The 41,255-nt window shown below is 45.9% G+C and carries 29 protein-coding genes, 1 tRNA gene and 1 pseudogene; 17 read left to right on the plus strand and 14 right to left on the minus strand.

The window, feature by feature from the left end:
- Positions 1-403 precede the first annotated feature (403 nt).
- Complete coding sequence (locus RH949_RS30310) at positions 404-1,339, minus strand: glycosyltransferase family 2 protein (RefSeq protein ID WP_006100872.1); 936 nt, start codon at positions 1,337-1,339, stop codon at positions 404-406.
- A gap of 497 nt (positions 1,340-1,836) precedes the next feature.
- Between RH949_RS30310 and rpmF the strand changes: the two genes are divergently transcribed.
- From rpmF to RH949_RS30330, 4 genes are all read left to right on the plus strand, one after another.
- On the plus strand, positions 1,837-2,010 hold the full coding sequence (rpmF, locus tag RH949_RS30315) for a 50S ribosomal protein L32 (RefSeq protein WP_006101025.1): 174 nt from the start codon (positions 1,837-1,839) through the stop codon (positions 2,008-2,010).
- A 119-nt stretch (positions 2,011-2,129) separates the two neighbouring features.
- The gene (locus RH949_RS30320) at positions 2,130-2,723 is read left to right on the plus strand and encodes a sulfite oxidase-like oxidoreductase (RefSeq protein WP_446358432.1); all 594 of its coding nucleotides are present in this window, start codon (positions 2,130-2,132) and stop codon (positions 2,721-2,723) included.
- Positions 2,724-3,145: 422 nt separating this feature from the next.
- Positions 3,146-3,961 (plus strand): DUF5131 family protein, encoded by an 816-nt coding sequence (locus tag RH949_RS30325; RefSeq protein WP_446358434.1) that lies wholly within the window; start codon positions 3,146-3,148, stop codon positions 3,959-3,961.
- Positions 3,962-4,304: 343 nt separating this feature from the next.
- On the plus strand, positions 4,305-4,964 hold the full coding sequence (locus RH949_RS30330; protein WP_446358436.1) for a Nif11-like leader peptide family natural product precursor: 660 nt from the start codon (positions 4,305-4,307) through the stop codon (positions 4,962-4,964).
- A 47-nt stretch (positions 4,965-5,011) separates the two neighbouring features.
- Here the strand turns inward: RH949_RS30330 and RH949_RS30335 are convergent, their stop codons facing one another.
- Positions 5,012-5,974 carry an ABC transporter ATP-binding protein gene (locus RH949_RS30335; protein ID WP_446358438.1) on the minus strand — a complete coding sequence of 321 codons (963 nt, stop codon included), beginning with the start codon at positions 5,972-5,974 and terminating at the stop codon, positions 5,012-5,014.
- A gap of 110 nt (positions 5,975-6,084) precedes the next feature.
- Here RH949_RS30335 and RH949_RS30340 point away from each other — a divergent pair, with 110 nt between their 5' ends.
- The 10 genes from RH949_RS30340 (at position 6,085) to RH949_RS30385 (ending at position 20,428) form a co-directional block, all read left to right on the plus strand.
- Positions 6,085-7,701, plus strand: coding sequence for a lipid-A-disaccharide synthase (locus RH949_RS30340; protein WP_446358440.1), 1,617 nt, complete (start codon positions 6,085-6,087; stop codon positions 7,699-7,701).
- A 136-nt stretch (positions 7,702-7,837) separates the two neighbouring features.
- Positions 7,838-8,386: an Npun_F5560 family protein gene (locus RH949_RS30345; protein ID WP_006100958.1), complete on the plus strand. Its 549-nt coding sequence runs from the start codon at positions 7,838-7,840 to the stop codon at positions 8,384-8,386.
- Between the two features lie 281 nt (positions 8,387-8,667).
- On the plus strand, positions 8,668-9,495 hold the full coding sequence (locus tag RH949_RS30350) for a baeRF7 domain-containing protein (protein WP_006100893.1): 828 nt from the start codon (positions 8,668-8,670) through the stop codon (positions 9,493-9,495).
- On the plus strand, positions 9,464-9,769 hold the full coding sequence (locus tag RH949_RS30355) for a hypothetical protein (RefSeq protein ID WP_232231697.1): 306 nt from the start codon (positions 9,464-9,466) through the stop codon (positions 9,767-9,769). Before RH949_RS30350 ends, RH949_RS30355 begins: the two co-directional genes overlap by 32 nt.
- Positions 9,770-9,961: 192 nt before the next feature.
- Entirely contained in the window at positions 9,962-11,083 is a 1,122-nt protein-coding gene (gene mraY, locus RH949_RS30360) for a phospho-N-acetylmuramoyl-pentapeptide-transferase (RefSeq protein WP_044207087.1), read from the plus strand.
- A 694-nt stretch (positions 11,084-11,777) separates the two neighbouring features.
- Positions 11,778-13,700: a molecular chaperone DnaK gene (dnaK, locus tag RH949_RS30365; protein WP_446358443.1), complete on the plus strand. Its 1,923-nt coding sequence runs from the start codon at positions 11,778-11,780 to the stop codon at positions 13,698-13,700.
- 448 nt (positions 13,701-14,148) lie between these two features.
- A complete protein-coding gene (locus tag RH949_RS30370) occupies positions 14,149-16,275 on the plus strand; it encodes a helicase HerA domain-containing protein (RefSeq protein ID WP_446358445.1) in 2,127 nt (708 codons plus the stop codon).
- 3 nt (positions 16,276-16,278) lie between these two features.
- A complete protein-coding gene (locus RH949_RS30375; RefSeq protein WP_446358447.1) occupies positions 16,279-17,637 on the plus strand; it encodes a DNA double-strand break repair nuclease NurA in 1,359 nt (452 codons plus the stop codon).
- Positions 17,634-18,755: a DNA methyltransferase gene (locus tag RH949_RS30380; protein ID WP_446358449.1), complete on the plus strand. Its 1,122-nt coding sequence runs from the start codon at positions 17,634-17,636 to the stop codon at positions 18,753-18,755. The genes RH949_RS30375 and RH949_RS30380 overlap by 4 nt, the downstream gene beginning before the upstream one ends.
- Positions 18,756-18,829: 74 nt before the next feature.
- The gene (locus tag RH949_RS30385; RefSeq protein WP_446358451.1) at positions 18,830-20,428 is read left to right on the plus strand and encodes a gamma-glutamyltransferase family protein; all 1,599 of its coding nucleotides are present in this window, start codon (positions 18,830-18,832) and stop codon (positions 20,426-20,428) included.
- A gap of 419 nt (positions 20,429-20,847) precedes the next feature.
- On the opposite strand, the gene RH949_RS30390 is transcribed toward RH949_RS30385, so the two are convergent.
- On the minus strand, positions 20,848-22,053 hold the full coding sequence (locus RH949_RS30390; RefSeq protein ID WP_446358453.1) for a Coenzyme F420 hydrogenase/dehydrogenase, beta subunit C-terminal domain: 1,206 nt from the start codon (positions 22,051-22,053) through the stop codon (positions 20,848-20,850).
- A 525-nt stretch (positions 22,054-22,578) separates the two neighbouring features.
- Between RH949_RS30390 and RH949_RS30395 the strand changes: the two genes are divergently transcribed.
- The gene (locus tag RH949_RS30395; RefSeq protein WP_446358455.1) at positions 22,579-23,130 is read left to right on the plus strand and encodes a Uma2 family endonuclease; all 552 of its coding nucleotides are present in this window, start codon (positions 22,579-22,581) and stop codon (positions 23,128-23,130) included.
- 439 nt (positions 23,131-23,569) lie between these two features.
- On the opposite strand, the gene RH949_RS30400 is transcribed toward RH949_RS30395, so the two are convergent.
- The 11 genes and pseudogenes from RH949_RS30400 to RH949_RS30450 all read right to left on the minus strand — a co-directional run bounded on the left by RH949_RS30400 (position 23,570) and on the right by RH949_RS30450 (position 39,382).
- Positions 23,570-24,016, minus strand: coding sequence for a cation:proton antiporter domain-containing protein (locus tag RH949_RS30400; protein WP_083799013.1), 447 nt, complete (start codon positions 24,014-24,016; stop codon positions 23,570-23,572).
- Positions 23,990-24,690: pseudogene (locus RH949_RS30405) on the minus strand (ATP synthase beta subunit C-terminal domain-containing protein); the annotation flags it as partial. The gene RH949_RS30400 and the pseudogene RH949_RS30405, both read right to left, overlap by 27 nt.
- A complete protein-coding gene (locus RH949_RS30410; RefSeq protein ID WP_446358457.1) occupies positions 24,657-25,073 on the minus strand; it encodes a hypothetical protein in 417 nt (138 codons plus the stop codon). The gene RH949_RS30410 and the pseudogene RH949_RS30405, both read right to left, overlap by 34 nt.
- 487 nt (positions 25,074-25,560) lie before the next feature.
- Entirely contained in the window at positions 25,561-25,806 is a 246-nt protein-coding gene (locus RH949_RS30415) for a helix-turn-helix domain-containing protein (RefSeq protein WP_006100826.1), read from the minus strand.
- Positions 25,807-26,156: 350 nt separating this feature from the next.
- Positions 26,157-26,513, minus strand: a complete 357-nt coding sequence (locus RH949_RS30420; protein ID WP_446358459.1) for a KGK domain-containing protein — start codon at positions 26,511-26,513, stop codon at positions 26,157-26,159.
- A 72-nt stretch (positions 26,514-26,585) separates the two neighbouring features.
- Entirely contained in the window at positions 26,586-32,411 is a 5,826-nt protein-coding gene (locus RH949_RS30425) for a CHAT domain-containing protein (RefSeq protein WP_446358461.1), read from the minus strand.
- A gap of 784 nt (positions 32,412-33,195) precedes the next feature.
- Complete coding sequence (locus RH949_RS30430) at positions 33,196-34,014, minus strand: DUF928 domain-containing protein (protein ID WP_083799005.1); 819 nt, start codon at positions 34,012-34,014, stop codon at positions 33,196-33,198.
- A 318-nt stretch (positions 34,015-34,332) separates the two neighbouring features.
- On the minus strand, positions 34,333-34,656 hold the full coding sequence (trxA, locus tag RH949_RS30435) for a thioredoxin (protein WP_044206943.1): 324 nt from the start codon (positions 34,654-34,656) through the stop codon (positions 34,333-34,335).
- A gap of 290 nt (positions 34,657-34,946) precedes the next feature.
- Positions 34,947-36,110, minus strand: coding sequence for a GuaB3 family IMP dehydrogenase-related protein (locus tag RH949_RS30440; RefSeq protein WP_446358464.1), 1,164 nt, complete (start codon positions 36,108-36,110; stop codon positions 34,947-34,949).
- Positions 36,111-36,522: 412 nt separating this feature from the next.
- Positions 36,523-38,580 carry an SPFH domain-containing protein gene (locus RH949_RS30445; RefSeq protein ID WP_446358466.1) on the minus strand — a complete coding sequence of 686 codons (2,058 nt, stop codon included), beginning with the start codon at positions 38,578-38,580 and terminating at the stop codon, positions 36,523-36,525.
- A 121-nt stretch (positions 38,581-38,701) separates the two neighbouring features.
- Positions 38,702-39,382, minus strand: coding sequence for a DUF1449 domain-containing protein (locus tag RH949_RS30450; RefSeq protein WP_446342119.1), 681 nt, complete (start codon positions 39,380-39,382; stop codon positions 38,702-38,704).
- A gap of 205 nt (positions 39,383-39,587) precedes the next feature.
- Here RH949_RS30450 and RH949_RS30455 point away from each other — a divergent pair.
- Positions 39,588-39,658 (plus strand) — tRNA-Cys (locus RH949_RS30455).
- Between the two features lie 737 nt (positions 39,659-40,395).
- Positions 40,396-41,226: a hypothetical protein gene (locus tag RH949_RS30460; protein WP_446358468.1), complete on the plus strand. Its 831-nt coding sequence runs from the start codon at positions 40,396-40,398 to the stop codon at positions 41,224-41,226.
- Positions 41,227-41,255 lie beyond the last annotated feature (29 nt).

Genomic DNA, 41,255 nt, shown 5'->3' on the forward strand with positions numbered 1-41,255 from the left:
GATCCCCCTTCCGTCCCCCTATTTGATCCCCCTCCCGTCCCCCTTAAAAAGGGGGAAGCCAGCGGATGCTTCGCTTTTTGTTCCATGGGGGAAACCAGATGTTGCTTCGCTTTTTGTTCCATGGGGGAAGCCAGAGGATGCTTCGCTTTTTTTGCACGGAAGAGGGAGTCGAAAAGCCCCTCCACATAAAAAATATATTCCGCTTCCCTCCCCTCGTAGGGGAGGGCTAGGGAGAGGTTAAACCAAGGTATTGCAGATTTTTCTTAACTTGACACCAATGCAAGCCTTGCATCCCTACATAAAATAAACTATTCTCCGCATCGATATATAATCTCTAAACGGAGAATAGTTTATTAATATATTTTTGACTAAATATCAAAGATGGTGTATGTCTACCTTTATCTCAAGGTTTAATGGTGGAGGCTAATTTCCGTTGCATCGGAGGTAGATGATAATTATTAGATACCTCAGAAGCCTTAACATCTGATAAGACAGTCATTGGATGAGCTGGCGACAGATGAGAGGGTGGCATTTGCTTCATTTCTTGGACTTTCAGCAAAATTAAGTACTCATAAAACGCTTGTAAGGTACACCAAGCCATTCCTGCTTTGCCATCCAGACAACCACCCAGGAAGAAATACATATAAATCCACCGTAACAGGGGTCTCAAAGGTAAACGTAGGGATAAATCTTTGAGCGCTCGACGCCGTTCAACTTCTGATCGACCAAAGAATAAGTTCCACCAATTGACATTTCCCTGTTCTAACTGACGGACTGTCTCAGCCGCTTCATCGGTGGAGTAGCGATTGTGCTTCTCTATCCAACGACTTAAGCCTTTACTACAGGTATAGTGGGGATAGGTTTCTTGCAGAAAACTGGTTGATCCATTACAAACTTCCCGTTCTGTGTGACCGTAGTCTGTGAACCAAACCTTTCCTTTTTGGAAAAGACGCATTTGGTAACGGGGGTACTGGGTGCTGTGGCGAATCCATTTCCCCATAAACATTACTCGTTCTGCTACATAATAGCCAACCGCATCTGGGCGTTTTATTGCCGCTAAACACTCTTGAAACAGTTGAGGAGTCATTCGCTCATCTGCTTCTAAGATATAAATCCATTGGTACTTTGTGGGAATCGCTTCTAGCATCCAGGTTCGTTGCTTGCCATGACTCTCAAATTGATGTTGCACAACACGAACAGGGTAGCGGGAGGCAATTTCTACAGTACGGTCTGTGCTGTAGGAATCTACCACTATGACATCATCCGATAGCTGGGCTGACTCAATGCAAGCCGCAATATCTATTTCCTCGTTGTGGGTCAGAATGTAGATGGAAAACATAAGTTAAAAAGTGAGTGAACGATTAAATGAGTGCCAGGTTCCTTTATATAGACTAGTCATGCTACCTTGGAAATCAAAATTTATAGTGTAGAGGCAGGTGTAAGCCGTTTAGGACAGCCTCAAACTGATAACTTCTCAATAAAACTAGCCCTTAGTCACAAATGAAAAGCCTGCCCTGAGCCTCGTCGAAGGATCAAAAGAATTTTTTTACACTACGTATATTTTGATAGGTTTTCTATCGCTGTGTCTAGGTCTATCCCAAATCTTTGTCCAATCTTTACATTGGCTTACTCAGTCTAACATTTCAGCCAAGTCGCTTCCGCATGATGCCTTAGCGTTGTATCGGCAATCGGAGAAGCAACCTCAGAACAGTGAGGTAAGTAGTCGGACAAAAGAAAACAGCACCGTACTACCGATCCTTTTAGGTCGGTGAGGATGTCAACTTGGCTTGATGGCATACAATAGAAAGGCTGTGCAAAATTTGCTAACTGACAACCATGGCTGTACCCAAGAAGAAAACCTCAAAGTCAAAACGAGACAAACGTAGAGCTAACTGGAGACGCAAGGCATCATTGGAAGCGGAGAAAGCCCTCTCTCTGGGTAAGGCAGTTTTGAGTGGACGTTCGACGTTTGTCTATCCGACTGAAGAAGAAGAGGAAGAAGAAGCCTAGTATAGGGTGGCAGGAGTTTGTGAACACCTCCGTTCAGGGAGGGGAGATGGGGGAGTAGAGACGTATCAGGCTACGTCTCTACACTCTCTTTTCAGGATGGTTATTTTTATAGTTGAACTATGATCGGAAAATTTTTCCACAAACCAGAACCAGAACAGAGCGATCGCGTTCCTCCGGGTCAATACCTGACTAAGGGCTTCCCGGTTCTAACTTATGGTGAGACTCCCGACGTTAACATTGATGACTGGGAATTTCGGGTTTGGGGTTTGGCTACACCCAAGACCTGGCGTTGGTCAGATATGATGGCAATGCCTCAACATGATTTCACCAAGGATTTCCATTGTGTGACCCGTTGGTCAAAACTGGATGTGCAATGGACGGGGATCAGGGTAACTGACTTTATGAGTCAGGTGGAACTCGACCCTAAAGCCACCCATGTTATGCAACATTGCTATGGCGGCTATACCACTAATCTGACACTGGACGAGTTTGTGCGTGAGGATAACTTGTTTGCCCATACTCTGCTTGGCGAACCCTTACCCCCAGAACATGGCGGTCCGATGCGCTTAGTGGTTCCCCACCTTTACGCTTGGAAAAGTGCTAAATGGATTAATGGCTTAGAGTTTCTTGACCACGAGGAATCAGGGTTCTGGGAACGTAATGGTTACCACCGCCGAGGTGAACCTTGGGCAGAAGAACGGTATAGTTTCTAGTACAAGAAGGCAGAAATAACGCCAACAGCTAATATCTCCCCCCGCTTCCCCTGCTCCCTCTGCTCCCCCTGCTTCATCGTATCTACGAAGCTGCTCAAGTATTTTTGCCGAGCTGCAATAGCCACATAGGTCTTTAGAATTTCAATTGAATCATAGCAGTTAATGATCAAAAAATAAATTTCAGCACCGCTTCAGCCAAATTTCAGGATAAAAAGACTGAAACTTAACGCACCATCTATGAAAGTTTTTATCGATTAATACCGCTACCTTACAGCAGTTTACAAACCTTTATTATAACGGGTGCAACTTATCAAATATTAACAGGCAAAAGTTAAATCACATAACTCTGGACAAGTTTACAATACATCGGTACTATAAATAAGCAAAGGAAAGACTATTAATGTTAGGGGTAGACTGAGAATATGGCTAGCACTCATACAGGTATCGAGTGGACAGACCGAACATGGAACCCCACAACTGGTTGCAACAAAGTTAGTCCAGGTTGTACCCATTGTTATGCTGAAGCACTGACCAAACGGTTTCATCAGAATTTCCCCAATGGATTTGATTTAACCCTGCATCGGGAACGCATAAAAGAACCCTTGCGTTGGCGCAAGCCAAGTCGCATTTTTGTCAACTCTATGAGTGATCTTTTTCACGAAGACGTGCCTATCGGATTTCTCAAAGACGTGTTTGATGTGATGGGTCAAACTCCGCAGCATATCTATCAAATTTTGACCAAACGACATGAACATTTAGTTGAATTAGCGTCTCAGTTAGAATGGCATAACAATATTTGGATGGGGGTATCGGTTGAAAATCAGGACTATGTTCATCGGGTTGATTCCCTGCGACAAGTTCCAGCCAATGTGCGTTTTCTCTCTTGTGAACCACTTCTCGGTGATTTACATCTTAATTTAACGGATATTCATTGGGTTATTGTGGGTGGCGAATCGGGAAATAGATATCGTCCGATGAAGTTAGAGTGGGCGCAAAGTATTCGTGATCAATGTCAGAGGTTTGATGTCGCATTTTTCTTTAAACAATGGGGAGGTAGAACTCCAAAAGCTGGAGGAAGAGAACTGGATGGGAAGATTTGGGATGAGATGCCATTAGCTTGGAAACAACACCAACAACAACGGAGAGAAGATAGTAGAATAGCTCATTCTCAGATTACTACTATTGCCTCAATACTGTTCGCAGCGAACTCTAAATTTAATTTTTTCTTCCCAGGCTAAGAGACGTGACGGTGTAACGTCTCTACAACCTCTGCGCCTCTATATTTCTTATAGTATAGCCTTACCAAGGCAGGTTAGGACATTCTTACAGTTCCCTCTTACCTGTTATCAGGTCATTACTAGGATTAACTGATGTCCTAACGTGTCTGCGTAGTGCTATAATTTCCCGTCTAAGCTGTAATGCATTTAATTTGGGTATTAGTAGCGAGCAAGATGCTCGCACTACAAGGATTGCGCCAATGCTACTCTAATAGCTAGTATCTACAGATGAAATAAGCTTATTCGGCTAAACTCATCTTGAGGGGGATGCTCTACCAATAGTAAGACTGAGTAGAGATTACCTATGCATTATAAGATCTGGGCATTTTTCTGTACAGAAGAAAATTATCCCTATTGGCAGGAGCAAATTCAACAGTCTCAGGAAGTTAATCGGATAACCTGGGAAAAAATTAGTGATTTTTTACGTGCCATAGAGCCACATAACCCGTTGAGTCATCAATTGTTACAAGCTCATAACCTTGAGCAGTTTATCCAAATTGCTAGAGATAATGGCTATCAGTTGACTCAAGAAGAACTTGCCTGGTTTGTTGTGACTCAAAAACAAATCTGGGATTTTTTATATCTCGCGCAAGAAACTCCCTCTCTGAAGCAACAGTTACTAACAACTCGGAATCCAGATGAGTTTATCAACATTGCTGTCGCTAAGGGGTATTACTTTTCTCAAAAAGAGTTGGCTTGGCTATTGATAGATATAAAGTCATCGTCAAGTTTAGTGGGTATCAACAATAGCACAGGGGATACTTTTATCTTTCCAAAAATTGATGGTATCGAAATGTGGTATTGGCTCGAACTAGCGGAAAAGTGGGGATTAGTACCACCCTTTAGTAATCTGAGCCAACCTGGGAATGGATTATTTGGAGATGAAAAAGATCCGTTCTTCTTGAAGCAGTGCTTTTTACCCAGAGGCTATTTCAACCAACGCCAACTAATACACTCCTTATAATCATCTCACTCTGATGGGTCAGGTGGTTAATGGCAGAGAACTAACGATTAACCCTGACCCATTTTAGCGGCTTGTTGAATCGTCTCCAGGGTTAATACACCAATAATTTTTCCTTTATCCATGACAGGTAATCTCTGAGTTCCTGTCTGTAATAGGAGGGATAAAGCTTGACGCAAATTCTCGTGAGGCGCGATCGCACGATTATCCTGATACTGATAATCTGGAGAAACTGGCTGCATTGCCGTCTCCACGCCCTGTAAACTTAACTGACGCAACATATCATCGGCACCCATTAACTCCCGGACAAAATCATTAGCCGGGTGCGTCAAAATATTTAACGGCGTATCAAATTGGACAATTTCACCCTTTTGCAAAATCATAATCTTGTCCCCCAGACGCAGCGCTTCCTCCACATCATGGGAGACAAACAGAATCGTTTTATGCAATTGACGCTGAATTCGTAAGATTTCGTCTTGCAAAGATTGGCGGGTAATCGCGTCAATGGCACCAAAAGGTTCATCCATTAACATTAACTTCGGATCACCAGCCAACGCCCGCGCCACGCCAACACGCTGTTGCTGTCCTCCGGATAGCTGTGCCGGGTAACGATTCCGGTAAACTTGAGGGGGTAGTTCGACCAGCGTCAATAACTCATCAATGCGAGACTGGTATTTTGAGCGTGACCATCCCAGAAGCTTGGGAACAACGGCAATATTTTCCGCCACCGTCTGATGAGGAAATAAGCCAGACTGTTGAATCACGTAGCCAATTTGCTGACGCAGCGTCGTGACTTTCATTTTGCGGATATTAACCCCATCCAGATAAATCGCACCGGATGTGGGTTCATACAATCGATTGACCATCTTGAGAACGGTAGTTTTACCACATCCCGATGGACCTAAAATGACGACCAGTTGACCCGCTTCAATGTCGCAGGTTACACCATTTACCGCCGGTTGGGGCGTCCCGGGAAATTGGAGATGAACTTGATCAAAACGAATAGCACTCACTGATTTGGCTGATTGTTGCTAAGGTTGGCGAATTCTATTGTGGGATTGGAGTGACCAATGACAGATAAAAGGGTAATATTTCCTGACAAATGACAAATGACCAATGACAAATGACCAATGCTGACATTTTAATTCTTTCCAATGGTCCGGGTGAAGTCACCACCTGGGTACGTCCTGTAGTCAAAGCATTGCGCCAGCAGCTAGGATGCGATCGCGCTGTCTTCCGAATCTCGGTGATTCTGTCTCCTTGTCCCAATGCTACAGGCAAAGAAGCCCAGATTGTTCAATCCTACCCCGAAGTAGACCGAGTGCAAGGGGCAGAGCATTTCTTTCCCTTTTTGCTCTGGGGGAAAACTGCCGGAAATTGGGACTGGCGCGATCGCGGCGTGGTGGTATTCTTAGGCGGCGATCAGTTTTTTCCTGTCGTTATTGGTTCTCGCTTCAAATATCGTACTGTTGTTTATGCCGAATGGGATGCCCGTTGGCATCGCTGGATTGATCGGTTCGGGGTGATGAAACCCGATATTATCGCCAAAGCCCCGAAAAACTATCGCCACAAGTTAACGGTAGTGGGAGATTTAATGGCAGATGTGGCGAGAGGGAGTAAGGGAGCAGAGGAGCTGGGGGAGCTGGGGGAGCAGGGGAAGCAGGGGAAGCAGGGGAAGCAGGGGAAGCAGGGGAAGCAGGGGAAGCAGAGGGAGTTAACTCAAAACCCTGTCCTCGAAGGAAGTGAAGGAGAAGAGAAGGATCAAAACCAGGTTCCCTTCGAGCGAAGCGAAGGGTCAACACTTAACACTTCTCCAATTGAATGGATTGGTTTACTTCCAGGGTCAAAACCTGCCAAATTGATTCAGGGAGTACCATTAGGGTTAGCTATTGCTGAACACATTCACAAAGTTAGACCTCAAACCCGTTTTTTGATTCCTGTTGCACCAACCTTAGATTTACCCACGCTAGCCCGTTTTGCTGATCCCTACGAAAATCCCCTGATTCAGAAATTAGGATGGGGGGCGGCGAGATTGGTGATGCTAGATGGGGGAGATGAGGGCGAGTTTAGCAATATCCGGGTGACAGACAACGATAGTAGTGAAACCCACCCCTACAGTCAAAATCAGGTTTCCTTGAGCGAAGTCTCTACATTATTCAGGGCGGGTTTTGAACCCAAGTTATCATCACCCACGAAACAAAATTCCCTAAACCTACCCCTACACTCAAGACTCCAAATGGCGAGTGGTGTAACGGTAGAACTGACAACTGAATTCCCTGCCCACGAGATTTTATCCCAATGCTGTCTGTGCTTAACCACAGTGGGAGCGAATACGGCGGAATTAGGTTCCCTCGGTGTACCAATGATCGTTTTATTACCCACCCAGCAACTGGATGCGATGCGGGCTTGGGATGGATTACCCGGATTGTTAGCGCGGTTACCGGGAGTAGGAACAAGCTTTGCCAAACTGACTAATTGGCTGATTCTGCAACAAAAACGCCTATTTGCGTGGCCCAATATTTGGGCAAAAGCGGAAATTGTGCCAGAAGTCGTGGGTCAACTGAAACCTCAGGATGTGGCACAATTGGTACTTGAGTATTTAGAGCATCCCCAAAAACTAGAAGACATGCGATCGCGCTTACGGGCAGTCCGGGGTGAATCAGGTGCCGCCCAAAAGTTAGCGCAATTGGTGCAAGAGGAACTCACTAATCCCCAACCACCAATGACAAATGACAAATAACTATTTTGGAGTTAACGTGTCAAGCATAACCCTAGTAGTGATATCATCCTCCTACAGGGTAATCACATCACCGAGCGACGTTGCCCATCGTCTTCTGCTATTGGGAGTCCATATTGTATTGGAGCTTTTTGCTATCGTGAACGCGACTGAAACCCCAACCCTACCAGCGCTGCAAACTGAAGTGTCTCGCCTTCGGGAAGAGTTACATCTGAGAGATCAGCTCGTGCAGCAACTCTCTCAAGAGCTATTTCGCTTGGTTAAAGGCAATGCGAACTTTAAACCGCCAGCCGAGGTTTCTGAGCGTCATCAAGCCCAAATGCGAGTCTTGCGCGAACAGTTGCAAGATGTGGAGCAGCAAGTTAGATTTTACCAAGAGCAGATTACGACTCGCGATCAAGAAATTTATCAGTTGCGCCAGTCTGTGCAAGAATTAACTGACCGTTCTCGCATGTTAGAGCAGGTGGTTCAGGAGCTACCCCAAATTTATCGCCAGAAGTTCGCTGAACGCATGGCACCGGTGAGAGAGAAGGTGAGTCGGTTACAACGAGAGAATCGCCAACTTCATGCTGAGTTGCAAAGTGTCAGCTATCGGCTAGCGGTCAGGAATCGCAATATCACTCATGTTGACCTACCCAGTTTTGGGCGTCCGACGAATAGCCCAATTCCTACCTTTGGTAGCGTTTAGAAAGCTGTTCAGCATTTGGATTGGGTACTAGTAGCGAGCAAGATTTGGGTACTAGTAGCGAGCAAGATGCTCACACTACAAGGATGAGAGCCATTGTTGATATGCATCATAGCGGATCAGCATGGCTTTCCTATCGTAAGACAGATGTATTGAACCTACTATCTTCGTTGAAATAAAGTCAGGCAAGGCTTTTGGGCTAAACAGCAACCCAATTTCAACCAGTCGTCAGAGAATTAGCCTCTAAGCGTTATTAGCTGGCTATCTTGCCTGTTTCTATATTTATGCCTACCCATACGGCAGATCCAGAAATTCAACAAGACCCCATTCGCTTCAAAAATCTCCGGGGGAAAGCCGAAGCCCAGTTGGTTGAGAAGGGTATGCGCCCAGCCGATGCCCAAGAACTGCTCAACAGCGCTAAAGAGTTAGATCGGGGTGAGTTTTGGCGTCATCAGAATCATGGACTTGCCCTGTTCGCCGCCCCAAATTTCTTTCGCTATTACCGTCTACCCCTTGATTTTGAGGAGTTAGTCGTGGTTAGTGACCAATTTCACCTCAAGCCACTAATGCCACTGTTGACGGGTGATGGACGGTTCTATCTCTTGGCACTGAGTCAAAACCAAGTGCGACTCTTAGAAGGAACACGCGATCGCATTCGGGAAATTCAGCCTGAGAATATTGACAATCTACCCGAAAGTCTGATGAGTGTACTTCAGTATGAGGATACGGAGAATCAGACTCAATTTATGTCCTCTGAAACCTATTCCCCTGGTGGATTACCCGGTTCAGATCCGGGAACTATGCATGGACGAGGTGTGGATGAAGATCAAGAAAATCAGATCATCCGTTTTTTCAGCCAAGTGAATCAAGGGATACAAGAGTTTCTACCAGATGAGACTGTACCGCTAGTGCTAGCGGGTGTAGAGTATCTCCTGCCGATTTATAAACGAGTGAATTCCTACCCCCATCTTCTGGACGAAGGCATTACAGGTAATCCCGAACTCTCGAAACCAGAGGATCTGCATACTCAAGCTTGGGCAATCGTGCAGCCGAAATTTCAACAAGCAGAGAAAGACGCAATTGACCGCAGAGCGAGAATTTTCTGGAAATAATCAGGAACAAGCCTCTGATGCCCTGAAAGAAGTAGTGCAGGCGGCTTATAATCAACGCATTGATTCGTTGTTTGTCGCCTTAGACCATCAGCAGTGGGGTAACTTTGACACACAGAGCAACACGGTGCAGCTACATGAGCAACACCAGGCTGGTGACCAAGATTTATTGGATTTAGCAGCCGTTTATACGGTTTTGAATGGTGGAACAGTTTTTGCTGTAGAATCCGAGCGAGTACCCGCTCAATCACCGATCGCGGCAGTTTTCCGCTATTAAGTTGCTCCTTTAGTTAGCGATAGTGATGAATCATCCGGCAACAATAAGAAGTAAATTTGCTTGAAGGATTGATTGCAAGTACCCTATTGATGTTACGATTCCCATCAGTGCCGTGGGTCACACGGGAATCGCCAAGACGCCATGCGTCTGATTGTGTGTGAGGAAGTTCGATAAAGGGATAGTTTGTCCGTGATAGACGCAAAATTAACTTCTGGGCGGTCGTTTAATTTAACGGGTTCCAGCCTCTTGACGTTACTAGCCGTTGGTTTGAGTCTGGGATCATTGATTCTAGATGGGTTGGGGGAACGCTTCCTGTTCGCCGGAGTCTCGATGACTTTGCCCCTGTTGATTTGTGCTGTGGTGACGGCAGCACTGGGGTATTGGGTTGTCCCCTTTCTGCAAACGTTGAAAATGGGGCAGATTGTCCGGGAAGATGGACCCCAAACTCATTTACAAAAAGCTGGAACCCCTACCATGGGTGGGGTGTTTTTTGTCCCGGTGGCAGTAATGGTTGCTCTAGTTTGGTCGGGATTGGCACTGGTAGGGCAAGAGTTTGTTAATGTCCTGGTTGTATCCGTTGTGACCCTGGCTTATGGGATGATTGGCTGGTTGGATGATTGGCAAATTATCCGCCGCCGTTCTAATAAGGGCATTTCCCCTCGCCTGAAATTGGCACTACAGATCAGCGTGGGGTTGGTATTTTGTATTTGGCTGGCAGCAAGTCAACCGATTAGTATTACCGCGATCGCACTCCCGTTTGGGATAGTCTTACCCTTAGGATTACTGTTCTGGCCCCTGGCGCTGTTTGTTTTGGCGGCGGAAAGTAATGCCACGAATCTGACTGATGGGGTAGATGGATTGGCTGGGGGAACCTGTGCGATCGCGCTTTTGGCATTGGCTGCAATTGTTGCCCCAACGTCACCGGGTTTAATGGTGTTCTGTGCCTGTCTCAGTGGCAGTTGTCTAGGATTTGTCGTGCATAATCGCCACCCTGCTGCTGTGTTTATGGGAGATACGGGTTCCCTGGCTTTAGGTGGCGCTCTCGCGGCAGTAGGATTATTGAGTCAGAACCTCTGGTGTTTATTTGTTCTCAGTGGCATTTTCTGTTGGGAATCGATCTCGGTGATTGCCCAAGTTGCTTATTACAAAGCCACCAAAGATGAGGCTGGAGTCGGCAAACGGCTGTTTAAAATGTCACCGTTTCATAACCATTTAGAATTAAGCGGTTGGTCAGAAACCCAAATTGTGGGAGCGTTTTATTTGACAGGTGGGCTGTTAGCGTTGGTTTGTTTAGGATTGCAGTCCGGTTTTTGAGCGATCGCTCAGTCAATCTGTAACCAGGCTTTTAATCAGGACGGGTTTTGTTGTTCAGTTATCGGTGAGCTAGGGCGGGTTTTGTTGTTCAGTTATTTCAGCAATAGCTGAGTGTAGTTCCTAAACCCGCCCCTACAATTGTGGCTAAACCCGCCCCGACAATGAAACTCTCTTTTTTACCGAAAATTAGAAGCTCCCTAGGAGACAAAAATCATGGGATTGCTTCTAAAATAACCTTATATAATAGCCCGATATATTGGTCAAAATCAAGTATTTAAACACTGAGTCCTGGGTTGTACTTAAGACCAAGGATTGCCAGCCTAGAAGGGGCACAGATGCCTTAACAGAGTAACAGACGGCAAACACAACTGATTCGTTACGGTTCGCCCCAAACCTTTACCCCTTAGAGTTTCCTACATTAGACACAGCGAAAGAAATCAGCACGAAGTTAACGGTTGATGATTGGCAATTGGGAGAGCGACTGGAACGAGCAATCACCCGATCGAACCGTCCCATCTCAGGTTCGGGAACCCCCCCTTCATGAGACAGGCTAACCGCGTTCAGTATAGAGATTGGTAGCCGAAGCAATGATATTGAAGCTCCCAAACGCTGCTGATTGAACCGGATTACGGCTTAACAGTCACGCTCCCCAACATCACCAGTATTTGTAGTTAAGCGAACTTGGAACACTCTTATGGCAAAAGTAGTTGGAATTGATTTAGGTACGACAAACTCCTGCGTAGCCGTCATGGAAGGGGGTAAACCTACCGTGATTGCTAACGCCGAAGGCGGACGTACAACCCCTTCAGTTGTGGCGTATGCCAAAAATGGCGATCGCCTCGTGGGTCAAATCGCCAAACGTCAGGCGGTGATGAACCCGGAAAATACGTTCTACTCGGTCAAACGCTTCATTGGGCGTAGACATGGCGAAGTCACCAATGAAGCTACCGAAGTCTCTTATAAAGTCCTCAAAGTTGGCGATAACGTCAAACTTGATTGTCCCTCTCAAGGTAAACAATTTGCGCCTGAAGAGATTGCGGCTCAAGTGCTACGGAAGCTCGTCGATGACGCCAGTAAGTACCTGGGTGAAACCGTGACTCAAGCCGTGATTACGGTTCCGGCGTACTTCAACGACTCCCAGCGTCAAGCCACGAAAGACGCCGGTAAGATTGCTGGGGTTGAGGTGTTGCGGATTATTAACGAACCCACAGCGGCTTCTCTGGCGTATGGTTTAGACAAGAAGAGCAACGAAACAATTTTAGTCTTTGACCTTGGTGGTGGAACCTTTGACGTATCCATCCTGGAAGTCGGTGATGGTGTGTTTGAAGTATTATCAACTTCTGGTGACACTCACCTCGGTGGTGACGACTTCGATAAGAAAATTGTTGATTACCTCGCCGCTGAATTCCAGAAATCTGAAGGGATTGATTTACGCAAAGACAAGCAAGCCCTGCAACGGTTAACGGAAGCAGCGGAGAAAGCCAAGATTGAACTCTCCAGCGTTACCCAAGCGGAAATCAACCTACCCTTTATCACCGCTACCCAGGATGGTCCGAAGCACCTGGATACAACCTTGACTCGGGCGAAGTTTGAAGAACTCTGTGCCGACTTAATTGATCGGTGTCGCATCCCGGTTGAGAATTCAGTACGCGATGCCAAAATTGATAAGAGTGCGATCGATGAGATTGTCTTAGTCGGGGGTTCGACCCGGATTCCGGCGGTACAAGAGGTAGTCAAGCGGGTATTGGGTAAAGAACCCAACCAAACCGTGAACCCGGATGAAGTGGTTGCAATTGGTGCAGCGATTCAAGCGGGTGTCTTAGCGGGTGAAGTTAAAGATATTCTGCTGCTTGATGTTACCCCTCTCTCCTTGGGTGTGGAAACCTTGGGCGGTGTGATGACCAAGATTATCCCCCGCAACACCACCATTCCTACCAAGAAGTCAGAAACTTTCTCCACGGCTGTGGATGGTCAAACTAACGTCGAAATCCACGTTCTCCAAGGTGAACGGGAAATGTCTGGCGATAACAAGAGTCTGGGTACATTCCGTCTGGATGGGATTCCCCCTGCACCACGCGGCGTTCCCCAAATTGAAGTTACCTTTGATATCGACGCCAATGGTATCCTGAACGTTACTGCGAAGGATAAAGGTACGGGTAAAGAGCAATCGATTAGCATTACAGGCGCATCTACCCTACCCAGTGAAGACGTTGATCGCATGGTTCAGGAAGCTGAAGCCAATGCAGCGGCGGACAAAGAGCGGCGTGAGAAAATCGATCGCAAGAACCAAGCCGATTCTTTGACGTATCAAGCTGAGAAGCAGATTAATGAGTTGGGTGATAAAGTCTCAGCAGAAGATAAGACGAAGGTTGAAGGCTTGATTAAGGATCTGCGAGATGCAGTGTCTCAGGAAGATGATGAGAAGATTAAGACGCTGACCACAGAATTGCAACAAGCACTCTACAGCATTAGTGCTAACTTGTATCAACAAGCGGGTGGTCCAGAACCCGGTGCGGCTCCTGGTGGTGCGGGTAGTCCAGAACCCGGTGCGGCTCCCGGTGGTGAATCCGGTGGTGGTGATGATGTCATCGACGCTGAATTCTCGGAAACGAAATAGCAGGTTAGGATTAGGGGTTAGCCAGAGGCTAGCCTCTATTTCTAATCATCAAAAGCGACGCTCCTTGTTCAAAAGGCGTCGCTTTTTATTATGTAGGTTTGGCTTGCTTTGTGTTTTACAGCGCTTTTCATGTTTATGGAATACAAAATTGTATCGGCTTGCTTTTCAGCGCAATCATCGTCTGTAGTCTATTAACTTGAAAACTGCTGTAACGCTCTTATGTCACTTTCGGAAGAACGAAGCCTGAAACCCTTACAGTCAGGGAGTTTGGCAACTTACCCCTATGTCATGAATTTCTATCAGTTTCTAAATGCCCAAATGCTTTGCAGCCATGGCTTTCAGCAATCAGATTTAACATTTCGTTTCCCAGAGTGACAATAGAGCGGTAAGCTCTTGTCCAAAGCTCTACCTGCTGCAACAGTGGCAATAGCATGTGAAAAAAGCCACAATGACAGATGTAACCTTCTTGACCACAGAAATGGTATCAGAGCTTGAAAATCTATTTGCAGCCGATCAAAACCAAGCCGTTGAACTAGCTGCACAGGAAATCTTCCAAACCCTGATTCAGAAAAATCAGTATGTGGGTGAGGTATACTCCATTAGTTACGAAGCAGCCTTGGTTCAAATACACGACTTCCACCGCCAGCAGGTGGGGGGAATTCCAAGTCTGAGTTTCCTGATTGCTACCCGTGTTAATTCAGAAGAGGCGATTGACTACACAACTGAAGATGCTTCTGTAATCCTGTTGCGTGTCATGGATGCTGCGCCGCTTCCTAATGCTGTAGAAGCAGAACGGGTTAGAGTCGAGGCAGCGCAGAGAGCAAGTGGGGAAGATATACACTGGGACAGCTCAGGAATGATGGACCCATCTACTCATAATCTTTTATCTTTTGCTGGTATCAAATGCAGAGTTATTGGCACTTTCTTCTTAGAACAGGCTACTGGCAGTGGAGCAGCCGACTCACTAGTCCTTCGCTTTGGTAGTGACCTTTCAAATTACTATCCTAATCGGGGTTTGAAAGTTTACAAACCCAATGACAAGGCTTTATCGCTTATTGTCAATTATCACGATCCGGATCGCAAGAAGGAACAGCAGACTAATCAAACAGTAACAGTTGGGCAAATACGTTATGCTTCTACCAATAGAGCATTCCAGGGTATCTCAAATGTAGATGTTGAACTTCTACCCGCAGATTTACTAGGACAAAAGACAGCTCTTTTCGGAATGACTCGAACAGGCAAGTCTAACACTACTAAAATAATCCTTCAATCTGTCTTTAATCTAAGGTTTTCACAAGAAAAGCCATTACGGATAGGGCAAATAGTATTCGATCCGAATGGTGAGTACGCTAATGAAAACGAGCAAGATGCCAACCGACATAAAAACCCTTCAGCTATAAAAAATATTTGGAAGTCTCAATCTGCTGGTCAACAAGAAGATGTTGTTACTTACGGTATTCTACCACATCCAAATGACCCAAACCGTAAGTTAATGCTTTTAAACTTCTTCGATGATGCCAATCTCCAGATTGGCAAAGAAATTATCGATGCTACGCTAGCTACCGATGGCTCCAAGTACATTCAAAACTTTCGCCAAGTAGTTTTTGAACCTCCAGCTAAAAATGATTACAGTGCGATTACACGCTATAAAAGACGTGTCCTAGTATATCGTGCGCTATTAGCTATGGCTGGCTTTGCGGTTCCAAACAACCTTAAGCCAGAGACTGATAAGCTATTCCGCGAAGAACTATTTAATTACATGAGGAATAGTGAAGGGAAAAATAGCACAGAGCATCAATCTGCTGCTGAAATACTAAGTAATAAAAAAGTTAAATGGTCACAGTTAGCTACTGCATTTGGCTACTTTTATGATTTTATGATAGACAAAAATAGTGGCTATCAAAAATTTGAACAGTGGTACGTTAACGACCGCAAAAATGCATCAGGAGATCTGTGGGCAGATGAAGACTTGAAAAAACTATTGGAAATGTTCAGCCGTCCCAATGGCCCTAGACAAATTGGCAAAGTACGTAACCAACACACCAACAGCACAACATCTGACTATGCAGTGGAAATCTATCAACACTTGGTTGATGGAAGGCTGGTTATTATCGACCAGTCCAGTGGTGATTCTGAAATCAACCAGTCCTCAGCAGACCGAATTATGTGGCATATATTTCAGCAAAATCAAAGCCTATTTCGTGAAGGAAAAGAGAACATTCCCGAAATTTTGGTCTATCTAGAAGAAGCCCATAATCTCCTGCCATACGGAACAGATATGGATCTAAAAAATGTTTGGGTGCGTACAGCAAAAGAAGGAGCTAAGTATCACATAGGCATCGTTTATGCCACTCAGGAGGTTAGTAGTATCCAACGTAACATTCTCAAAAATACTGCTAACTGGCTGATTGGACACTTGAATAATACCGACGAAACCAAAGAACTTCGTAAATACTATGATTTTGCTGATTTTGAAGCATCAATCCGTCGCGCTCAAGATCGAGGTTTTTTAAGGGTTAAGACCTTAAGTAATCTTTTTGTTATTCCTGTTCAAGTTAAGAAATTCGAGGTCTAATTTATGCCATACGAAGGAGAATTTGCCAACTATAGACCCCTACGCCGTCTTGTAGAGAGTGCGCGTGTTAATAAGCTACTTGGCAGTTATAAAATCCGAAGCACTTCCGAGCAGCTAGAGTCACTTGAATCTCTCAGTCCGATCAAGTTTCAGCCTGGTGATTGGACACCCAACTATCTAATAGCTATAGATGGAAGCCATGCAGAAGTAGATATCAAAAATGGTTTTCCTGGTGCTGAAGCGTCCTATGTAACAGTAGCTTCTGTGATTCTAGATGTTGCCAAAATCAAACAACTTGATCAGCAACGTCCTGTTAATCCGAAGGAATTCCGCACAACAGAGAAAGCGGAATCAATTGACTGTGCATTACCTGGATGTAATATCATCACAGAGGGTGAAACCTCAGCTAAAGCTTCACTTAGGAAATCAATTTTTGAAGTTTTTAGCTCTGTTCGGATGTCTTTTGAAGGTGAATCCCTGTTAGATACCTACGAGGCACTTCTGAAGTACAAACCTACTACTGAACGTAAGCAGGAATGTCCCTACGAAGATTGTTTAAGAGAATACAAGCGCGGAAATGGCAAATATACCTGTCCCTGTGAGCTGTCGCGCTCCCTATACTCTACTGATGCCCTGCGTATACACGAACGAATGAATCCAGCAGGGACAAACGGTGCTATATTTGCTGAGATTATGCAAGTGTGGGAACGAGTTTGGGTTGTGCATATATTAAGAACACTGGAAGCGAAAAACTGGCTGTCTAGCCTGCGTAGGCTTGCTATTGTACTAGATGGTCCTCTTGCTGTTTTCGGACAACCTGCCTGGATAAGTCAGGCGATTTGTCAAGAACTCTCTAGAATTAACACTTTAGCCAAGAAGGTAACAGGAGGAAAAGATATTCTTCTCATTGGAGTTGAAAAGACAGGTACATTTGTACAGCATTTTGAAGATATAGACCGCCAAGAAGATGGAGAATATGGGTCTTTTCCTTGTCAATCCGTTGCATTACTAACTGATGACTACATCAAGAAAAACATTATTTTTTCCGATAGCCAAAGACCTTATGGAGATGCTACATACTTTGGACGCAAGTTTTTCTACAAAACGAAATCGGGTGCGCGGTTAGTGGCTACCTTACCTTTCCTTACAGATAATTATAAAGACTTAAAAAGGGCTGAACCGTCCCAGTATCCACGTCTTGCAGATGCAGTCGGGCTTCTCGATCAACTTATATCCTCCCGATTTCCCAATGCTCTTGCACCATTGGTTTCAGCCAATTCAGAGGCAGCTATACCTTTAAGTCTTGGAAACAAGGTATTGGAAAGCCTTGCCAAGGAACTTATCACCAACGAGGGAACATGAAGGTGACATCGACGAACCCATTGAGTCTGAGTACAGCCACAGGTCGATGGTCTGGCTTGGGTCCATATTATGCGATGTTCCCTCGAGAATTTGCTTTTAACGTCATAGAAACCTATTCAAAACCTGGAGACGCTGTCCTTGATCCATTTGCTGGTCGTGCAACCAGTATCTATGCGGCTGCTGCCATGCAAAGGTTAGGCTGTGGCATTGAAATCAATGCCGTTGGTTGGCTTTATGGTCATGTAAAATTAAAGCCAGCTTTGCAAAGGAATGTGTTGCGACGCATCAATAATATTGGTGAAATAGCTAAATCAATTGACTCAAAAAAAATTGATGGACTACCAGAGTTTTTTTTAGTTTGCTACTGCCCTGATGTATTGCGATATCTTGTTGTTGCTCGTGATGAACTGCGGTGGAAAAACAGCATAGTTGATGCAACTCTAATGGCAATTATATTAGTTCATTTGCATGGCAGGCGAGAACAGTCATTATCAAATCAAATGCGCCAAGGAAAGTCCATGGCTCCAGACTACTCAGTTCGTTGGTGGAAAGATAGACAATTGACCCCGCCAGACGTTGATCCAGTAGAATTTCTTATTCAACGTCTTCAATGGCGCTATAGGCATGGAATCCCCAATTTAAGTAAAAATGGAACCGTTATACGTGGAAATAGTATATCATTGTTGAGTAGAATAAAAAAGAAAGTTTCCAATGGAGAAAAGAAACCTTTTGATCTTCTATTTACTTCACCGCCTTACTATAAACTTACAAATTACCACTATGATCAGTGGTTGCGTCTTTGGATGCTTGGAGGACCAAATCAACCCACTTGGATAAGTGAGAAGTGGAAAAACAGATTTGAATCAAAAAGCGCGTATTGTGATTTGCTGTATCGAGTATTTAGAGGATGTGCTGAAATCATGGCTAGCACGTCAATCGTTTATGTCAGAACCGACGCCAGAGAGTTTACTAAGACAACAACACTGGAGATTCTCCGTGATGTTTTTCCTAATAAATCCCTTGAGATAGTTTCTAAGCCATTTATTAAAAATACTCAGACAGCACTATTTGGTGATAAATCAAAAAAACCCGGTGAAATTGATATTATAATGCGATAATGTGACATTTATATTTATTGGTAAGGTGGTAGTCTCTACCTAGCAGGTATAACAATGCTACTGGACACAAATTGATGCAGCCAAATTCTCTAACTGACTATCCTTACCCTTCAACGCGACGGGTAATCATGGGCAAACATTGTGCTGTCGCCACCAGCCAACCCCTTGCCACATTAGCGGGGATGGAGATGATTTGGGCGGGGGGGAATGCTATTGATGCGGCATTAGCGATCGCGATCGCACTCACGGTGGTTGAACCCACCTCTAACGGGATTGGCTCTGACGCCTTTGGGTTAGTCTGGGATGGTCAGTTACATGGACTCAACGCTTCCGGTAAAAGTCCTCAAGCCTTAAGTTTAGACCATTTTGCTGGAATGGAGAACATCCCCCAACGGGGGTGGTTACCCGTCACCGTACCTGGCTGTGTCTCCGCTTGGCGGAGATTATGGCAACGGTGGGGAAAATTATCCTTTGAGCAGTTATTTGCCCCAGCGATTCGCTATGCTCGGTCAGGATATCCGGTTTCCCCAGTTACCGCAACCGCTTGGAAACAGGCGGAGGCGATTTTCCTCCCCCTGAAGGGGCGAGAATTTGAGCCGTTTAAATCTGTATTTTTTCCGAATAACCGGGCGCCGCATCCGGGAGAGGTGTGGGGAAGTGAGGCTCATGCCCAAACCTTAACCCGGATTGCCCAGACTGGGGGTGAATGCTTTTATCAGGGAGACATTGCTCGTGCGATCGCGAATTTTGCGGCGGATACGGGTGGTTTATTAACCGTAACCGATTTCGCCGCCCATCAAGCCGATTGGGTGAACCCGATTTCCACCACCTACCGAGACTTACGGGTTTGGGAAATTCCCCCCAACACCCAAGGATTAACGGCATTAATCGCCTTGAATATCTTAGAAGGATTCGACTTAAGTCAATATCCCCGTGACTCTGTGGACAGCTATCACCTGCAAATTGAAGCGATGAAGCTGGCTTTTGCCGATGCCAAGCGTTATATCGCCGATCCTCGATTTATGGACATGACAGTTGAGCGACTCCTAGATAAAGACTATGCCCAAACCCGTCGCCAGTTAATCACAGAAACCGCGATTCCCTTAGCCCAACCCGGTTTAGCCAAAGGCGGAACCGTCTATTTAGCCGCCGCCGATGGGGAGTTGATGGTGTCGTTGATTCAATCCAATTATCAAGGCTTTGGCAGTGGGATTCTGATTCCGGGTACGGGGATTGCCCTGCACAATCGCGGGTGTGGGTTCACCTTAGAAACAGGTCATCCTAATCAAGTCGCACCCGGAAAGCGTCCCTATCATACAATTATTCCCAGCTTTCTCACCCAAGACGGTCAACCCTTAGGACCTTTCGGCGTCATGGGGGAATATATGCAACCCCAGGGACATCTACAAATGGTGGTGAATCTGGCAGACTATAGCATGAATCCCCAAGCGGCACTAGATGCCCCACGATGGCAGTTTATCGCCGGAAATCAGGTACTTTTAGAGCCAAACGTACCGTCTGACGTGGCTTTGGCACTTGCCCAACGGGGACATGATATTGAAATGAGTGCCGACAGGAAACGATTTGGCAAGGGTCAGATAATTTTACAGCAGGGAGGCGTTTTCGTTGCCGCATCTGAACCCCGTGGGGATGGGTTGGCATTGGCGCTGTAGGGGCGGTGAGAAGCAGGGTTGTAGGGGCGGGTTTAGGCACTCAATGTTGAATCCTACCGATAACATCTGTAGCAAAACCCGCCCTTACTAACGTCAAAACCAGATTCCATCGTCATTCATTTGTCATAACCTCGTCACACCCTCTTTCTAAAGTAGAGATTATCCTCACTTATCCGCCCCAGATGGGAATATACCAAGTTGCGCTCAAACATAGTAGATAGGACAAGCAGGGGAAGCAGGGGAGGCAGGGGAAGCAGGGGGAGAGAAAGTTATCTCTTTGAATGCAACTTGGTATCAGCTAAAGCTTAAGTCTCTGAACCCGTTTAAACGGGTTTAAGCTTTTAGCCAGAACTTTAGTTCTAGGCTTACTGATTCATTGAAATCGCAACGTAACCCCACTCCCTTGATTGATAACTCTCTTAATCGGGTAAGTTATACTGTCCCACAATTCGCTTAGCAAACTCTGGCACATGCGCCGCTAATTTCTTTGGGTGATAGCGCTTCACATAGAGATAATTGCGGGTAAAGTGGGAGTCAATCGAGAAACGAGCATACTCCAATCCTTTCGGACCAATCTTTTCAATCACCACCCCCATTAATTTGGCTGCCCACATCGGTAAGGTGACGCCTTTATCATACGCCGGAATACTCTGTTGCACCGCTTGATGTCGGTCCCCCTTAGACGTAACCGATTGCGTTTCTAGCTGATTTTGCACCAGATCCAGCATTTCCTGTCCCCGGTCATTTCGCACCACAATCCATTGCCAACCAAAGGGTGCGCCCATGTAACCGACAACTAAATCTGCTAGGGAGTTGACATAATCAAAACAACTCATGCAAGACGGGGCAAATACATCCTTAAGTTCTTTCGTATTCAATCCGAAGAAGGGGACTTTCTCAATTGAACCATCCTCATGCTTAAAGTGAACTTGAAAGTCCTGCATAAACTCGTAATGCACCACAGTATCAGGAGACTTACTGGTGGTGTCTAGGAATTTCTGCAAGCCAGCGCGGGTGACATTATCCACACAGGGCGTCCCCAGAACATAGAGTTTTTCTAAGCCCAGTTCTTTTTCCACCGCCCGTAATGCCTGAATCTGACAGCCGACGCCAATCACTAATAGGCGTTTCATCCCCGACTGTTCAATTTGTTCCAAGACTGACAGGTTAGGAGACAGGGTTGGCTTATTCACGCGGGCGGCGAGAATCTCCTCTGGAGTTCGGGCAATAATCGGCATCGGTTGAAAACGGTCTTCTTTGGTATTCTGCACACAGACAACGCCTTCAACTTTGCCACTGGTGAGCATTTCAATAGCGATGGTGCTGACAATTCCTGTCCACTGCGCCCCTTCAATCGGTTGAAGTTTCCGCGCCGCCATCATGTTTTGGTTGACGCCAAAATACCAATCATCGGGATTATCCAGATTCCGGCTACGTCCATGGGTTTGGGTTTCTAATTCGGGAATCTGTTGGTTAAGAAAGGCACAAGCTTCCTTGACATAATGAATATAGTATGTATCACACAGACCACATTCGCTACAGAGTTCCTTGGCAGGGCGTATAGTCCCTGGTTTCAAGGCTTTGGCTTTTTTGTGTTTGGCGGAGTTGGGAGTAGTCGCAGTCATTGAAAAGGATTTTCTCTTAACGGGAGTTCTTCTCTCAAGATATCTTAGTTCGTCGTTGGGGATAAGAGCCTAATTAGGGGCTGCTGAATAAGTTTTGTGGTGAGGGGGAGCGGGGGAAGCTGGGGAAGCTGGGGGAGCGGGGGAAGCTGGGGAAGCAAGGGTACATTTGTCCTGAGCAAGGTGATGCCATACTTAGGGCTTGCTGAATAAGTCGGAGAAAAATAACCGATGGACTACTTATGAAGGATGCTACCCGATTTCCTTGAATCAAACCCTGTTTCAATAAAGCTCAAAGTATTGATGGGTTTTGCGGTTTTGGCTTTGTGCAGCAAGCCCTAATTAAGAATGCCACTGACTGGTATGCTGGTGGACTCTTGCGAAGTCGAAACCCACCCTACGGTATATTAAAGGTTTCGGCGATTCTAAAATGCTTATTTCAGTGCCATTAAGCCGAATACCGAGTTGCGCTCAACGGTAATACAATGAATTTATCAATCATTCTAGATATAGACTCAAAGAGGTTCTATGGCTTCTCTGACAGCTCTGACCCGCAAAGACTTGGAGAAATTACAAGCAGACCATCCTGAGTATCGCATGGAGTTAGTTGACGGGCAAATCATAATTATGAGTCCATCGGGTTATGAGTCAGATGAAGTCGTTGCCGAATTTGTCCGGGTTTTAGGTAATTGGGTAAGACCTCAAAAGCTTGGTCGGGTGACAGCTTCTAGTGCAGGTTTTGACCTACCCAATGCTAATGTCAGAGCGCCTGATGTTTCTTTTGTTTTAGCTGAACGGTTACCCAGAAGTACTCATTCGTTTGCGGAACTGGCTCCTGATTTAATGGTTGAGGTAAAGTCCCCAACAGATACCTTAAAATCGTTGAGAGATAAGATTCAATTTTTTCTGGAGCAAGGAACAAAAGTTGGTATTTTGATGCATCCGCAACAGCGCCGGGTGGAAATTTATCGTCCTGAGTCTGAGGTCGAAATTTTAGGCGATGGTGATGTACTAACGATTCCTGATTTACTTCCAGGTTTTGAGGTCGCTATTGTTGATTTGTGGTCGCCAGAATTTTAACTGTTTATCTTCCCGACATCCCACACCCTGCCTATCCTTCACGTCTCTTGTCACCCCTTCAGGGAGTAGAGTTTTTCACCCACAATTCTAGGGAATATCTAACACTTCGACAGCCTCAGCAACGATCACAGGCTTTCCGACATACTCAGCTTCTATCGTTATATTGTTCATGGTGATGCTCCGATAAAAAAGTTTTCAGAACTGTAGGGGCGGGTTTTACTATTAACGTTTTTTGTTGGTATCTAGGTAACTAAACCCGCCCTTATTTAAGTTTTTAAGGTTCTAAATGTGCCAGGGTTCATCTAATTTAAAATAGGATAATTTCCTAATAGTTAAGGGAGTAAAGAAAGCCAGTGAATTAACAACGGTGCGATAGCCAGTAGGCTGACTTGCACTAACGCGATCGCAATCCAGACAATAAGCTGCGGTGAAATAGGCATCAGTTACTTACTCCTGTTGGAATTTCAGGCAATTTGTTCAGCAATGAACGCAGAATAATCGGTGCTAGGATGCTAGTCACCGCAGATACAACAACCATGGCGGCGAAAACCTGATTAGATACCGCCCACTCCCCTAATGAGAGTCCTTTACCCATGACAATCATGGTAATTTCGGCGCGAGGCACCATACTAACGCCGATTAACGCAGCACCCGTCCAACCTGTGGTTAACAACGTGGGACCCCCCGCACCAATAAGTTTGCCTAATACGGCGGCGACAAGGAGAATTCCTCCCATCCCCAAAGCCGCCGTTAGCGCACTAGGATTAATTTTCAAGCCAATCCCAATGAAAAAGAACGGCGTAAACAGTTCGTATAAAGCGTCTCCCCCGCTCCCAGACGCGCCATGGCGCGTCTCTACAAGTGCTTCGTCGATAGAACCAAGCATATAGAGCGATCGCTCAGAATAATCGCTAAACTCATCATTAAGAATGCGCTCACATCCATCCAAAGCTTCGTCTAAACTCACCAGTTTGCCCTTTTTCCCGGTAAATTGTTCAGTCGTAAAGAAGGGTTGAGTTAAGAAGCGCTCAAGTCGTCGCGCCCGGTTGACCGTTTGGCGATCGCGCTGGGATAATTCCTCCATCCCTAACATGGCGATAATGTCTTTCAGCTCCTCATAACCCGCCAAGGTACTCTTAATTTCTTGAGCAATTTGATAGTGACGTTCTCCCACAATCGTCGGGCTTAACATCTTAGACCCCGATTGCAACAAATCCACCGCCGGATACAATCCCTGACTCGCCCGTTTCCGAGATAGAACCAGCGAAGCGGATAAATGACCAAACGTATTAACAGCAGCACATCTTGCTGCACATCATCCCGAAAATACTCTGCCATAGTCAGAGCCGCATGACCAACCCGGAATCTAGCACCTGGCGGTTCATTCATTTGCCCGAATACCATCACGGTACTCTCTAGAACCCCCGCCTCTTGCATATCGCGATACAGTTCTTCCGCTTCCCGGTTGCGTTCGCCAATCCCACAGAAGAAACTCACCCCTTCATGCTCAGTTACCATGTTGTGGATCATTTCCGTAAGCAGAACCGTTTTACCCACACCACCTCAATCACAATCTTGTCATCCTCACCCGCCCGAAGCTGACTATACATTTCCGGAAGCTGATGCGGAAACTGAACGTCGATGACGCTGCTGCGAATGGAAACGACGCTTCCCTGGTTGGTTTGATTTTGATTGGCTCGATGCAAATTTTCGGTTGTGTTCATCTCTATCAATCCCTGACAACTATCCACAGCCACTCTCATCTGAGAATTGAAGCTGTGGGTAAGCATGGGGTAGTGACCTCTCCAGAGGACTAATCGCGTATGTGGTTGAGTATCCTTATTATTAATTAAGTCAGTATTTGTGTTTAAAACATCCTCCTTTTGAAAGAGAGAGGGAGTTGGCAAGGTATAGCAACCGCCATAGCGGTTAGGACACATCATTTAAGTAGAGACGCGCCATGGCGCGTCTCTACAATGGTGCCGAAAGTCCCAATCGATGTGTCTACTGCTATATATCAACGAGAAGAGGAGAGGGGTGAACATGATCTAACAACCTGTAGGGGCGACCCGCTTCCATCAATTCACAACACCCGTCCATTCAATTCGGTCGGGTCGCCCTTTATTCAAACTACAAGTTCTATGGGATAAACTGTTCAGTCATCCAAGGAGTTTACGTTTCATGACATCTGGCTAAATGAGGTCGTTTTGACCCTTCCCCACCTTAGAAAAAACCTGGCTTGTAGGGGCGGGTTTAGGGGCAAAATTAACAGACAAACCAATAACCTTTCTACAAAACCCGCCCTGCCCCAACTTTTCCGGCTTTTCCCATGCCCTCAATCGTGTCAAAAAATTTTCGCCGCGTAAATCTACACAAATCTGTGGTTATAGGGAGTAACAATCACTACTTCCAATGAACCACTGGCATATTTCAGGTTTTATCGCTGTCCTGAAGGTAATCCCCCAAATAAAGCCGGACAAACTCATCCGCAGCGGCTGGCTCAAGACCGTGTAAAGCTTCAGCAATACTTCGGACAGTTTCAGCACTGGGATCTGTCTGCTCATGAAACCAGCGAAAAACAACGGAAGGTTTAACTCCCAACGTGAGAGCCAATTTGTTCTGGCTGATGCCGTAGTTCTCCAAAACTTGCCGAAGGACTTTGCCTGCTTTTCCCATGTTCCCCATCGTGTCAGAGGAAGATCAGGAAGTAAATATTTGCAGATCTGCGAAGATACAGCGTACAATTTGAGTATTCGCAGATCTGCGAATACTCCAGGTAAACGCAAATCAGGGAAACCCCAATGGTTAAGAACGTTTTGACCGATACTAAACCCCCCGAAGCCTCGATACAGCTACGAACCAAGCTGTAGGGGCGGGTTTAGGGGCAAAATTAACAGACAAACCAATAACCTTTCTACAAAACCCGCCCTCCCCAACCTCACACTATGGGATTGGGACAAGACATTGTGTCGCCATGATAATCAACCTCAAGTTACCGTGAGGTGGGCATTGCCCACCCTACATCTCTAGCCCATCATTCCAATAATCGGCAGTTCCTCTTGCTCTGGTGATGTCCCGCCTGTATTTAAGGCTGGGGATTTCTGAGTCTCAGTTTCTTCAGGAACAAATTCCAGGCTGATTCTCACCGTACCTTTTTGCCAACCTTTAGCTGTAAATCTCAAAACTTCAGCCGAAATACCCTTTTCACTAAACCAACCATTCTTGTCTTGATTCCATCCCTCTAACCCTTCAAGCTGCATCCTTATCACTTCTAGAAATTCATCCACTCGGAACGTGCGATTTCCAATTAAAAGTTGTGTCGATTCATCAACCGACAAGACTTCACCGCTCAAAAGTGGTTCAAACTGATTATCTACACTCATTTTTTCCGATAAATGTCATTGTTCTATTTGTTAATTGGAAAATTCACCTCTTCTCCTCCGCACCTCTACCTTTTACCACGGATTACCAACAATACTAAATGCTGACCAGTAATAGGGATGAGATAAGTCAGGATTACCAGGGTTAGCATCAGTAATTGGCAAAGTAATGGCTTTATCCGATAAGATTAATTGATTGTCTGCATACTTAACCTTTCCTTCAATCATTGCCATTTGCGCCCGTCGCCATGCTTCCGCTTTAATCGGTGCATCATCCAGATTATTGTAAAACTCTGCCATCATTGGCAACGTTCCCCAATCCTCGATGTACCATAAACTGGCTAATACTGATTTAACTCCCGCTTTAGCCGCAAATCCGGCAAACCCCAGTTCAGCACTCGGATCACCTAAGGCAGTACGACAAGCACTCAATACCACTAATTCTACAGCCGGATCATGCCAGCCTAAACTACGAACTTCGTCTATTCCTACCTTAGTATCCCATAACTGAATATAAGAATTACTAGGTGCGCCCGGTTCAAATTCTGCATGGGTAGCCAGGTGAATAATGCCAAAGGGTTTTTCTTCTCGTTGTGCCTTGAGATTGTTAACGGTAAAATTCTCATTGATAAAGGCTTGACCACGCCATAAGGTATTGGTCAGAATCGATACTTCAGCCGCCGCTGCTGGTAATTGTTCCAGAAGAGGATTATCGGGAAAATCTGAAGCACCCATTGCCAAAACAGGCATCGTTTTAATATTGGCATAACGGGTATCTGTGAGACTCACACTGGGCATCAAACTCACACTATATCGCTCCACGATAAAGTTATCTCCATCATGGATAGCGGCTATGGGCAATGAGCGCAACCCTTCATCAAGAATAAAGACTAAATTCTCAATTCCTGTTTCTTGCAATTCTGTTTCCAAGGGTGCCACTAGCCATTGATACAGTTGTTTTGCTCCATCTAAATATCCAAACCCACCATCAATAATTTCCTGGCGAAAATTCTGTCCTGTACTCAGGACATCAGACTGTTTAGCCCCGGATACTCGCTTACTAATTACATCCCGATCTGCTGTTACCAGCATCAGTTCTAATTCCATTTCGGATTTAGTGCTACTCGGTACAAAAACCCCATAAATTACAGCAGGTTTGACCCCAGTTGCCACTTCAATGCTACGCAAGCGATTGCGGATTTCATCCAAGGTGAGGATTTTTTCTGCCTCCATTCCCAGTTGTTTCTCAAATGCCTGGGTAAAGTAGCGCTCTATTTTGTAAACATCAGCATTGATAATTGGCTCTTGATCCAAGGCATTAGGAGTAGGAGGACGTTCTAAAGGTTTCTCAAACTCTATTAACGGATTGGTTGGATTAGTTGGAGGATTAGTTGGAGGATCAGTTGTAATAATCCGGATATTACCGAGCGTATAACTTCCCGGAAATGACTGAACAGGTGCAATCGTAAACTCTCCACTGGTAATGGCTTGTGCCGTACCATTCGTATTGCCATTACCGACAACAAAAGGCTCAATCACCTCCTGTGCGCCACCATCATGACGAATCGTAATATCGCCGCCACCGTTACCGCCTGCTGTAGAAATACTAGCTTCTATCCCATTTTGATCGGTAAAGCTTCCTGTTGCTTGAAAGAATCGTTGCGTAGTGATGTCAACATCACCACCTTGACCATTGCTTCCGCCTTGGGCATTAATAGAATTGACGGTAATATCTTCCAAAGGATCGAGAATAACGTTGCCGCCATCGCCTTCAGTGCCGCTAGAATTGATAGCTTCAGTGGTAATACTAATCTTCGCATTGACGATAATATCGCCACCCGTGGCGGCAGAAGAATTCAAATTACCCGTATTAATTGCTTCGGCTTGACTGGTGAGATTAATTGTGCCGCCAGACGTTGTGATATCTTCTGTAGTTAAGTTCCTATTGGCAGTAACATTTACATCACTACCACCAGAATCTAAGTCACTACTCGTGGCGTTTCCTGCTTGACTGGTGAGGTTAATTGTGCCACCAGAGGTTGTGATATTTTCGGTGTTTAGATCATTACTAGCCGTTGCGTCTACACTACCACCGCCGGAATTCAAGTTACCGCTAGTGATGGTTCCTGCTTCACTGGTGAGATTAATTGTTCCACCAGACGTTGCAATATTTTCTACAGTGATATTGTTCGTTGAGCTTAATTCAACATTGCCTTCAGTTGCGGTAATATTGCCTACTATCAAGCCATCACTGGTGTTGAGTTCTAAATCTCCATTGAATAGTTGTAAATCACTCAAATTAACTATGCCAGTTCCTGATTGATGCGTAAAGCTAGTGGCTGCGATCGCGTCTTTTGCCGTTACATTCCTCGCACTAGCAATAGTCAGATTTCCCAGAGGTGTATCGCTACCGACTTGTCCCTCAAAGATTACATTACCCGTTCCCGTCGTCAGTGTGAGATTTTGCGTCCCATCGAGACGATTATTAAACAGGATATCTCCCGTTCCAGCACCTGTAGACAAGAACGTTTCACCCGTCAAACTAAACGCCGGATCAACTTCAATAGTTCCACCCTGACTGTTGAAACGAATTTCACCCCCATTAGTAGAAACATTACCCCCATTCTGAATTTCTATATCGCCCCCTTGACTAGCGAAATTAATCTCACCAGTATTGGTAGAGACATTACCACCACTCTGAATTTCTACATCGCCCCCTTGACTAGCGAAATTAATCTTACCGTTCGCCGTCGAGACATTACCACTGGTTAAAATATTTGCGCCAGCGGTTGTAATATCCACATTTCCGCCAACGTTAATCGTGTTTTCAACATTAACGTTTCCACCTGTGGGATTATTATGTTCTACAATTAGATCTCCTGTCTGAGTAATAATCTCGCCTTTAACATTAATATCTCCCCTTGCTTCTCCTGGATCGAGTTGAAGATATATATCACCATTCCCCGCATCCAGTGTGAAGCCATCAGCTATTTCTATCAAAGCGTCGCCAGGATCACGATAGTCTTGAATCGCTTCGCTATCATTGGCAATTAAGATTAAATTGCCATTATCTGTAGTGATATCAGCATTGACAAAAATACTGCGACCTGCTCTTAATTTCAGTGATCCTCCAGTTCCGTTTTGATTGTCAGTGATAATTGACTCATTTACAGTGATGTCATTATTTGCCTGAAACTCTATCTCGGTTCCCGTGTTAGTAATATTGGTAATCGTGGCGACATCAATTGTCACAGATTGGTCACGATTATCATTAAACTCGAAGCTGGAGCCAAACACATAAGCATTCCCTTGCTCATTCATATCTCCTGGCGCTCCCACTACCACGTTTCTTTCTACCCCAGCAACCGCATTACCAAAATCGGTGGGTGACTCTGGGGGCTTGGGAAAGGTTTGCCACAAACGTCCAGTGTCAGCATCGAGCAGGGGTTCATATAAATAAACAGCATTTTCTCCGGGGGTGCTGACGACAACGTTAAACCCTAGGGCGGACTCTGCTGATTCTACTGCTGCGACTGAAGTACCAAATTGATCATTATTAGAATTGGGACTTGAAAAGGTGTTTTGCAACTCGCCATTTTGATTAAACCAATAGGCGGCACCTTGAACTCCTTGTCCTAGATTATCACTAGGAGCGCCCACCAGTATGTCCGATCCCATCGCGGCGACTGAATAACCAAACCGTCCGCTATCTGTCGGATTGGGACTAATCAAACGTTGCCCATTGTTAGGATCACTATCCTTAAATAGATAGGCGGCACCTGCCGTTTTTGTCTCGTTGTTGATAGTAACCCTTTCTCCAGGCGCTCCCACCAAAACATGGTTTTCCACGCCAGCTACCGAATAGCCAAATTGACCATCATTGTCAGAATTGGAACTGAAAAAGTCTTTTAGTAAACTACCGTTACTGCTATCGAATAAATAAGCAGCACCTGCATCGGTTTTTCCGTTGTGATCATCTCCTGGAGCGCCAATTAGAAGATTTGACCCTACCCCAGCAACTGAAAAGCCAAACTGATCTTCAGCTTGGGGAGTAGGATTAGACAAAGACAAGTATTGCCACTGATCTCCTTCTGGAGTAAATAAGTAGGCAGAGCCGACATTCGATTCTCCTCCTATATCATCTCCAGGAGCGCCAATTAGCACGTTTGATCCTACTCCAGCGACAGAAAAACCAAATTGGTCTCCCGCTGGATCATCCGAATCGGGATTTAAAAAGCCATACAATAACCTGCCATCGTTACCATCAAATAAATAAGCAGCACCTGAATTGTTTCCCTGCGTATCATCTCCAGGATCACCCACTAAGATATCTGATCCAACTGCCGCTACCGAATATCCAAATTGATTATTTGTGGGGTTATTCGGATTAAAAAGTTCGGTTAATGGAGCATTAGTATCCCCAATCGTGATATTTTTAGGATCAAGTAATAATGTACCAGGTTGACCATTCAATGCTCCTGCATCAGCATAACCCGTAAAAATCAATAATTCCTGACCAGAAACCTCGATAAATCCCCCATCTCCTGCTTCCGTTCCCCCACGGGCGCTAATGGTTCCATAAAAGCCCGTCACCTCATCTGCCCAAACAAACACCTCACCGCCTGTTCCCTGGACTCCAGCATCAGCCGTAATTACAGAGTTTTCACTAACTAGGGTTTGAGACGCATTAAACCCACTTCCTTGACCTTGATAGTCGCCGCCAAGTCGTACTGTTCCCCCACCATACATCCCAGAAGCGTTAATGGTGGCATCAAATACACCAACTTTGTTGCCAAATACATTCACCGACTGGGAATCAACGCCGGGAGACTCATGAGACACATCCAAAGTGCCAGAGGCGATCGCAACTCCGGCTTCTGCCGATACAGTAATCCCAGACTCCTGAAGCTGTACTTGACCTGTATCTGTAACTGTTAATCCCGTGTCCACACTTTCATCTGTACCCGTCAGCAGTGTTGGTAAATCCAAGGGATCAATTGCCTCTATCTCCCCATTCTCATTGGTAGATGGTACGATTTCTAAACTTAATAATTGTCCCGGTTGACTGATCCGCACCCGATTGGATTCCGGTACAGCCGCCATTGTAATGGTGCCGCCCGGTGCAGTCAGTTGCCCGGTATTAATCGTATTTCCTGCCAGTAGGGTTAAATTATGTCCTTCTGATACGGCTAGATTGCCAGCATTAATTAGGGTTGCAGGTTGAGCTAAATCAAAGGCAAACTGATTGGGATTACCGATTAACGTCTGATAGTTATTTTCACTAAAGACATTGAACCACTGATCTCCCGCAAAACCAATTCCTGTCGCGGTTGTAGCTGTAAACGACGCGGGAACATTTAAACTGGCATTCGCCCCAAATACAATCCCCGCCGGATTCATTAAAAATAAATTTGAGTTGCCCCCGGTAACTTGAATCAAACCATTAATAATTGAAGCTTCCCCACTAACTACCCGCCCCAAGATATTGCGAATTTCAGGATTAGACAAAAAGTTGGCAATTTCACCAGCGGAAAGACCAAAGTATTGGAAACTGTGAAATAGATTTTCCCCATCTCCGGAAAATGTGCCACCGTCGATGTTAAATTGGTTACCGTCTTGCTCAACCGTGGTCCCTACCTGATCACCTGCCCCGGTAACGGACTGAGCCACGATTAGACTTGGGGGGTTGATCCGTGTGGCTTCCTTGGTTACAATAGAATCTTTAGCAAAAGTATTCTGAGTAACTGAAGTGTTTGTCAATAGAGAGCTGGGGTTAAACTGAGGAACAATCGGTACGTCTGCTTTATCCACCTTGAGAGGGATTGAAGTCGCCTGAGTCGGCTGTATACTGGTAACACCCAAAAAAGGTAAAGTAGCCAACAGCAGAATTGCTCCTTTCATTGCAGAATTAATCATAGGGGCTACAAAACTCCGTGGAATAAATAGAACTGATGTATAGGACTTGACAGACAGAATTTTACTCAACCCTAAATAAGGCAAGTCCAAATTAGAAGCCGCACCGAATCCCAATACGATTACTCAGCTATCAAATGATACGTTGAATTTTAAAGAGACACCAAAACTATTGCGGTTGAATTGTCGTCGAAAGTATCTGAATAATCAATCTGGATGATATCACTCCCCTTTCCAGGGTTAAGCTATCTGTTATTGGTTTTAGCTATGGTTAACCTAGGCATAAGTTCAGTACATACCTATCAAAGAAATTCAGAAGCCGGAATCCCTTTGCCGAAATGACTCAATTATGGTTAGCCACCAACCTATATTCTCCAATGACAACAAAATACTAAACCATTGGACAAGAAAGCACAGTATTTAGTGATACACCACCTAGTACTTGAGAAAATATCCAATCTACTTCTTTATAGCACACTGTTTTAAGGGTCAAGCGGCTATCGAATTAAAATTAGGGGCGATAAGCTGTTTCTAGTACACGAGAACAGCCAAAGTGCAAAAATGAGGGACTGATCGAACGAGATAGTGTAGCGGGGTCTTACAGCGGGTCTTACAGGCTCGAATCAAGTCGCTGATATCTCGTGTTTAACGTGGAATTAGGAACATCCAGTAGAGATAGGGGTTTTTGGCAACGATGGAAGACAAGCAACCTTCGTTAGAGAACAGGGTGATTGATAATTCTCAATTGAGAACCACTATGCCAATGGGGGGATCACTGAGCCAAAGCACTACAGCATTCAGTAATGGGTTTGGATGCGATCGCGTCGAGTTCAATATCCTCTAACAAGTTACTCCAATCCACCGCCAGGGCGTAATTGGCTGTCTGAGTACGGCGAAGATTGCCGATCAGGGTGAGAGGGTCAAACCAAATCCCATTTTGGGCTAAAACAACGGCGCGATCGCGGGGAGTCAACGCCCGATTCAATCCTTGTTGGAGTTCAGCCGTTAAAGGAACACGTTGGATGGAACCTCTAACTCGGACTCGTTTGGGATCAGTGCGAACAATCGCTGCTTGGGGATCTTCACAGTAAACGGTAAAAATCCAGTTGTAGTATTGGTTTTCCTTTAGCGCGGGTAGGGTTGGCGGTAAAGAAATACTAATCACACCGGGTAGGGCGTTCGTCACAGGATAGGTGGTTTCGTACACTTTCTCACCCTGATCACTCCAGAGGGCAAATTTCATTGAGTCGAATGTATTCGCGCCATCAGGAATATAGAACCAGAAGGTGGGATGTTCCTCTACCGTTAATCCCACATTGGTATCGGGAATCAGGGCGAACAAAGATTCTCCAGATTGACTTCCCCCACAGAGACTACGACTCGCGCCACCTGTACGATTACCGGAACGGGGGCTTCCCCGACCCGATAGATCCAGATTAAACTCAAGCATATCTTGCAGCGAGGGAGTATTACTCGCTGAGTTGGTCGGTTGAGAGTAAGTCGGAATCGGACTAACCAGACAACCTACCACGACTGATGCGATCGCCACAACCCGTTTGATGGGTGGAGGCGATATAGGTATCCTACTCATGACTTAGTAAAGTCTATAGATTTAGACACTTACATAGTACAAGTGGCAGTGTCTTAATCCGGATTTACGATAGAAAAACAGGTAATTATATTGGTTTGGGGACTAGACATAAACTCAAGTTGCCAACTTGCTGATTTTATAATGATTTCAAGATTGGCAATTTACCCCGCTTTTCACCGCTTTTCTAGCTTTTGGGTTATGTTTGCCAACCTAATCGAGAGCTTACAGGCTTTTTGTAGCTGTAGCGACTCCTCGCGCCTGCAAGCCTAACTAGCCTTAACCCGATTCGGCTTAAGGCTTAACTGATTAGGGAAGGGATTAGAGATACTTTTCTAGAGTGTTTGCTAGCGTCGTTTTCGGAACTGCACCCACAACCATATCAACTCGTTGTCCTCCTTTAAAAATCATTAAGGTCGGAATGCTGCGAATCCCATACTGACTGGCTACATTAGGATTTTCGTCAGTGTTGAGCTTTACAACTTTAATCTGACCTTCGTACTGTTGTGCGATTTCATCCACCACAGGTGCGACCATCCTACACGGGCCACACCAGGGTGCCCAAAAATCTACTAAAACGGGAACGTCACTATCTAGGACGTCTTGCTTAAAACTGGCGTCTGTAACTGCTACGGCTGTTGACATGCCTGGAAATCCTTGCGTGTACTATTTTCTATGTGTCTTGGGATATTTTACCACAGAGAAAACTGAGCGCTCCCCTGCAAAAAAAGTATATATTTCGACATAAATCGTCACATTTAGTCGATTAAGATGTTAAGCTATCCTGACATTAGAGCTTAACCCCCAAAAAGGAACCGCCCGAACATAGTCCGGGCGGAGTGTGGTGTGAGGAGTGAACGGAAACATGCGTCTCCGCTTTCTCTATGTTAACTTACATCAGTGGGGTTTGGGGCAGTTTGTCAACCCCAAAAATTTTATTTACCCATTCCCAACTGCTGCGCTTTCTGGTAAACTTTCCCTTCTGTCAACAAGGATGGCGCAATCACCACCTCCACTTGCTGCATTTCTTTCAAGTTCTTAGCGCCCAAGGTTCCCATACTGGTTTTCAGCGCACCTAAAAGATTGTGAGTGCCATCATCCAGTTGGGCAGGTCCAATCAGAATTTCTTGTAGTGTTCCTGTACTCCCCACCTGGATGCGCGTTCCTCGGGGCAGAACCGGGCTAGGGGTTGCCATTCCCCAGTGAAACCCGCCTCCTGGGGCTTCTTTGGCACGAGCCAGAGGAGAGCCAATCATCACCGCATCTGCGCCGCAAGCGATACATTTACAGATATCTCCCCCGGTAATTAACCCACCATCAGCAATAACTGGCACATAATTACCCGTCTCTTGATGATAGTCGTCACGGGCAGCCGCACAATCCGCCACCGCCGTCGCCTGGGGGACTCCCACACCCAGAACGCCCCGCGAGGTACAAGCGGCACCCGGACCAATGCCCACTAATACAGCCGCCGCACCTGCTTTCATTAAGTTCAGGGCAACTTCGTAGGTGACACAATTGCCCAAAACCACGGGCATTGGCATATCCTGGCAGAACTGGGCTAAATCTAGGGGGGTGACTGACTCTGGTGACAGGTGAGCCGTGGACACCACAGTGGCTTGGATGAAGAATAAATCAGCACCCGCTGAGGCGACAATTTCACCATATTTCATCGCGCCTGCTGGCGTCGCACTCACCGCCGCAATCCCACCTTGGTCTTTGATTTGCTGAATTCGCTGGCTGATTAATTCCGGTTTAATCGGTTCAGCATACAACTCCTGCATCAGATTAACGAATTCTGACTTACCCACAGAGGTAATTCGCTCTAATATCGGATTAGGGTCAGCATAACGGGTTTGAATGCCTTCGAGATTAAGCACCCCTAGCGCTCCCATCTCAGATAGGATCACTGCCATTCGCACATCGATCACGCCATCCATTGCACTGGCAATGATCGGAATCTCTCGTTCGATGCTCCCCAAACGCCAACGGGTGTCTGCCAAATTAGGGTCTAGCGTCCGTTGTCCGGGGACTAGTGCGATTTCATCGATGCCATAAGCTCTGCGAGCTGTTTTACCTCGCCCAATTTGAATATCCACGCTTCTCTATTCGTTCCCAAGACTATTTAAGCTAGGGTATCAAATTTTGTTCTTTGTCATTTGTCATTTGTTAGGGAACAGGGAACAGGCAATGGGCAATGGGCAATAGGCAATAGGCAATAAGCTGTCATGCATTTAAATTGGGTATTAGTAGCGAGCAAGATGCAAAGCCTTCGGCATGGCTTCGCTAAAGCCTGCGGCATGGCTTCGCTAAACGCACTACAAGGATTTCACCATTATTGACATTAAGGTTTAAATGCCGAACAGCTTAGGTAAGGTAGAGTTTTGAGTTAACTTCCCCAGCTCCCTCTGCTTCCCCAGCTCCCCCAGCTCCCCCAGCTCCCTCTGCTCCCTCTGCTCCCCCAGCTCCCTCTGCTCCCCCAGCTCCCCCATCTCCCTCTGCTCCTTTGCCTCAACTATGACGGGTTCTGGGATCTTCGCGATCGCGATCGCTCTTTGCCCCAGATGCACGATGGGGTGGCGTAGAACCCTCATCACTCTTAATCTGAGACGGTTCGACAAGTTTCGCTGCTGAGGACGAGGGTTGTCGTTGTCCAGGAGATTTTGACGGAGGAGGGGCTGGCGGTGTTTGCCGCTTGACTAAGGCTTGAGTCTCCAGTTCGGCTGAATACTCTGGGGTATTATGGCTTTCATTTCCTCCATTTTGGCTGGGATTATTTCGTACCAACTGACTCACTTGACCAATTAAGTTTCCCAGCTTCCCTTCATCCAGAAGTGTGTTGATTAAGGATAAGCCACTGGTCGAGAGTAAGAGTTTGTTAATATCACCCATGCCATTCCCATGACCATTACCATTACTACCATTCATCCCGGGGAACGCAAAAATTCGGGTATCGCCTAAAATTCCCGGTTGTGGCGCTAAGGCTTTGGCGATTTCTGGCAGTTTGTCTACCAAACCGGGCCAAATTGTGGTCAGCACTTGGGCGCTTAACTTGGAGTCACTCAACGTATTCTCGGCTTCAATGATTGCCCGTTTCCCTTCAGCTTCAGCCAGGGCTTTATCCCGATTCGCTTGGGCTAAGGTGCGAATGGAGTCGGCTTCTAATTCTGCCGCTTGACGGGCAATTTCCGCTTGACGACGACGGCGGAAGACATCAATCTCAACCACGTTTTGGTCAGCAATCCGCCGCTTTTCTGCCTCTTGTTCCGCTGTAATCAGGGATAGGCGTTTTTCCCGTTCTGCTTTTTCAATCTCCGTAGCCGTAACCACACCCGATTCCGCTTCAGCGCGTTCGGCTTCTGATACAAAGCGTTCCCGTTCTTTATTGGCGATCGCGATCGCGGCTTCCTGTTTCGCGACTTTCGACAAGCGTTCGGCTTCAGCTACCCGAACTTGGGCTTCTAGGCGGGAGGAATCGACGGTTTGTTGACGGGTAATTTCAGCAATTTCTGCTTCCTGTTTTTGCAAGGTTTGGGCGACTTTTAGCTGTTTATTCCGTTCCTCTAGGGCAATATCAGCTTCAATTTGGTTTTCTTGAACCGAGAGTTTGCGGCGAATTTCTTCTTCTTCAACGGACTTATCTTGTAAAATCTTCGTCCGTTGTACGGTGGCGGCTTCTCGGTCTTTGGCTTCTTGAATTTCCCGTTGTCGCTGGGATTTTAGGGATTCAACCTCTAGTTGTTGTCCTAGTGACGCTTCTTCTTTTTCTTTGACGATTCGCAGGGATTGCTTTTCGGCATCAAGTTCCTGCTGTTCAATTCTTACCTGGGTACTCAGTTCAACTTCCCGTTTTTGTTGGATGGAGCGTTGAATGGTTTCGGTTCGCAGGCGTACCCCTTGGGCATCGAAGAAGTTATTGGTATCGTATATATCGCTTTCTTCGATCTCAGAAATGGCGATATTATTCAGGGTTAAGCCAACTTTTTTTAGATCCGGCTGAATCAGATTCAAGACTTCATCGGCAAATCCAAGTTTATCCGAATCAATTTCCGGTAAACTCTTCTTCTTCGCAGCGGCTCGAATTGCATCATCTGCTCGTTTTTCTAGGGCTTCTTTAATATCTTCCGTAGAAACTCGTCCTTGTTTCGAGAGTCGGGCAGCAGCGATTAACACATCCTCTTGATCGGCATTGATACAGACATAAAAGGTTGCTCGCATATTTGCCCGCAGGTAGTCTTGAGTCCGCACGGCTAGATTTCCAGTCCGTTCCACATCAATGGAAATTTCCCGTAAGGGGACACGGGTCAGTTCATGAAAACCGGGTAAAACGATACAACCGCCATAAAGAATAACGGATTTCTTTTTGACGAACAATCCGCCCGTTCTGACAAATGCTTCGTTATTGGGAGTGATTTTATAAATCAGTTTGTACGACCATAAGCCGGCGAGAAGCAATACAATGAGTGCGCCAATCAAACCGGGAAAAAAGAGAATACCACTGGGAAGTTGTGCCAGGGTAGAGGATACTGGGACAGGCTGGGACGTTGAGGAAGTAGATGATTGTGACATGGTAGTTAGCGATTAATACTCTATAGGTTTTATTAAAGCTTGGGAATCATACACATTTAAAGGTTGTGTAAAAAGAATCACATTTTGCTATAACCTTACACAAGGGTTGTGTATGTATCTGTTAAGGTGAATCCTTAAGTTGGGGCGAATTAGACAACCATTGCTGTTGATCAGAACTATCTTTAGTAATCACCCGGTAGCTTTCTGGTTGTCGTTCAATGACTAAGACGTAATTACCGCGATTGGGAATAACTTTTGCCCATTGAGGAAGGGTGGCATTAATCGTCACCAGATTACCACTGGGATCGATAACATCCACTTGACCAATTTTGCCTTGGCTTTCCAGGGGAATTGAAGTGGTACTGACAGTACCCTGGCAACCAATTAAGCGATCGCCACTGGTATCTTCACCAAAGGCGGCAAATATTTTACCCAAGGGTCGAGAAATTAAGCTACCACTGAATAAACTCAGCAGCAGGGATGCGCCGCCGACGACACCACCGAATAAACCTGTGGGAATCGTACCCGTGACATTCGCGATCGCCACATTAATCATCCAGCCAAAAACTCCGACTAGACAACAGTCAGTGGCGAGTAACAAAATCAGGGGGACTTTACCCACACCGAGAAAACTGAACATTGATCCCATGGCAAAATCGCCATCGGCATCCACATCGGCATCCGCATCGGCATCGATATCAAAATCATCATCACCACCACCGGAGACAATGACAACCAGAAATAAGAGGATGCCCATCCCTAGGAAAATCCAGTAAGGCAGGTTAAGCAGGTTGAATAGCATGGATCGAGGTAGCGATCGCGACTGTAGCGGGACGCTCTATTAACGGATATTCTCAGACTAGCGAGGAATGAACAAAATGGTTTCACCCCGCTAAGATACTTAACGTTTTGCTCGCCGAAAAGAATTCTTGGCGAAAAAGACACATCCGGATGAGATAGGCTATAATCCTTTATTGTAGAGACGCGCCATGGCGCGTCTCTTACACGGCGGCATCGCCAAGTGGTAAGGCAGGGGCCTGCAAAGCCTTTACCCCCAGTTCGAATCTGGGTGCCGCCTTTTTTTTTGGAAAGTGTGATCCCTGTTGTGTTCGCGCAACTGGGCGGGTTGATTTTCCCCCTCATCCCCTAACCCCTTCTCCCACCGTGGGGAGAAGGGGAACCGCACCAATTAACAACTCCAGTCCATTGAATTTGATCGGGTTGCCCTCTTCTTATCGGGTTGCCTTCTGCTCAATCCCTTGGTCAACACCCTTTGTTATCGAGAGAGAAAACCCAAGCGTGAGAGATCGCCAGGGCAACTATGAAGGGACAAAGAGTGACATCTCCTAGTGTATCAATTGTCTCAACGATTGCGATCGCCTAAACATCGGCACAGGCTCTATTTGTCGGGTGCGTTAATGAAATGTAACGCACCCTGTATAGTGCGATCGCATCTGTATCTGTCGTCCTGAGTCGAGTTCGAGGCTCAAAGCGTCCTCGGCGAGGCTCAGAGTGTCCTTAGTCAAGGCTCAAAGCGTCCTCGGCGAGGCTCAGAGTGTCCTTAGTCGAGGCTCAAAGCGTCCTCGGCGAGGCTCAGAGTGTCCTTAGTCGAGGCTCAGAGTGTCATGGGCGAGGCTCAGAGCGTCCTTAGTCGAGGCTCTATTGGCGTCATACATCATGATGCTTACCGTCACCCGATCACCCCACACTGGCAAGAATTCAAAGCCTCTCAAGAGCAGGAGAGAGGTTTGGAGAGAGGTTTCCCCCTCTGTCTTTTGCTATACCTGAGTTAGCATCTCCCGTCTCAATTCCCTCATGGATGAAGAACGCCAACACGCCTATCTAACCCTGATTAATGCCCTATTAACCTGTCCCAGTGGTGAGGAAGGGCAGATATTACAGGATAACGCTGAGTTAGTGGATGCTGGGTTGCTGGAAACCATGGCACAGGTAGCGGAAGCGTTCGCAGATAGGGGGGATGAAAATGCGGCGCAGTTTTTAATCGGAATGGCGAATCAGTTAGGGGAATTCTTGGGATTATCTGACTCAACGGCTACTCCTGAAGCTCAACTGCGTTTCCTGATGCAGGTATTACAAGCAACGTCATATAGTGATGGAAATCCGCAAGTTGTCTATCCCCTCCTCCAGGAAAACCTGCATCTATTGGATGATAACTTTGCCCAGATATTGTATGACTGGGGAACGGCAAAACTGGCAGAGGTGGAAGCCGAACCAGCCCAAGCTATTGCCGCCACTATTGGTAATTTCAGTAATCTGATCCAGCAGTTTCCTTTAGGGAGTCAAGCCACTAACCTAGAAATCGCGATTACAGGCTATGAAGTGATACTGACTATCTTTACCCGCGAGAATCACTCAGAAACTTGGGCAACCCTTCAAAATAATCTGGGGAATGCCTACAGTGACAGAATCCGGGGAGAAAGGGCACAGAATATCGAAAATGCGATCGCTTCCTATCAAGCCGCCCTTCAAGTCAGAACCCGTGAGGCTTTCCTCGCGACTGGGCTTAGAGAGTCAATTGGACTTTGGACAAAATCAGTATTTTTGCGTATTACTTACGCAAATAAAATAAGGAACAATAACTCCTCTATCTCAGCTCGAAGAAAAGCTCAGAAATACCGGATTTAGAAGGTTACAGAGTAAAGCTTAGGAGACTT

It is taken from the genome of Coleofasciculus sp. A1-SPW-01 (assembly GCF_040217205.1).
GTDB lineage: Bacteria > Cyanobacteriota > Cyanobacteriia > Cyanobacteriales > Coleofasciculaceae > Coleofasciculus > Coleofasciculus chthonoplastes_A.

Excerpts from the sequence above, each read along its gene's own strand:
- RH949_RS30310 (WP_006100872.1), bottom strand. The coding sequence starts at position 1,339 with ATGTTTTCCATCTACATTCTGACCCACAACGAGGAAATAGATATTGCG.
- rpmF (WP_006101025.1), top strand. The coding sequence starts at position 1,837 with ATGGCTGTACCCAAGAAGAAAACCTCAAAGTCAAAACGAGACAAACGT.
- RH949_RS30320 (WP_446358432.1), top strand. The coding sequence starts at position 2,130 with ATGATCGGAAAATTTTTCCACAAACCAGAACCAGAACAGAGCGATCGC.
- RH949_RS30325 (WP_446358434.1), top strand. The coding sequence starts at position 3,146 with ATGGCTAGCACTCATACAGGTATCGAGTGGACAGACCGAACATGGAAC.
- RH949_RS30330 (WP_446358436.1), top strand. The coding sequence starts at position 4,305 with ATGCATTATAAGATCTGGGCATTTTTCTGTACAGAAGAAAATTATCCC.
- RH949_RS30340 (WP_446358440.1), top strand. The coding sequence starts at position 6,085 with ATGACCAATGCTGACATTTTAATTCTTTCCAATGGTCCGGGTGAAGTC.
- RH949_RS30350 (WP_006100893.1), top strand. The coding sequence starts at position 8,668 with ATGCCTACCCATACGGCAGATCCAGAAATTCAACAAGACCCCATTCGC.
- dnaK (WP_446358443.1), top strand. The coding sequence starts at position 11,778 with ATGGCAAAAGTAGTTGGAATTGATTTAGGTACGACAAACTCCTGCGTA.
- RH949_RS30370 (WP_446358445.1), top strand. The coding sequence starts at position 14,149 with ATGACAGATGTAACCTTCTTGACCACAGAAATGGTATCAGAGCTTGAA.
- RH949_RS30375 (WP_446358447.1), top strand. The coding sequence starts at position 16,279 with ATGCCATACGAAGGAGAATTTGCCAACTATAGACCCCTACGCCGTCTT.
- RH949_RS30380 (WP_446358449.1), top strand. The coding sequence starts at position 17,634 with ATGAAGGTGACATCGACGAACCCATTGAGTCTGAGTACAGCCACAGGT.
- RH949_RS30385 (WP_446358451.1), top strand. The coding sequence starts at position 18,830 with ATGCAGCCAAATTCTCTAACTGACTATCCTTACCCTTCAACGCGACGG.
- RH949_RS30390 (WP_446358453.1), bottom strand. The coding sequence starts at position 22,053 with ATGACTGCGACTACTCCCAACTCCGCCAAACACAAAAAAGCCAAAGCC.
- RH949_RS30395 (WP_446358455.1), top strand. The coding sequence starts at position 22,579 with ATGGCTTCTCTGACAGCTCTGACCCGCAAAGACTTGGAGAAATTACAA.
- RH949_RS30400 (WP_083799013.1), bottom strand. The coding sequence starts at position 24,016 with ATGCTTGGTTCTATCGACGAAGCACTTGTAGAGACGCGCCATGGCGCG.
- RH949_RS30410 (WP_446358457.1), bottom strand. The coding sequence starts at position 25,073 with ATGATGTGTCCTAACCGCTATGGCGGTTGCTATACCTTGCCAACTCCC.
- RH949_RS30415 (WP_006100826.1), bottom strand. The coding sequence starts at position 25,806 with ATGGGAAAAGCAGGCAAAGTCCTTCGGCAAGTTTTGGAGAACTACGGC.
- RH949_RS30420 (WP_446358459.1), bottom strand. The coding sequence starts at position 26,513 with ATGAGTGTAGATAATCAGTTTGAACCACTTTTGAGCGGTGAAGTCTTG.
- RH949_RS30425 (WP_446358461.1), bottom strand. The coding sequence starts at position 32,411 with ATGAAAGGAGCAATTCTGCTGTTGGCTACTTTACCTTTTTTGGGTGTT.
- RH949_RS30430 (WP_083799005.1), bottom strand. The coding sequence starts at position 34,014 with ATGAGTAGGATACCTATATCGCCTCCACCCATCAAACGGGTTGTGGCG.
- trxA (WP_044206943.1), bottom strand. The coding sequence starts at position 34,656 with ATGTCAACAGCCGTAGCAGTTACAGACGCCAGTTTTAAGCAAGACGTC.
- RH949_RS30445 (WP_446358466.1), bottom strand. The coding sequence starts at position 38,580 with ATGTCACAATCATCTACTTCCTCAACGTCCCAGCCTGTCCCAGTATCC.
- RH949_RS30450 (WP_446342119.1), bottom strand. The coding sequence starts at position 39,382 with ATGCTATTCAACCTGCTTAACCTGCCTTACTGGATTTTCCTAGGGATG.
- RH949_RS30460 (WP_446358468.1), top strand. The coding sequence starts at position 40,396 with ATGGATGAAGAACGCCAACACGCCTATCTAACCCTGATTAATGCCCTA.